The organism is Ruegeria sp. CDSA221 (assembly GCF_059611825.1).
Window position 1 is genome coordinate 1 of record NZ_JBXWPK010000021.1, and the last position, 47206, is coordinate 47206.

A 47206-nucleotide genomic window follows, 5' to 3' on the forward strand; every position below is an offset into this window, starting at 1 on the left:
GTGGCGTTCGAGGATATCCAGGAACCGTTGAGCCTCGGCCCGGACCGTCGCACCATCGGGGCGCAGGGTGCAGGTCTTAGAATGCGGGGTCCACTCCATGTCCAGCACATGTGGCAGATCCGATCCCTTGGGTACGTTCTGGATGAACCAGCGGGCCTGTTCCCGCGCCGACCGGCAGAAATAGTAGTAATGATATGCCCCCCACGGCACGCCCGCAGCCTGCGCACCTTGCCGATGGCTGGCAAACATGGGGTCGGCCACATCGCCCCCTTCGGTCGCTTTGATAAAGACGAAACTAACGCCTGACTGCTTGGCGGTGCGCCAGTCTATCGCTCCTTGCCAGCGCGATACGTCCAGCCCGTGCACCGGGTAATGCCCCGGATGTCTCCCTTCCCATTCGTGGGGGTCTGCATCTGCAAAGGCTGGGAAGATCACAGAGGGCGGCGTAGCATCTGGAAACGACTGGGCCTCGACCAGTTGCGGCGGCGGGCTGCTGCGACCGCAGGACAGGGTCGCAAAGGCCATGACGGCAAGCATCAATGCGGTGCGCATGATCTAATCCTGTATCAAATGACTGCTCTTATGATTACGTCCAGTTTGCCTGATCAGCCCCGCAAGGCAATGGTTCTGTTTGCGTGCGGCGGAAACCCACCGTTTTCCCCGCCTTGCATGGCGATTTAGGCTTGATCCCTGCCCCCGATGCCCGTAAATGACCGCAATCCGGTGCCGCAACTTCGCGACTCCGGTGTTTTGGTTTGCATCATGTCGTGACGCCCGGCTTTCTTCAGCCACGGCGCGGCGAGCAGGCCAGAGACCAAGTGAACATTCGATCTGACCTCTGGCGGGCTGTACGCAGGACCCGGTGAAGACCAAGAGCTCTCAGGCCGTGCCCAAACTTCGTGGACCAACCACGAGCAGATAGGAGAAACTGCGATGGACCTGATCGCACAGCTTGAGGCGGAACAGATTGCCGCCCTGGGGAAAGACATCCCCGATTTCAAAGCCGGTGACACCATTCGTGTCGGCTTTAAAGTGACCGAAGGGTCGCGCACCCGTGTTCAGAACTACGAAGGCGTCTGCATCGCCCGTAAAGGTGGCAACACCATCGCCGGTGCGTTCACCGTGCGTAAGATTTCCTTTGGTGAAGGCGTGGAACGTGTGTTCCCGCTGTATTCAACCAATATCGACAGCATCACCGTTGTCCGCCGTGGCCGCGTTCGTCGCGCCAAACTGTACTATCTGCGCACTCGTCGCGGTAAATCCGCACGTATCGCAGAGGTCACCAACTACAAGCCCAAAGCTGGCGCCGAAGCGTAAGGAACGGAAAGATGAAAAAAGACATCCATCCCGATTATCACGTCATCGACGTCAAAATGACCGATGGCACCATAGTTCAGATGAAATCCACCTGGGGCTCCGAAGGCGATCAGCTGGCTCTGGAAATCGACCCCTCCGTGCACCCCGCATGGACCGGTGGCGGCGCGCGTCTGATGGACGCCGGTGGCCGTGTGTCGAAGTTCAAAAAGAAATACGAAGGTCTGGGCTTCTAAGCCTGACCTGTTTCGAATGCGAAAGGCCGCCCCTCTGGGCGGCCTTTTTCGTTTTACCCGAAACCTCTGACACCGCCGTGGCAAGAAACGCGTCAGGATCAATCCCTCAGGGTTTCGTCACGCGTGTCAGATCCGCCGCGCTGTGCACCGGGGGCACAGGGCCGCGCAGCAACATCAACCCCAGCGTCACGCCGATCAGCGCCGCAATCGCCGTCACCATCATGGCGCTGTCAAATGCGTTGTCCTGCAGGTCGCGCAAGGCCTTTGCCAGAGCACTTCCCGATGTTGGATCCATGCCTGCGATCAACTGCTGGATCTGACTGGGCGTTCCGTGGGTCAGCGCATGGGCCAGATCTTCGCGCGGGGTCGAGCCAGCCGGAAGCGCGTCAATCACTTCGGTCAGACCCCGGCGCGAAGTGATGGCCTCGGCCAGCCCGCAGACCACAGCCCCCAGCGTGGCCCCGAAGTATAGACAGGCATTGATCACACCTGACCCCTGCCCTACATGCTCGTCCGGCAAAAGCCGCAACCCAAGACGCGGCAGCAGCGAAAAACAGATGCCAAGGCCAATGCCGACGATCATCAATTTCCACCATATCTGCGCATATTGAGTGGGCACTGTGATCGTGGTCAGCAACAAAAACCCAACCGCCATAGCACTCAGCCCAATCACTACGGGCCACTGAAAGCTGTAGGGCGCCAGAAACCGGGGCGCGATGACCGAGACCGCGAACATGCTCAGGCTCAGCGGCATAATCGCCAGCCCTGCCCCGATGGACGTGTAGCCGAAGGTATCCGGCGATTGGACGAAGGTGTTGAAATAGACGAAAAAGCCAAACAGCATAAAGCCGGTTAGGAACATCCCCGCCGCCGCCATGAAATAGCGTGGATGGAGGAAATAGCGCAGTTCGACCAACGGATCTTCGCTGCGGCGCGAGGCCAGCACCAAGCCGACCAAGGCCAGCATGGCGACACCCAGCGGCACCAGAGTCAACGGTGCTCGCCATCCGCCACTTTCCCCATTGCTCAGGGCAAAGGACAGCGGGCCCAAAAACAGCACAATCGCCACAGCCCCAAGATAATCGAACCGGGCCCCGGCCAGCCGCGTGTTTGGGACATAGTTCCGTTTTCTCACGGTCAACCCGATGAAAAACGCGGTGGTCAGCAGGATCAGATCGGTGGCGAATACGGCTCTCCAACTGATGTAATGGGCGAATGCACCGCCCAGGATTGGGCCGATCCCGATCGCCAGTCCGACGATGGCGCCCCATGCTCCGGTAACGCTGGCGCGTTTTTCCTCTGGGGTCGCTGCAGTCAACAAGGGCAACGACGTGCCAAACAGCGCTGCGGCCCCTGCCCCCTGCGCCCCACGGCCAAACAGCATCATCGCCCCGTCCTGCGCGAACAAGGCCGAAGCAGAGCCTATGGCAAAAACGATCATGCCAACCAGAAACACGCCCAGCTTGCCCGTGATATCACCCAGCCGACTGATAATCGTCACCAGCGTGGCACTGACCACGGTATAGATGGCCATGACCCATTGCAGGTCCGAAGGCGACAGATCGAACTCATTCTTAAGATCAGGCAGGATGGTCGCAACCGCTGTGGAGTTAAAGCCAACAACAACCATGCAAATCGCCGTCATGACCAATACAACGCGTGCGCCGACATCAGATGAATTCGTTTGTAACATCAAATACGTCCTAAAATACGGGCGGCGACTATGGAGCGCCACACCGACAGCTTAGCAGGAATGTGCAAACCGCCTAGCCTTAGATCCAGTAGGACAGCGCCAGCGGCAAAGCGATGATCGTTGTCAGGGTCGAAACCAGTATGAACCCGGCAACATCGGGGCCGTATTCCGGCACATGCTGGTCTATGAACAAATAGGTCGCCACCGAAGACGGCATCAAACAGCACAGGATCACCGCGCCGCGCTCAGCGCCTGTAAAGCCGAAGGCCCAGACCAACCCGCTGGCGATTGCAACTGCCATCACCAGGTGCAAAGCGGTCAGCATCACCGCACGCCCAAGGCGGTTGACCCGAAGGCTGGCCAATGTGTGGCCCAAAGTCAGCAGCATCAGCGGGATGGAAAGCCCACCCAGGATATCGAATGACTTCGCAACAGGCTGAGGCAGGCTATAGCCGCTGGCCATCAGCACCAGCGATAGGACCACCGCATAAATGATCGGCGAGGTGGCGAGCTTTCTGGGCGAAAACTCTTTGGCTGGTATCCACATCCCTACAGTGAAGATGCTGACAAGAACGACCACTACAAATGCCATCGTATAGGCCATCCCCGCATCGCCTAACGCAAGCAAAGTGATTGGCAATCCGATATTGCCCACATTCCCATGCATCAGAGGCGTCAGAAAGGCCCGCGCCGGCAGACGCATAACCTTCAGCGCCGCAAATCCCAGAACACCAAACCCGGCAATCGCCAAAACCGCAGCGGCCATCACGTCCAGAAACGTTCCAACAGCGATCTTTGTGGCCGACAGATGCGAGATGATCAGTGTGGGATATCCAACCCGCGAAACGATCGCGCCAATGACCTTGTTGTCAAAGGGCGTTTTGGTCAACGCCAGTGCATACCCAGCCCCGGCACAGATCAGCACCGGCAACACCACATTCAGTACGTTCAGAAACAGATGCTCCAAGCCATGTCTTTCTCACAGTCCTTAAGCCTGGAGATTGAAACATAGTCCCGGCTTTCGCAAGTCAGCGGCCTGTGGGCAGGCTGAGATTTCCGCAACACCGCCTTTTTATGCCGCCATACATTGTTTCGGGTTCTTCCCTTCCCGCTTTCCACAACATATAGTGGCCTGCAACAACGTGTACGCAAACACGGTGAGACTTGGGAATACAGGCATGGCACATATTATCGTAGTGGGGAACGAGAAGGGCGGCGCGGGCAAATCGACTGTGTCGATGCATGTGGCCACCGCACTCGCCCGCCTGGGTCACAAGGTCAGCACCCTGGATCTGGACCTGCGGCAACGCAGCTTGGGACGGTATTTCGAGAACCGGAATAGCTTTCTGAAAAGCGCGGACCTGACCCTTCCCAGCCCCCGCCACCATGACCTGCCCGAAATTGACGCAAGCACGCTGAAACCCGGCGAGAACATCTATGACCACCGCCTCTCAGCGGCCGTGTCCGAGCTGGAAAGCGATAGCGATTTCATCCTGATCGACTGCCCCGGCTCTCATACCCGCCTCAGCCAGGTGGCGCATTCGCTGGCCGACACGCTGATCACCCCGCTGAACGACAGTTTCATCGACTTTGACCTGTTGGCGCGCATCGATTCAAAGGGTGAGAAAATCCTGGGCCCGTCGGTCTATTCCGAGATGGTCTGGAACGCCCGACAGCTGCGCGCGCAAGCCGGCCTGAAGCCCATCGACTGGGTCGTAGTGCGCAACCGCGTCGGCACCCAACGCATGGTCAACAAGGAAAAGATGCAGCGCGCGATCGAGATGCTGTCGCAGCGGATCGGCTTCCGGGTTGCTTCGGGCTTTTCCGAACGCGTTATTTTCCGAGAGCTGTTCCCGCGCGGGCTGACCCTATTGGACCTCAAGGATATCGGGATCAAACAGCTGAACATTTCGAACATTGCAGCACGTCAGGAATTGCGCGACATGATGAAAGAGCTGAACCTGCCGGGTGTTGAGATCGATTTTTAGAGGCTTTTTACGACGGGTAGACGGACTATACTGCCGCTCACCTGGAAAAACGAAAGTCCGTTTCTGGCAATCGTTTTAGCTTCAGAGCCCTTGTTGGGCCTAAGCTATCACTGCTTTCCAATACTCAGGGTAAACTCGAACGAAACCAAATCCATCGACAGTCAAATTTGCTTCGTATCCACTATTGATCGAAGTGTACCTATAGGTATTCTCGTTCAGCCGCTCATATCGTTGCTTCAGCGGTTTGAATGTCCAGGTTTCATCATCCAACCAAACAGCAGTGAACTCTGCCTGATCTCCAATCCCTAGCTGGAGTCGCTTGATCGCATTCGTGTTCGTGGCCGGTGTAAACCCAAGATCGATGTCGAGCAATTCATCAACAGCATCCACAACTTTGTCATTCGAGGTCCATGTACCATCGTCTTGCTTCACTAAAACAAGATCAACCCTATCTGCCCCAATCCAACGCAGTACGGTGGCGGCGCTACACTCCCATTCGTCATTACAGGTCACGGAATAAGCTATTCTGACAGGAGAATTTTCAACTACGTAGACAGCCATGCCCGAGATTACGCGAGACGTTCCGTTACGGTTAACCGAACAGGCTTCTGTGCCCACGACATCAATCCGTCGCCACATTGTACTTCGCATCATCGCCTCAACCATCGCTATTGCTTTGCTTGCCCCATAGCGGACATTCATGCGTGTTTCAGCATAGGTCAATCAGGGCTCTCTCCAACCGTTCTCGGCGGCGTGCGTGAACGGCTGGGTCAGTGTTGTCAGATGTCGAACGAACTAACCGATGTTCCTTGCGATGATGAAAGCAGTCGAACCCGTTTCGGGACGCCACTTTTGTTCAATTTCGAACCCATGAGCTTGCATACGCTCAACAAGGACTTCTTGCGTCAGGACGCGGATCTTGGGCAATAGGCCGAAGGCTCCGAGAGCTGGTATGACGTACTTCTCTAGACCTTCTAGGCAGACCGTCGAGCTGAAGAACAGACCACCTTCCTTCAAGGAACTGCGAACACGATCCAGTGTCGCGTCAAGATCCAGTACCAAGTGCAGGATCGACATAGCCAGTACGGCATCATACTGTTGACCCTTCGCCGGAATAGGCCAGCACTCGAACGCGCTAACTTCAAAGTTGATGTTCTTGCTGCCCTGCGCGTCGGCTTTTTCCCGGGCGATTGAGATCATTTCGGATGAATAGTCGATGGCGTCGATATGGGCGACTTTTGGGGCGTGAATGAGCGCCGTCGTACCGGTGCCACAACCAAATTCCAGGACACGATCTTGGGGGGACAGGTGTCTTGCAGTGATGTCCAGTTTGTATTCATACGCGGCTTGGTTTTGGACCGGACGGCGGGCATAGGATCTCGCCATCAGATTCCAGAACCGGGTGGGTTTGATGAACATATCTAATCCTTTGGTAGGGTGCAGCAGACGCGATGAATTAGCTGGCGTCTTGGATGTCGAAGACTTTTTCGAGGGGCTTGTCGAATACACGAGAAATCAAGATCGCCAGTTCGAGCGTTGGTGAATACTTGGCGTTTTCAATGGCAACGATAGTTTGTCGGGTGACTCCAACCTTTTCGGCGAGTTCTTTTTGCGTCATTTCATCTGCGTCAAAGCGTAGACGTCTGATGTTGTTGGAGATCCTGAGCTTGCCCATGGATCAATACCCCCGCCGATAGCTAGCAAATTTGACAATATCTGCTGACAGGGATCCGAAAGCCATTCCGAAATAGATGATGTTGAAGCCGGTGAGCGCTGATGCGTTGAGAGCCATGGCGACGACAGCTGAGACAAAACCCGCACCCGCGAAGATAATGATGGCGTAGCTGCCACGGCGCTCGAACATCTTGTCACGTTCATCAACGACGAAGCTGGGTTTGGGCTCGTGAGTAACAATCGCAAACCCAATGTTGAACAGTATGGTGCCGATGATGGTGGCCACGACGCCCAAGGGGATCAGCCAGATCACCATGCGGGCCCAGTTGTTTACAGCGTCTGGGCCATCAAGCAATCCAGAGGCATTCATATCCAGAAGCCGTGAAACAACAAATGCACTAACGGCGAGGTTCACGAAGATCGAGACGACCGTATTGCGATCTTGGTAGGTCATTTCTGAAATCCCTTCTGGACAAATCACTTCTAGTGACTCGATTATTACTTACACATTGTATGAAATACTATACTCTATGTCAAAAATAATATACCTCACTATCGAAACGTAGTTGCAGCTTGTGCTCGATGATGGGCATCTACGACTCCAACTGGAGTGCTGCGCGTTTGCGACTGGCCCAAAGGTTGCGTCGCCAACTTTTCGAAGACTAGAACCAGCGTTATGCTAGACCCAGTTATCCTGCGATCTCAGCAAACATCCGAAAGCCAGAGGTTGTATTACTAGAGAATTGTTTCTTCCGGATCATGTTGACTACCTCAATGCCATCGAGTGTGGCTGAAGCTGATCTAAATGGCTTGAACCCACACATGTGCCGTACGCGTCATCTAAAGTTTGCGACACAACCCCTTCGCTTCAGCAGCGGCAACTTTGGACGATATCGAAGTCCCCCACATAAATCGCAAGGGGCAATTCACACCCGGATTCTGTCCGTTTCGGCAGATCGCCGAGCTCGCGCCTAACTCACGAGTGATTGCTGAAACCGCTCGGCAGGTTCAGAACTTTGCAACAGAACCGTTCGAGTGCTCGAAATAGTTAAGAATCACCTGGGTCAAAGGCTGCGAATGCGTGGCAAGAAAGGTATGAGGTTCGTTCTGGGAAATCTCAGGGAAAACCTGAGCCCCTAAAATCACGACTCAATTCGACGTTGAATCGCGTTAGCTTCGGATACAAGCTAAGAAAGAGCGCCAACTGTGGTTAGAATCTGCCTCAAACGTGTCCATAAGTGGGGGGAAGTAAGGCAATTTTATGTATCCCCGCTGCAGCCTTGACTAAACTTCCCGGGTACCGCTACGTCATTAAGAAATTATGAAGGTTGTATCAGTTTTTGCGAAACAACCTTGAGTAAAACGAGAATCAATAATCAGAAGTTTGAGGTTAGGAAAATGTTAAATCGGGTCCTGAAAACTACCTCTGGTGCGTTGATGTTGTCCGTCGCGACCATGGCAAACGCTGAAACTGTTCAATTGAACAGTTTAGACGGCGGAATGACTCTGACCGGAGAGCTAATAGATTTTGATGGCGCCAATTACGAACTCCGAACGGTGGTTGGTACAATCACGGTTGACGCTTTCAAAGTTGAATGCATTGGCGAAGCCTGCCCCAGTCGGAACGAAGGTCCGGTCGAATATGGCATTTCTGGTTCTTCTCGGCTGGTCGATGTCTTATTCGCTGACCTTACGACGCAATTCGGTGAGGAGATTGGCGGCACTGCTTTGCGCTCGGAGGAAGAAGGTGTTGATAAGCTACTGCTCCGCAACGAACTAGGCGAGTTTTTGGCCGAAGTCTCCTTGATGGGTGGTGACTCCGCAGACGGGATCAAACAACTGGTCGATGGAAACTCAGCACTGGCAGTGACCACACGCCCGGCTCAACCCGACGAGCTGGCAAGCGCATCGCAGGCTGGACTCGGGGATATCACCACGAGTGAAAACGAGAAAATTTTTGCGCTGGACGGTCTAGTTGTTATTACATCGCAAAGTAACCAACTGCGGGCAGTCGCCGAGCAGGATCTAGCGCGGATATTTTCCGGAGCCATTTCCAACTGGAGCCAGATTGGTGGGCCCGATGCCCCGATCCAGCTTTACATGCGAGTGCCTGAAAGCGGAACTGCTTTGGTTTTCAATGACCTGATCATGAACCCCGTGGGCGCAACATACGCGAGCGATACAAGCTTTTTCGAAACAGACACGGAATTGGCTGCAGCAGTTGCTTCTGATCCGCTTGGTATCGGAATTACCAGCCTCGCAAGTGCTGATGAGGCCAAGGTTCTTGCAATTCGCGGTGTTTGTGGAATTCAGGTTCCAGCGACACCTTTCACCATCAAGACAGAAGAATACCCGCTTAGCCGACGCTTGTATGCATATACCGGCAAAACTGCGCCAGCACAGTTGAGCCGCTTCATGCAATTCCTCGAAAGCGAAAAGGCGCAAGAGACAATTGATGCTTCGGGCTTTGTGTCACTTGGGGAATCCCTGCAAGGCCCCAATGAGCAGGGACTACGCTATCTTGGCGCAGTTATGCCAACCGATGCAGAGGTTACTCTGAAACAGTTGCAGGAAATGTCGGCTGAGCTGTCCGGTGCCGACCGTAGTTCTATAACCTTTCGGTTTGCATTCGGATCCTCTCGCCTGGATACGCGGGCACAGGACGACATAAGGCGCCTTGCTTCATTGCTTGCCAAGGAAGAAACCACAAACAAAGAACTTCTTTTGATCGGATACACAGACTCTGTCGGTGCTGGCGGATCCAACCGGTCACTCAGTCAGCAGCGTGCCAAACAAGTTAGCAATGCGTTGCTACAAGCAGCGCCTACCAACAGCCTGGACGGGTTAACCATCCGAACTCTGGGTTATGGTGAGATCTCGCCGCTAAGTTGCAACGACACTGAGAATGGTCGCCGTATCAACCGCCGAGTGGAAGTCTGGTTGCGAGACGTCGTCACCACATCCCAGTAGCGAAGCGCCAACTCAGCTTCGGAACGGGAATACAACGGTCAGTGACCAAGACGATAATTCAATGGAGTAACGTCGTATGAGAATGCTCGCAGTATTGGCCAATGTTTTCCTACTGCAATTGTCAGGGGCGGCTGTCGCGCAGGAAGACCCATACAAAACCGCAGTAGACACCTGGCTCAATGGTAGCGAGGCCGAAGGCCTGCAAGGATTGTCGGAAGCGGCCAGTCAGGGGAACACGTCGGCGCAAATGATCCTTGGTCAGATCGATCGCGATACTGTACCTGGAGGATTTTCCGATTACTTGATCAATCATCAGGCACGAGACCAGCTTCTTCGTGCACCGGATCCCGATAAGGGGACCGTAAACTGGTTGCTTGCTCTGAGCAATCCTGCCCTACAAAAACACGGCGAGGCTATCTTTGGATATCGGGTTGGTCGTCAGCCAATCAGCAATGCGATAGCACTGCAAACTCATGGTGAGATTGAAGGCGCCGAGTATGTACTGTGGAATACACTGAATAACGGCCGTTTTGATCTGATCAATTCCATGCCTTCAGAAAACTACGGCCTGTCCGAAGCCGGTTTTCTCAAGTGGATCGAAGCTTATATGGCGCGGGAAAACAAGGCGATCACGATGCGGGCCTTTGTGGAAGAATCCAATCCCAAACGTGTTTCGGGGTTGTTGGGTCTCAAACGACTGGCACGGCTGTTGAACCTCAATCAGCATTTTTCCGACGAAGCCAACCAGTTCACGACAGTGATGCTGGGCCGGGGATCGGACTTACCTGAAAGTGTCGATTTGGTTCGCTTGAACGAAAGCATTTCCCGCATCAGTGAAACCGATAAATACTTGGACATAGTAAAACGCTACTGCGACTCATGCGAAGGTGAAACAGTAGACTACGATTGCGTGGTTCAGGCTCTGGAAATCATAGGTGGCTACAAGACGCTGATGTCCATCCGCACCCCAGTTGAGGGGTCAATTGACCAGGCTACATTCATGAATTCTAATCGTGCGGTCGAAATCTTCGCGCAGTTGGTAAACAACATGCGCCGCCACTACTCTCGTGGCATTCGATCGTCTTGCATTGCCGCTAATCTGAAAGCCAAGATCTAACATATAGCTAAAACAAGGTTTGATTGAGATTATCACATGTTTGAAGGCGTCGTGAACCTTTGCAAAATAGCTTAACCGTTCAATGGTTCCGGTTCCGGTAAAGCAAAAGTAAAACGTTTGTATGTACTGACTTCCTACGCTGACCAACTTGGATCGAACAGTGTGCATACTGGAAATCACGAAACAAACGGACTCGCGTAAAGAGTGTGTATAACTGAGAAACGTTTTGTGATTGGAAATTGAATAATTCCTGATGTGCAAGGGACGATAACGGACGGGACGAGGCATGGGCAACGTAATGAAACTAGTAACGACTGGTGATGAAGATACGGGTCAGATGATCGGAGCCTCTTCCGCAGATGATCTCCCTGCCGGCGCCCGGTTGTTGCATGGTCAGTACAAAATTGACCACTACCTGAACAGCGGCGGCTTCGGCATTACCTATCTGGCCAATGACAGTCTCAACCGCAAGGTGGTCATCAAAGAGTGTTTTCCAGCCATGTTCGCGCGCCGACAGAATCTGCTGGTTAAGGCTCGTGTGCAAAAACACAAAGAAGATCTTCGCCAGATTGTGCGGCACTTCATCAACGAAGCGCAGCGCCTGGCAACTATGGATCACCCCAATATCGTTGGCGTGCACCAAGTCTTTGAGGACAATGACACCGCCTATATGGCACTGGACTTCGTTGAAGGCCCGGATCTTTTGGACGCAATCGACGACGCTGAAACCCAGCTGGACGAAGCCGATGTCATGTCGATCCTGCGGCAGATTCTGGATGCGGTCGCATTTATGCACAAGCAAGGGATGTTGCATCGGGACATATCGCCTGACAACATTCTGGTCGGACCCAACAAGATACCTGTATTGATTGATTTTGGTGCTGCGCGCGAGCAAAATAGGAAAACAAACCGAGTTTTGTCTGCCTTACGCGCAGTCAAGGATGGCTATTCCCCACAGGAATTTTATGTCACTGACGGCGTGCAAGGACCGTTTAGCGACCTCTATTCCTTGGCGGCAACATTCTATCATGTGATCACCGGAGAGCGCGCGCCAGACAGCCAGACTCGGGTCTCTGCGATTGCCGAGCAAAAGCCCGATCCTTGCAAACCTTTGCAGGGGCGCTTTGATAAGTATGATGACGTCTTTCTCGAAGCGCTCGACAAGGCTATGTCGGCGATGCCAAAGGATCGCTTTCAAACCGCTGATGAGTGGCTCGAGGCGATAGATCACTTGACCGAACCGACCGCCGTTGAACAGGATGTTAGAGTTGCGGTCTCTTCATCCGGCGGAATCAACCGTGTCGCAATAACCGGCGGGCTGCTGGCATTTGGAGTTGTAGGTGCCGTAGTCGGCGTGCTGGCCATCGGAGCATTTTCACCATCCTCCGAGCCACAAGCAACGCAAGAGGACGTTTTGGCTGCCGAAGCTGAAGCCCGCGCCCAAGCTGAGATCGAAGCAGCGGCGACGGCAGAAGCAATCGCAGATGCCACCGCACGGGTCGCAGAAGCCGAGGCACGACTGGCCCAAGCCGAAGCCCGAGCGCAGGCAGAGACCATAGCGCGTGCTGAGGCCGAAGCCGCAGCTCAGGCAGCGGCTCAGGCCGAAGCCGAAGCCCGCGCCAAAGCGGCAACCGAATCGGAAGCTCGTGCACAGGCTGAGGCCGAAGCGGCTGCCCAGACGGCTGCCCAAGCCGAAGCCGAAGCACGTGCCAAAGCCGCTGTCGAGGCAGAAGCACGCGCGCAAGCCGAGGTTGAAGCGGCCGCCAAAGCCGCGGCAGAGGCAGAAGCCCGCGCGCAGGCCGAAGTCGAAGCGGCAGCCAAAGCCGCAGCAGAAGCGCAAGCCCGAGCACAGGCTGAAATCGAAGCAGTCGCAATGGCGATGGCAGAGGCAGAATCGCGCGCGCAGGCTAACGATGAAGTTGCTGCTAAAGTGAGCACTGGCGACACAGATCAGGCGAATGTCGAAGCTGATACTACCACTCAAATCGTTCAGGATTTAGGGCCGACTTCAGTGAAATCTGAATGGAAGGTTCTTCTGCCTTTTGTAGCGTCGGCGGATAGTCCCGATACTGTGGAATACGTCGCTAGCGAGGCCCCGGTTTGGGTTCACGCGGGGCTGCGTATTGACTCTGTCAATGGGATTGAAATCAATGATCTGAACTCCATCGCTGCCGTTCTACTTCAAACAGGGGCTACTCCTTCACAAGAGGGAACCATGGATGTGACCATCGGGCTTTCTAACCCAAGAGACGGTGTCGAAGTGCGGGACGTTACTCTGGGTGTCGTACAAGACACGACCTTGTCGAATGGCGTCGTTTTTCAAACTCAATATGCAGAGAATGGAAAATGGGTTACGAGCGTGGTTCATGTCCCAGAAGATGTAGGCCCAGGCACAACTCTGAAACCGAACGACCAGCTGACAGCATATTTTCCGACAGATGAAATTATCGATGGGCAAGATACGATTGCCGATCTACTGCGAGCAGGTTTGAATGACGGCCAGACTGACTTCAAGTTCACGGTCAGAAGAGGCACTTCTTTGTGGCTGGCGGACTTGCACTACGTGGGCAAGTAAAAGAGAGATCATGGCTGAACGCAGTGTGCGAGTTTACCACGCCACATTGAATTGGTGGGTTGTGAAAAAGCATAACACTGGTTCTAGTCTTTCGAAAAGTTTGCGACACAACCGTCTGGGCGTTCGTTACAGACAAAGATAATGAAGCCGGTATGTTTCATTTCACCGTATATGGAGAAACTGAGCCAAAGTTCTCTGAACAAGTCGGCGTTCTGAGCAGCGGTATGGTTACCGACCTAGCAATGAGCAAGCTATGCGGTTCCATTCGCGATTGGCACGAAGTCCTAGCCTGATGTCGGCACATTCATTCACTGAGATTGTGACTTTGCTAACGCAGCATGAAGGCTGTGCCACGGACGCGGCTTCGAGCCGAGACAACTGTCATTCGATTTGTGACCAAGTATTTACGCCGAGTGTGAATGCTTGGAATTTTGCGGATTATGGTCGTCGAATTGTGGTTTCTCTTTTGAATTTCGAAGTGCGCGGTATTCGATAGGCGTTTGTCCGTAGACCCGTTGGAATGCACGATAGAAGTTGGAGCGTGCCAAAAACCCTGATTGAGTAGCGATGTTGGCAACGCTTTCATTAGTTTCTGCAAGCAACCGGGCCGCATGCGTCAAACGGAACTCGTTCACGTATTGCGACATGTTGGTTCCTTGAGTTCTGTTGACAGCAGACGACACAGTGCGGGCCGGAAGGCTTAAGCGCTTGGCAAGTCGTTGGACGGTTATGTTGGGGTCCAAAAAAAGCTGTTGTTCATCCATCAATGCCTGCAGTCGTTCTAGGACTTTCGCATCTTCAGTATTGGATACTGGCGCTGGGTATGACACAGCGTTGGCTTTGGAAAACATCACTGGGAGCGTGATTGACGTCGCAAGAAGAAGAAAGATCAACGGAACAGTTCCGTAAGAAATCAGCATTGAGGCATTGGCGCCCTTGTTGAATGCAAAGTCGATTGCGATCGCGCTATCCAAAACCAGTACAAAGACGAGAAATCCAATGCCGCGTAAAAGCCAGTTGGAAAGCGCCTGGGTGACATCGACCCGTGCTTGACTCAGTGCGTCAGGCCCCTTCCGCCAAAGTAAGAAGAGAGCGACGCAATAATACGAATAGCTGGCACTGATTACCCAATCCATACTTCTCAAGTCGCTGGCCAAGAGCAGATACAACCCAATCAAAATGAAAGGCGCACCTAGGTGCATCATGACGATCTTGGCGACGTCGTGCCTTTCGACAGCCATCGATGCAAAGCTCAGATACAGGAGCGGTCCGAGGAACAAGGGCAAACTGCGTTGCAGCGGGATCAACCCCTCGACTCCATAGCCAAATCGCAGACCGACCAACAGGGATGAGAAGGCGCCCAACCCAAAAAAGGCTGAGAACAACATGTTGGCCAGACGAAAGCCCAGATCCAGCCGCCAAGCCAGCATGGTAAGCACACCGCAAAGAAACGCTGTCGCCAGCGGCAAGGGGAAACTGATCAACCCGGGGCTGTCCATTTGTCCTCTTTCTATCGCGACCTGTCCTCGATCAGGATCAAGGACAGGTATAGGCAGTGCAAAGCATTGTTTCAAATAAACCCACGGCTCAGCTTTGACTTATCTTGAACGATGATCGGAGCTTTTGATGAGACACTCTTCTTACCTTCTTGCTGGGTTCTTAGCTATGTGCGCGGCCGCGGCATTTGCCCAGCCCTATCGGCCAGCAATGACAGAACTCAATGTCGCCGACGTTGAGGGAGAACGCGATCTGTCCGGATTTATTTGGTATCCAACAGATGCAACTGGGCCAGAGACTTACGACTTCGAAAGTGAAGTGTGGGCTGGGACGAAGGTTGTGAAAGATGCTGCGCCAGTGACCAGCCGGTTCCCACTTGTCGTCTTATCTCATGGTATGTTTGGCAACGCTTATAATCAGGCATGGCTTGCCGGTGCGCTGGCACGGCGCGGATACATCGTGGCCGCCATCAGCCATCCTGGTACGTCAACCTGGTCTCGCGAACCCGATCTAACGCGGCAACTGTGGGAGCGGCCAAAGGACATTTCCCGTGTCATTGACCATGCAACCGGTTCGTCTGATTTTGCGAGGTATGTCGATACAGACAGAATCTATATGGCGGGACACTCACTGGGTGGCTTTACGGCTGTTGCCCTTGCCGGCGCGCGGTACGACGCGGCTGGGTTAAATCGGTTTTGCGACACTCAGCCAGACGAACTGGCTTGTGGCATCCTTTCGGGTTGGAAAATCGCGCAAACATCTGAAGATCGCGCTCAGATGGAAGCTGACCTGTCTGATCCTCGGATCAAGGCATTTGCAGTTTTTGATCTTGGCGGAACACAGAGCTTTTCCGAAGCGAGCCTTCGGAAAATTGACCGGCCGATGTTGGTCTTTGGGGCGCCGATCATGAATTCTGGTCTGACCCTCGACATTGAATCCCGTGCCCTGATTGCCGCCCTACCCACGCAGAATGCACGCTATATCGAGCCCGAGACGCTATCGCATTTTGACTTCCTGGGTCGCTGCAAGCCCGGAGGCTACGAACTGCTCGCAAGAGAAGAACCGGGAGACGAAATCATCTGCTCAAATGGCGGCACAGCGCGTGCTGCCAAGCATGAGATGATCATCGACGCTGTTACGGATTTCTTTTCGAATTCATAACCGTGCGGAGGCGGAATGGTACGGTGAATCCGGCCTTCCGCCTTCGCCTCCTATCATGATCGCATAAACCAGTTTAGGCGACACCACCGTCGACAACTTGCTCGGGATATAGCTCCGCCCAATCTGACAAAAACTCGAACACGGCATCTTGGCTTGCCAGATCTATGGCACGGCGCGGAAGAGCGACGCCTTCCCGCAATGCCAGACACAGGCACCGAGTATAGTCGCGGTCTAATCTCTGCGGGCAGTTCTCTGACCCATGAATAACTGTGGACAGAAGTGTTCCTCCATAGCCGTTCACATGTGTCAGGTCTGGCTTTAACGACAGAAGGTACTCCATGACGTCTGGCAAGCCCTCCCATCCGGCAACCTGCACCGGTGTCAATCCTTCGGTATCTGGACGGTCATATTCAACTCCTACGGCGACCAGTCGTCGAACGTGATCCAGTTTTCCCGGGATGTGCAATATCATTCGAATGATATTGCGGTAAGCGTCAGGTATCTTGTCTCGGTCAAGGTTGCATGGCGGCTGAACGCCATCGGCAACGGCACTCAATGTAGTTTCGATTTCACTCAAGGTCGTATCTGCGCCGCGCTCTTCGAGCATCCTCGCCAAACTGACATTTCCAAATACCCGCGCATAAGCATAGGGCGTAGTGTTTTCAAAGGGCCGATTCAGATCGGCTCCTTTTTCAAGAAGAAGCTCGACCATATCTGGCGTGGCCATCCTTCGCGCCGCCTGGTGTAGCGCAGGGACGACCCACGGTGCCTCGCCGCCAACATGCGTCCCGTCAAATTCATCTACTTTAGCCCCGTGGTCGAGAAGCATCTGAACCGCCGTTGTGTCATGGAAGTCCATCGCGCGCAGCAATGCGTTTGTCCCCTTCGGGTTGGCGCCATGATCCAGAAGCAGTTGCAATCCCTTATGATGACCCAGCTCGGTTGAGTGATAAAGGCTCTCGCCGTCGTTCGGATTTGCGCCGTTCTCCAGCAGCCATTGCCCAAGAACCATATTGTCCGAATGGCCTATGGCGAAGTAGAGCGGTGATAGCTTGTAGTCGTTGCCATGGTAGACCGGCGCACCAAGATCAACATCAGCACCGGATTCCAAAAGGGCATTTGCGATATCAAGCATGTCATTGGCCAGCCCGGATGCGCGATGAATCCACTTGGACCGGGCGAGGATCGTCAAAGGCGGCGCCAGATCGCCAATAAACTGGGTCGCCAGTTTCGGCGTTTGGTTGAGAAATTCCAACACATCCGACTTGCGATAAAGGGCCAGACACAGCCCGAAATCTCCGTCAGCCAGATCGGGCGCGTCAGCCAGAAGTTGATCAACAGCCGTAAAATGACCCTGAGCGAGAGCCAGTTTCAGGCGCTGCCGTTTGGCGGCTTTGTCCATGCCTAGTAGTTCGGCTGCGAACTTTAAGGCAGGCCAGGTCGGAAAACTGTTCTCGCACGCAATTACGTGCAAATAGTCCGAGTGCCTGAGTGCTGTTGCCTCCGGTCGAGGTGGATAGTTTGCGATGCGTTGACGGGCGCGTAATTCGCCTGCTTCATAGGCTTTGCGAAGTGCTTTGGCATCGCGGCGCAATTGGTCCAGGGATTTTGTCATCGGTGTCCTCACTTTTGGCTCGATGGTCCGCTGAATCCGAGCATGAGACATACCGAAATAAGGCTGTCGTATTGTTGATAGAGATGCCGATGACAGCTTTCCGCGGACCTGGAGGCTTTCCCTAGAAGCATTCTTATCATAACCATCCGAAGCAGCACCCGCAAGATCGGCTTGAGTGGATGACACTGATGCGAATGACCGCAAAACGAAGGCCGCGGCCTGCAACGAGACCCAAGAAACAGATGCTGCACTCTGCACGAAGGTCGGTAATGTGCACACAGTTGCCAATTAGGAACTGTTGTTCATCTCGTTCTGAACCACGTCGGCGTCTGAATGCTCGCAGGGCCAGTTAACGAGTCATTTGCGCCCTAGACTTCACTTCACACCTACGAAAAACAAATCCTTACAAATTTTTAAGATGTCTGAAAGGTCAGTTAAAACTCCCGGTATTCTACGGACAGCTTAGTTGATTAGTAACGAGGCGAGGGTCTTGTGCTGAGTTCTGTTTTACCCGTTTTGGCTGGCGTTCTTTTTGAAATTGGGCATCTGTGGCCGGCATTCTTTCTGGGCCCCGAAAGTGTTTTGGCTTTTTCAACCAACACTGCCCAATACTTAGTCTTTGCCTGCATTGCAGCACTGGTTTTTTTGCACAGAGGCCACAATCTCTCTCGCAACCTAAGTACATCAGTTCTGAAAGTGACATCTGATCCCAAGTGTCACACCCATCGGAGGACCAACGCCCTCCCTGGTTTGGATGACAGACTAATTGATCAGCTGTTTCTTCATGCCCAAGCAGTTCGAAGTGACAGACATACAGGTCGACATTGTACCTCCACAATCACAGCGAGAATTGGATAGAAAATGTCGAAATCCAAAGGTGACGCCACCTCTGTGCTGGCCAGATTTAACGAAAGATTTGGCCTGATTCAAAGACACGTCATCACCATTCCGCCCGCAAACAACAAAGCCCGTCCGGACAATCGTGCATTTGGTGCAGGTCAGACCAACTATTCCAAGGCCAAAAAGGAGCCAAACATGTCATTGGACATTTCTAAACTAAGTGAAATCAAAGGTCTTCTGGGGGCGTGCCTCGTCGACAGCGATACCGGTCTTGTTTTAGGCACAGAGGGCGGTTCCAAGTTTGATCTTGATACCGCAGGCGCCGCGAATGTTGAAGTTGTCCGCGCTAAGCTGCAGGCAATCGAAGCTTTGAAACTCAACGATACCATCGAAGACATTCTGATTACACTTGGCAAACAGTTTCATCTGGTTCGCCCACTGGACAAAAACCCAAACATTTTTGTGTATGTCGCGTTGGACAAGAAGGCCGCCAATCTGGGTCTCATCTCGACAAACTGACGGCTTTGATGTCAACGACCCGGTCAGCCGCTGCAGCAATTGCGCATGATCTGAAAAGCCCGCTCACTCATGCTTATATAACACTTCAGAAAGCGAAGGATTCTCTACAATCGGAAGGTCGATCCTTAGAACCGATTGACCAAATTCAATCTGAACTTGATCGTCTCAAATGGACCTTCGAAACAGTTTTGAGGATCGACCGTATTGAAGAAGGAGGCGGCCCCAAAGCGTTCAGCTATCTGGATTTAAATGGATTGGGTAGAGAAACAGTTGAAAACATTATTCCACTTGCGGAGGTTAAGGACCAAAGTCTTATTTTTGTGGATAACCAATCAGGGCGTACACTAATCGAAGGTGATGAAGGTATGTTGAAACAGCTCTGTGCAAACCTTCTGCAGAACTCAATTGATCATTGTCCGGATCATTCCAGGATTCTCCTGACTGTTGAACAAGAAGAAAGCACCATTACGCTCTCGGTTATTGACGATGGCCCTGGTGTTCCCGAAAACACACTGGGCAAGCTATTTGTTCCTTTCTATAAGCTAGAAAGTGAACGAACCAGTGTTGGGAATGGATTGGGTTTGGCGCTGGTGAAGGCTATAGCAGATCATCATTCGGCGCTCTTAGCGGCGACAAACAACTCACCTGGGTTGACTGTTTCAATTAAATCCGAAATTGCATAGCGGCTTTAATTGAGAACTTGGCTCACACAGATGTAAAGCGTCTTGTTGGCATTGGTCGGCATGCTGAATTCTCTTACACAAAGTGGGCAAGAAAGTTTCTTGAGTGTTTTCTTCTCAAATCCTCAGATCGCTCAAGAGCCGGAGCAAAGCTATTCAACCTTGCGCAATATCTAGGCCTCTTTAATGGAGGTACATCTTCGACTGATCCACAAACGAAGTATTCAGCTCATGCGGTAACCGACGTTTCTGAGGGTCACGATCCTCTGACCATCTGCACCGATCTTGCGTCTGAGGCGCCCGACATAGACATCTACAACATTGGTCAATGGATCTTCATTCATTCCCCAAACTGAATTCAGAATCCGCTCTCTTGATAATACGCGCCCAACATTGGTCAAAAACAAAAGGAGAAGGTCGCGCTCTTTTTTCGACAGCTGGATTTCTTGACCTTCGACAGCGACCTGAAGGGATTGCTTGTCAAATGTAAGTGCTCCGCATGTAATCACCGTGTTGCTGAGATTATTTGCATAGCTGTTGGCGCGGCGGTGCAACGCTTCTATCCGAGCGATGAGTTCGTCGAAATCAAAGGGTTTAGGAAGATAGTCGTCTGCACCAATCTTCAATCCTTCTACCCGTTCCTCAGGGCTATCCAAGGCGGTCAACATCAGGATAGGGATCTTTGTCTTTCGGGCACGTAGCTTGCGACAAACATCTTGTCCCTGAATTCCCGGCAACATCAGATCCAACAAGATAATATCATAATTGCCGGATGCTACGTGCTCCAAAGCATCTTCCCCGCTTGGTGCATGATCTATGGACCAACCTTCAGCAGACAATCCGCGGCGTATGAAGTCAGCTACGCGTGTTTCATCCTCGACAAGTAGAATATTCATAGTGTGCCTCAGTTTTCTCTCTGTCTGAAACCATGTATGGCAAAGCTGCGTGAGGTTTTATGGTTTTGCAATTTGCTTCTGAAACAGACAGGCATTAGTCCGTTTCTCGTCGAACATCGGTTTGTACAATTTTCATTAGGGGTTCTTTGGGCAGCGTTATAATGATCTTCAACCCGCCCTCCTGGCGATCTTGAAGGTCAACGGTCCCTCCATGGGCTTCGACAATCGATTTAACGACTGGAAGCCCCAGACCGCTTCCCTCGATCCCCTGCCCCGAGGCGTTTGAGCCCCGAAAGAACCGGTCGAATGCCTGGGATTTTTCCGCTGCGCTCAGGCCGGGACCGTCGTCTTCGATTGTAATCGAGCAAGACGCGAGCCCTTCTTCCAGTATTGCGCTGATTGTTGGGCCTCCATATCGTCGTGCATTTTGCAACAACGCGAGTATTGACTGGCGAAGCCGAACCTCATCGACCGAAGCCTTCACCATACATTCTGGGCTTTCGACCTGCACCGGATCAGGGAACATCGCCACGGCATCTCGTACCACTTTTCGTAGATCCGTTTTCTTGCGATCCAGCCTAAGTTGACCCGCCTCGAACCGAGCGACGGTTAGCATGTCATCAACGATTTGATTGGTGTGCTTTGCGGAATCCCGAATACGGGCGAGTGAGTCGGAAGTATCCTCTGACAATGTGTCTGATGTCCTTAAAGTAACGTCGGCCTCTCCAAGGATAATTGCCAGTGGCGTTCGCAACTCGTGACTAATATCGGCCATCAATCGTTTGCGGTTCTCTTCCCCCATTTCAAGTTTGTCGATGAGTTGTTGAAGCTCGAACGTTCTGGCAGCAACCGTTTCTTCAAGTTGCCTCTTTTGCTCGGCGCGACTTGCTTCTCGGGCAGCCAAGCCTTCCGCCATGCTATTCAGAACAGTGCCTAATTCCCTGAATTCACGGCTACCACCAAGATCTACGGGCTTCGAATAATCGGCTCTTCGCAGGCGCCCAACGCCGTCTGCAAGCAACGTAAGTGGTTTTCTGATTTGGCGGTTGAACGATACAAGGGCCACCAGCAACACACCTATGGCCGCAAGAACGATCACGTAAACCAATCGTTCATTCCATTCTCGAAAGGTTGCTGCTTCGGCCAAAACTTCTTCAACCTCTTCCACTTCCTCATCAAGCGCGGCCTGAATTTTTTGATCCAGTTCGTCATCAATGTCCCCGTCCAGCAGGGCGGCCAGGCGCTCGATCCGCACAAATGTCTCAATCGGGCTACCAGCCTCTGAAAGGTTCGCGATGGCTGCATTGACAGCTTCTATATCGTCTTCAATCTCATCGAGAAGCTCCAGTTCTTCGAACTCCTCTTCGCCGACCATCTGAATTTCCCGGGCAATGGTCTTTCGGATTGCATCCAAAGTCTGGGCGATTTTCTCCTGCAGCTCTGTCTCGCTGATCCCATCATCCCGATCGCCGATAAGAAGTGCGTCACCGTGTTGCTTGAACAGACGGTATAGGTCCGCCTCAAGCCTCAGATGCAGGCCATATGACTCATGGGCCAGGGAAATTCGGGCATCCCACCATCGGGTTTTTTCGAGACTGTATAGGGTCAGGCCCGCTAACCCACCCAAAAAACCGATCAGTACAGCGGCATAAATCCCAAATAGAGTAGATGAACGCATATCAAATAACCCTTGAATTCTGTTCTAAACTAAGCGGGATGGCGTGTTCGGCCAAAATGATGGTGGCCGAAGAAAACTCCTGCAGAGTTTCGAGCAATTCGACCCTGTGATGCCAGCATGACATCCACCTGACTGACGCGATGATGACGACATCAGCTTTGCCGAGAACAGCGCGCACGAGATCCAATTGCAGAGTCTGGAGTGGCAAAAGACCTTTACCGTTCTCCGCCAACCGTTGATCTAGGCCGCGGGGCGCCGCGAGGAGATCGGACAGCCCAAAAACCCGCATAACCGTTGCTATCCTCAGATCGCTCGGTCGTCTCCGACAGCTCAGCGTTGCGGATCGTCGCAAACTTCCCTGAAGTCCAACATGGTTGTCTCCGATAAAGGCGATCTTCGGGATACTAACTCCCCCACCATAACTGACATCAATGCCATCGTTTGCGTCTAGCCCGGCGATGATACGCGCGAGGCTGTTTGCATGTATATCTGTTAATTTGGAAACTGATCCCGGCGGAGCCACAAATGAGATAGGCTCCTGATCAAGCTCTCCGGCCACCTTGATGGTAATCGGATCGTTTTGGTTTATTGCAGATCTGGTCACTTCTGGTTCCGAAAGCAGCATCTCGGCTTTTTCACGGGCGACCCTCCACGCGCAATATTGGTCCCACGCCTCAGCCAGATTTTGTAACGGAAGGGCAATCAACGCCAATACCGACAGGCAAGCTGCAACTGTCGACGGAGCAATGGCGCACCGACTGGCTTGCCAAAGCATCAGCAGAGCGGTTAACGCCACACCCAGCTGCAAGACCGCCTGCAGGCTGGTTGTTCTACCGCGACGTGCCAGCGCATCACTGCGCAAACATGCGCCCTGTTTGTCAAGCTTGCGCAGTTCACGGTCGGTTCGACCCATCAGGTCTAATTCAGGTGCGATAGAAATGCGTTCAATCATGGAAATAGCAATGTTGGCTCGATTTCGACGAAGTTTTTGATGGCGCCGAACGAGATGCCAGGCCAGCAACCCCATTGCGACCAGTGCAACACTCAGCGAGGCGATACCATTGATCGCAAGCATAGGGTCGAGAAAATAGAGAATGGATACCGCGCCAGGGATCACAATCATTGCAGACCATGCATCCGGTAATCCGCGACCAAACCAAAGTCGCGCTGCAGATAAGTCACCGACAAACCTTAGGGACAACGCTCCAACTCGGCGTTTTTCATGTCGGGACTTTGGAAGTCGCGCAATCTGTCGGTAAAGCGTCCGGCGCAGTGAAATAGTGTAACTCTGGCCAAGCGCTTCTGCCCGATATCGTGAAAAGAAGAGACATGCTGCTGCGACGGTACCGGAGACCCCCAGTTGCAAGACAGTATTTGTTGCAAGTACATCCCCAGCGTGAAGTGCCGTAAAAGCATCTCGTGTAGCAAACGCTGCGAAAGCAAGCGCAATAGCCTGCACGATTCCACAGGATACCACGAGGACCGCATCAATGATGCGGTCCCTTGTGGCCAGTCTTGGGAGGGGGTTCATGCGGCCACATCTTCGCGGTCGTGTCGCATCAACGGTGCAACATGTTGGGCGATAATCGCTGGCGACCAAAGATCTTCGCGTGTTAAAATTGGGCGGCTGGTTACTTCTGCAGCTTCAGCAGCAGCCAACGGGGAACAACTGACCTTTCCGGATACCGCAAATGGGCTGAGACCCACATTATTTAGAACGGTTACACCGCCCAACGCACTCAGCGCGTCCGGCGCAGCGAATAAAATGCCGTCCAATCGATCCCGAATGCGTGAGGATTGTAAGATTGCCCGTGTTTCCTGCTGGAAGACGCCATCAGCGATCTCGACAACCACGACTTCGGCACCGCGCGACGCTGCAGTTGCAACCAGTGTATCAAATCCGGATTCGATCGCTTCAAATGGCATTCGATACGTGGTCGCCATTCCTACGTCAGTGAAATCAAGAGCTGGCGCGCCCCCATCTTCGAAACTGTTGAAGTCACCAAAGGCCCCGGTTCCGGTGGCTTTGACACCGGCGACGGCATATCCAGAGCGCATCAACCCATGGCCAAGGCTTGATGCGGCTGTAGTTTTTCCTGAATTCATTGAGGCTCCAAAAACACCAATGACCGTTACGCGCTCGTTGGTCGGCATCGATGGTAACGCATAATCTGCCACGTTGATCACCTGACCCTTGGCATTGGTCAAAAGGCCGATTGGCTTTAACCGTGTTGGATCATCCATGCAATCATGCGCGGCGTCTACGCGACCTGCGACGCCGCCACCGGCAACGAGATCGATAAGATCATCATCAATCACCGCGCTGGCAAGAAATTGGTCTGGTGCGTATCGGTCACCCAAGCATAGAACAACGTAATCGCCTGGGTAACTGACAGAGGCGCGACGTTCCGCTAATTGGATTTTCTTGTGATGACCAATCTCGGCGATCTCACAGAGGATAAGATCCCCTGCCTTTGCAGTATCCAACTGCGCGGAAAGTCCATGTACATCGGACCGGTCAACTCTGCGGGTTGTAAACGCCCATTTTGCGATTTCGCAGGCAATATGCGAGGTTTGGGGAAACTGTGTCATGCATTGCTCCGTAACTGGCTGTTCAGTGAAATCGTTTTGCCAAAGTGATGTGAGAACATTTGCAAAGTGGAATGAAGGATTGGCATGCAAACGAATGAACGGCAAATGAACACTTTTCAGGGTCCTCGTTTCTGTCTCAAAGCAATCTGATGCTAGTTCGATCTCCGGTTTGTCCTTGCGGACAGTCACTTAGAGTGCGCAAACGAACGGTTTTCGGTCAGTCATCATCGTTCCGATCGTCGCCACGGTCATCGTCTCCATCCCGTTCACTAGCCCCTTCGTTGTTAGATCCGCGATCATCTTGACCTTTAGTTCGATCTCCACGACCGCCGCGGTCACCAGTGCTACCTATCTTGTTTTTTGTTCCCCACCGTAACTCAAGGATCGTGATGCGATCGTCTCGGTTGCGATCAATGTCTTCAAGAAGCCGCCGCGCACCAACTTCTCCAAAGGCGGCGGACAGCTCATTCAAGCTCAAGACACCGTCAGAATTCGTATCAACAGACCTGAAACTAGCAGTCTGCGCCGCTGCTTTATTGAATTGACTGTCGCCAATCAGAAAAGTGAAAGCCAATAAAACGGCGCAGGTTAGGTAGCGAAAAATTCTCAACTTGCGTTGGGCTGACCTACTTCCAGTCTTTGTCACAGACGATCCCCTGCTCGTCGGTTGTTTCTGTGAACCAACGGTATTTAATTTCAGTAGGACAATATGGCTCGCAGAGATGAAAAGCGCATATATAGAATGTGAACGTTGGATGAACGGTATTTCCATGCGAAAAGATGGCTTGGCTTTATTGTTTGGAAGCCTCTCGGTATCAGGTCCGGATACTAGAGACTCAGGAACTGAAAATGCGGTGTTTTCAGTTTCCTACCAGAGAAATTCGGAGTGCAGGTGCTGGGCAATTGCCGCCTTTGGTCCTCACGGAAAAGCCTTCTTGGCCTCTTAACCTTGGTTTGGTCCATCGATCAGTAATCGAAGCCAACAACGTGGGTTCGTTTCAAACAGATCAAAAGGACTTCGATAATCTTGCAATTTACATAACTCAATCAGAAGCTTTCTCAACAGAAAGAAGTCTACTGTTTCTGTCAGATTGAAGGTTTGATCTTATCCAGCAACCGTTCAGTTTTACATCACCACCGAAGGCCTACTTCCCGCCAGAGATGTTTTTCGCCGCGATCACAAAGGGTACAAAGCGGTCATTCGGGCGGAGAATACCAGGGGCAAGTTTGTCCGCACAGCAGACATCGACCACCACTTCTGATCGTTTGAACCTTACAAAACTGTCAGATGACGGCTTTGAGCCCAACCCGGTCATTGTGATTTTTCGCGGCGCAGGCTCGCAACGGAAGAAATGCTACATGCGCTCGAAATCTGGCGCTGTGACGCGGCGATGAAACCGGCCATTGGTGCAACGCGCAGCGAGGCTGGAACGGTCAATTCACACAGTCGGGCAAAGCAGTCTTTCGCAGCGCGCGCGCCAAGGGCTGATTTACGGAACTTTAAGACTTCTAGATCCTTTCTCCCTGGACTGAAGGAGATGCTACCATCGCGTTATCAAAGCACCAATGTGTGCGACCGAGTTTGAGGCGATTGCAACTTCTGAGGTGCGAGCCCGACATGCGCTTAACCATTCAGTCGAATCTGTTCTACCATCAAGACTCCCTGACTTCCGCGCTTAACCAACAGAGCCTGTGCCAAAGGTCAGCGTCTTCTGGGCAATACTACCTGGGCCTGCAAGCGCAATCTGAGGCCCTCCGCACCCACCTCGGGTGCCTCCAGCCAATAGCCGGCACCTGCTTGCAGATTGACCGGCAGTGTCCCCCATTGGACTAGGCGCGAGACCGAGGCATTTATCGGCACGGCCCAGGCTTCAGCCTCCCAGTCATAGGTACTTTCGCTTTGCAGTGAATAGGTCCAGGCACCTTCAGTGGAATAAGCAAGAAAAGGCTGGAGAAAACTCACATTCGTGGGGGTTTCGGGATTGCTCTCCAGATCCCACAGATGATTGGCCAGCGCGCCATAGGTCCAAGGCCCGGTCTGACGCAGGGCAATGCCGGTGATCCCGGCGGCCCAGGTGTCGCTTGACACGTCGCTAAAGGTCGGTAGCCGCACAACCGGACCAATGCCCCATGTCAGATCCCCTGTTCCTGTAGGAGAAAACCATGCGGAGAACAGAATATCGCCGACCCCTTCCTGACGCGTCCCCGGGACAATGTCTTCCTGCCAGATGTAAGGAATGATAGTACGGGTGATCAGGTTAAGGTCATTGTTAAGTTCAAAGGGCACGACTGGCTGAAAGTTCAACGTGGTGCGCGACCCCTGATCAGAGACACCCAGGTTATCATCATAGTTCAACTGAAACGGAACCGAGATGATGGCAGCAAGCGGGTTGGCCAGTTCCTGGGCCAAATCGGCGGCCTCGTCTGCAACGGTTGAGGTTGCTACGCTGGCTGCAAAAAACAGCCCCACAAGTGCATGGGATCGACGCATGGCCGTGTACTCCTTTTTGAAAGGCGGGATGGGCGAGTGGCCTAGTTGATCGGTTCCACCGTCGGGAACGACCAACTACCGCTCAGGATTGCATCCTCTGGCTCGTAAAGGCGGACAGCATAGTTCCAGCCCGGAGTGATCGGAAGGCAGTTCACGCGGCCGTCGTCGCACCCACCAAAATGGAGTGTGACTGATCCGTCTTCCGCGGCTTGGGCCGTATAGCCGTTGTAGCTGTTAACACCCAGATCATTAGCAGCCAGGAAACCCTCGCCATTATAGACGGTCACCGACCAGAACGCCCGAACCGGGACATCCTTAACTATAACCGCGTGTGGCGTTTCTCCATCGTTCGCATCGACCGCGCCCAACAGGTAAATTGCTGCCTCTGGGGGCAGGCCGCCCCAACCCGAGAGCGCCCCAACCAGAAACTGAACCGGGTCAACGTCCTCTTTGGCTCTACCAAAGGCACGCGACGTATCGATGCCCAGCAGGGACAAATCGCTGATTGCCTGACGCGCTACGGCAAGTTGTTCGGTATTCCAGTTGGGCGCATCAAACGGACCAGTTCCACCGCCACTGACAACAATCTGATCCTGCGCCACCCGTGCCGCAGCGATGTCTTGTGGGTCGGTTACATCTACAAAAGTACGGAAGGCAATGAATCCGAAAGGCGTACCAAGGTCTTCTTTGGTGATCAGGTACGTGCCGGGCGTTGCCTCGGCGTACATGAAATGATCCTGGTTGATGACATGCATCGAGATGTAACGGCCATCCGCCTCGGGGAGCGTAACTTCGACGGGTTCGGTCAAATCGAGCAGAACCGCAGAGTAAAGCGTATCCTGGTTCATTCGGATCACCGGCTGGTTGTCAGGTGTTGTGGCTTTGCGCATATGCCCTAACTCGCCAACGGCCAAGCCGAGATTACTCATGTTGGTGCGGAACATATGGTCGGTTTCCGCGCGCACGAGATTGTCCACGGTCACATCAACCACGTCCTCGGCCCAGACCCCTGTCGGGAGTGTCAGGGCGATTGCCAGAAAAAGCTTCTTCATTTTTGCATCCTGTCATTCAGTTCACGGGTTGCACGGTCGGGAATACCCAACTTCCGTCGATGACCTCGGAACCGGGCTGATACAAGCGCACGGCGTAGTTCCAGCCGTCCATGATTGGAAGGCAGTTCACGCGGCCATCGTCGCAACCGCCGAAATGCACGGTCACACTGCCATCGTCGTTCTGGGTGCCCGAAACCGAGTTGACCACGTAGGCGTCGAGGGAATTGAGTTCAAAGAATCCGTCTGCATTGTACAGGCTCACGGACCAGAATGCGTTTACGGGAACATCCGCCGGCACCTGGATATAGTATTCGCCGAGCGGCAGGCCGGGCTCGATATTGAGATAAAAGGCTTCTTCTTCTGGTAGACCTCCAAAGCCGGCTGCGGTGCCCAAGAAATGGCGCAACGGGTCGACGTGTTCTGCCGTGCCAAAGGTCCGAACGCTGTCTGTTGCAAACCTGCCCAACTCAATCGCGGCCTGACGCACGGCCGCGAAGCTTTCGGTGTCATAATTGGGCATCTCGAAGGGCGTTGCCGAGGCAGCTTCGATAGTGAACCCGTCCTGAATTGTGTTGACTGCCGCGATGTCCTCCGGACTCTCGGCATCCACCAGTATTCTCATGAAAACAAGTACGTAGGGGGTGTCAAATGTGTCCATGTCGAGCTGAAACACACCACCACCATCAAATACTTCATTGATGAAATGGTTCTGATTGACCACCATCGTTGTCATGTACCGGTCGCCCACATCGGGCAGTGTCAAGGTTGCGCCTTTGCTGATGTCGATAACCGCAACGCTATAGAGCGTGTCCCGGTTCATCCGGATAGTGGGCTGATTGTCGATGGGCGTGGGTTCATTGAAGTGGAAGAACTGGTTTACGCCTCCGGCCAGCCTGTCATACGTTTTCAATTCGTTGTCAGTCGCAGCCCGAACAAAGTTACTTATTGTGACCGGCACCTCGTATGTCTCGGCAAGTGCATCAACTGTGGTATCAAAGCTCTGAGCCGTCGCGGAGCTCCCCAACGCTGCAGCCAAGGCCGCCAGCTTCCAGCATTTGCGCGTGTGATTGATCATTTGCCGCTCCACTAACCAATTATTGCAATACATTGCTTGATGGTCCCGACACCTGCTCAGGCGGGCATTCTCACGCCCCTCAATTGGTGGTTTGCAGAAACTCTACAATTGGAACCATGGTCGTTGTTTTTCAACAAAACACAAAACTCGAATGTATACCCTGACCGATTGGAACAACCGTGTCGGAAAACTGGTTCAAAATGACAGGTTGCAAACGCGCATTGACCAACCTGTCTGATATTCTTCTTGTTTTACGCCCATGCGGCTGACCAATCATTCTTGTTGGGATGTCAATTTTTAGACTGAGATCAGCGGATGGTAAGGCTCTGTGCTCTCAAACCTTGCCAGCTGGAGCCTGACTTTCTCAATTCAAAAAGTGTGTTTGGCTTTGACACAGGTCAGGGACGCCGAGCTGCGCCGGACTATGTTTGGAGTGCTCAAAATTTTCATTGTAGTACGTGTAGGATGTAGGATGACGGGCCAGGACGGGAACGCTCAGCACAGGACACCGCCACTTGCGCGCGGGCGGGTTCTCTTACCGCTGTTGGTGGCTTATCGGGAATCCGGTCGATCCGTAGAAGACCTCCTTGCAGGGTTCGATCTTGCGTTTTCAGAGTTGAGCGCCCCAAATTGCTTCATTCCACACGATACGATCTACGCCGTGTTCGAAGCCGTCGCGCACAACACATCACCAGATTTTCCAGCACTTGTGGGCCAGACTTCAGATCCGACCGTTTCATCCCCATTTGGGCAGGCCTTTCGGACCGCCAATTCCCTGGCTGATTTCATCGGCAGGTTCTGCGTTCATGCAGGCAACAATACAAATGCGGTCACGATGACACTAGATGTCTCTGGAGATTACGCGGTGCTTTCTGCTAAGCGCAGGTTCACGCCGCACTGCTCTCCAGCCTATATGGATGCGTTTCAGATCAGCCGGTGGGCCACGTTACTGCATGAAACCGCTGGTCAGAATTGGGAAGCGAACAAGGTTCTTGTTCGGGTGAACCGTCCTGATCTGCTCCCGTCATACTTCTATGGTATCAGGGCAGTAGGTGCGGGCCCAGACGGGTATTCCTTCCGCTTCCCAAGCCCCTGGCTTCTGCATGATTTGGTTAACCGAACCGCCGCTGATGGCATTCCGGCAGGCCAGGACGACAAAAACCCGGTACCAACAGACTTACTGAGTTCGCTCCAGAGCGTTGCCAACTCAATGGTTGGGCGAAATGACTTTTCAGTTACGGCGCTTGCCAGGGCATGCGGTGCTCGTGGCGCTGTTCTCAATCGCCGACTTGCGGCTTATGGGACATCATTGTCGCGCATAGTCATCGAAGCCAAATGCGACCGTGCTAAACACCTGCTTTCCAGGTCTGAGACGTCAGTGGGCGATATCGCCGACCAGCTAGGGTATTCTGACGCAACCGCTATGACACGGGCATTCAAGAAATGGACGGGACAAACACCTTCCGATTTTCGCATCCACGAACTGAATCGCCACGAGGCATCTGTTCCGATACTCGACCCGGTCGAATGCGATTGTGAAGCGTAACAGGAATAAGGCGCAACATACTTTTGCCGCGCTTCAAACTCGGGATAGGTAGAAAAGGGGAGCAGGCCATGGAGTGGATACAAAAACGAGGCATCGTCGGCAGCTTTCTAGTTGCGGCGACGACGCTCCTCGGCGGATCAGAAGTTGTGGCACAGGATACCGATTGGGGCTTTTACGGCAGCTTCTACATGTACGGCGCAGACACCAAGACAACCATTGGCTCGCTGGAGTCGGAGCTGAGCTTCAGTGATGCGGTTAAAAACCTTGATCTGGCATTCATGGGTACACTTGAGGCGCGAAATGGCCGATGGTCGTTGATCGCGGATTACATGCGCACAGACCTGTCCTTTGACGGTGATACCCCCGGCCCGGTGTTCAGCGGCGCTGAAACCAGTCTGCAGACTCAGTTCTTCAGTGGGTATGCCGCTTACACAGCCTATCAGGCCCAAAACCTGGCAGTGGATTTAGGGGGCGGGTTTCGTTGGTTTGCGACAAGCAGTACAATCACTCTGGTCGGTGGGCCCACCCCGCCGCCAAGTGCAAAGACCAGCGATGATTGGTTAGACCCTCTGATCGCGGCCCGTATCCTGTATCAGATCAATGACCGGTGGTCGGCCGTAGCCTTGGCCGACTATGGTGGGTTTCGCTCAGACCGCGAAACGGCGCAGTTCATAGCGACGGTAGGTTATGCCATCACCCCAAAGTGGAATCTGCGTGCAGGCTATCGCTACATCATGGTCGACAAAGGTGAAGGTCAAGACAGGTTCAAGCTTTCACAATCGGGGCCCGTGTTGGGTGTGACTTACAGCTTCTGAGTACCGGCATGATGCGAAAGATGGCGACACCAAACACAAACAGATCGGGGATCCCTGAGTTGCGCCGGGATGTAAGCGGTGATGCCGACAGGCGTGCGACCGACAATAAGGGCCGAGGTCGAACAATCTGGCGCAAACATTTGACGAAAGGAACAAGCAGGCGACTGATTGCTCAGGCTCTGCATTTGGTAATCGCGTGTTCTTGCTGTGCACTCGCCGCTTGCGGAGCAAATATTTATGACGAAGTTGAGTTGATGCCCTCGCCAACGGTCTACGCCGAGGCCGCCTTTGACCCTTTCGTTGATATCACTGCCGAAAATTTCAATCAGCGCTCGCAGCTGTTCTATGCGACAGATCGATTGCCTGCAGTTCCTGACGACCCACAAGCCTTCTATAATAATGAACGCGGTCACCTTTTGCGCACCGGTGTTGCCGATGTGCAGATCGACCCGCCATTGGAGTCATGGGAAGATCTTCGTCGCATCACCATGACAAGCCAGCGAGCAAAGGACTATTTTCTCAGCGTCTCTCAGGTCCAAGAGATTGGCGTCATGCCATTTAGTGTCACGCGTTATCTTGAAGACCCTCCGTCACAACAAGATATGGAGGCGGTCGGTCGTCGTTTTGCCAAGAAGATTGAGGATCAACTTGCATCCTCTCGCAACAAAGACATCTTCATCTACATCCATGGCTACAACGTCGATTTTGATTACTCGACGCTTGTTTCCAAAGAGTTACAGCATTTTCTGGGCTATCAGGGCGCATTCATCAGCTACAACTGGCCTGCAACACCCCATCGGCTCGCGTATTTTCGTGATCAAGAATCCGCGTTGTCGACGCGCCGCAACCTTCGATCCCTTATCGAATACCTGTCAAAGCACACAAGCGCGCGCCGCATTCATCTCATAGGATACAGCGCAGGTTCGAGACTCGCATTTGAAACAGCTTACCAGATTGCACTTCGGTCGAGCCCTAAACCGCGGCTGGGGCATTTGATTCTGATCAGTAGCGACCTTGATCGCAGCTACTTTCTACAGGCGATTGAAGACGGCCTGCTGGATGCGGTTTCAGATGTGACACTTTATCAGTCGCAAACCGATTCAGCGCTGGCCATGTCGCGGTTCGTTTTCGGAAGGGATCGCCTGGGTCAGGTTTCTGACGAAGCAATAAACGCATCGATCTTCCAGAGCCGACTGTCAGAGATCAAATCCCTGCACATCATCGACGTGACCAGGGCTGAAGAGGCCAGTGCAGGAAATGGTCATTGGTATTTCCGGTCTTCACCGTGGGCCAGCAGTGACTTGTTCCTTACTCTGCTTACAGGCCGAGACCCTCAGGCGCGTGGACTTGTTCGCGCCACAGGCGAAGCAGTCTGGAGTTTTCCGTCGAATTATCCGCTGGTACTAAAGCATTATCGTATGAGCAACTGAGTTTGACCAACGCAAGTTCAAAGTCGATCACGGATTCCTCACGTGGCACAAACGTTGGACGGAACCCCGACTACTTTGTTTCAATGCATGCCGCATCTATCGAAGCCAATATTCGCTGCATCGCAGGAGGTTGGAGAAGAAGGGCTCACAACGGAGTTCGGATGTTTTGCAAGATCCGAGCTCATTATGACCCGTCGCCTGGCTGAACCAGCCCAATCCAGACCTTCGCCCGATATTGGCGATGCTGCAGCGTGGCCCGTCAGAGAAGACATTCGCTGCAGAAGCAATGCTGCACGGCGTACGGAGGTCTGGAGTGCGGGACAAAGCGGCCATTCGGTCAAACCATAGCGGGCAAATTGGGTCGAATTGAATCAAGGGCAATTATTTCATCGATTAATTAGATTTCCCAAAATCGATCCTTCCCGAACCATTGCCACTTAAGTCGAGAATTGCATTCAATCTACACCTGCACGCGGCAACAAAGCGGTCAAACCAAAGCCCGGCAACAAAGCGTCGCCGCCAATCTAAATTTACTCGGCTGGTGACCAATTTGGGCCGGGATCATAGGTCGATATCTCAGCTGTTATTTCAAGCGTATCCGGCCCAAAGTCCGCTTCGAACACGGTGCCGTTTTCACCCACGAGAAAAGAATGGATACCCGTTTCTCCGTAGTCCGCAGGCACCGCAAGCAAGGCGTGACCCGCCAAGAACCGATCGCCGACAAAATAGGAATAGGCACCACCCGGAGCATTTGGTCCCTGCCCCTGCAAAATTGCGAAGTAGTAACCGAGGAAAGGTTCGGGTTCGAAATCATCCGCACCGTCGCTCCACCCCGAGGCGGTGGCGCGGGCAAGGGCTTCACCGACAAAACTGTCTTCTTCTGGCCAGAAGAGGCCGTTTCGTGCGCCGGGATCCGATATGATCGTTTGGGCAAATTCCATGACGCCATCGCCATTGTGATCCACAAGACGAAACGCCGCCTGAAGATCAACATAGGCCTCAAGCGTTTCGATTACTTCCAATTCATTCAGTCCGATTTCACGGGCGGAAAGCTCCTCTACCCCGGCTTCTAAATCAAACTTCCAACCATTCTCAGCTTTCAGAATTGGGATCGGAAAGGGCCAACTATCTTCGCCAAGCAGAAGAAAAACCCCATCATCCTCGGGCTGAAAGCGGTATCCTTCAGCATACATGCCAAGCACTTCCTGCCTTCTTTGCTGATCTTCCACCGGATCACCCGTTCCGATTAGATCTTCTGCCTCTGGTCCGAAAATCTCGAGCAGCTTGTTCTGATCATCGGCCCTTAACGCTTCGACAAAAGCGTCCAGTGCGGTTTGCGGAGTTTCGAACAGGGCACCGTCGGAAAACGCCGGTCCAGTAGCCACTGCGATCACTAAAATAGAAAAAACCGATTTACGCATGTTACCGCCTCCCCTTGCCTTTGGCAGCATGTCCCCGTTTGGACGCCTTGTGAGCTTTGCCGCCTGAAGATTTTTTCTTCATAGCCTTACCTTTGGACGCAGCGGGTTTTTGCTGAGCCGTGGCCTTTTTTACCTGAGGTTTCTTAGCTGCTTGCGGTTTCTTTTTGACAGGCTTCTTCGCCGCATCTGGCCGTTTAGTCCGATCGATGGCCTGCTGCTTGGCAGCAGCCTTGTCCCGATCAACGTTACCGCGATTCACCTGCGGCAAGGACTTGCCCCCACTACCTCGATTGGCCAGAGCACCGCTCGCGATAGCCCCTGCCCCTGCACCAGCTGCAACTGCTGCCGCGCCTCCCCTGCTAATGTCTGCAGCACCGGATTCACGGCTCAGTTTTGCGCGGAGTTCGTCCGTGCGACCCTCGGGGCGGTTGACAGGCAGGTCGCCGCGACCACCTTCCGGCCTTTTGTGATCAGCGATCTTGTCCCGGGCTTCCTTTTTTCGGTCAGGATCGGGTTTCCATCCGATATCAGTTCGGTCACCAAGATCTATATCGTTACCGATATTGACGTTGCCGTCGACGTCTATGTCGATGTCCGGGTTTCTGTATATCGGGCCACCGCCCCATCCGCCGCAATTCCGGCACCCCCAATAGTCATACCAATCGTCGTCATCGTCGAAAATCTCGTCGATCAGCGCCACGGTGCCAAATGTCAGCAAGGCCGCGCCCACTACGTCCCCGGTCGACGGGCCGGTATAGACAGTCTCGGGATTATATTGCGGGACGTACACTGTTTCGGGTTGTGTCGGAGTAATTACAACCGTTTCTTCATCAGATACCTCGACAGTTTGCTCGGGCCCGGAAACAAGAGCTCCGCTGTCAATTGCCTGATCCCGCATTACCTGCACCGCATCCAGCACATCGTCGGACTGGGCCAGCATGGCGGTGCCGACTGTCTCGGTCCAATCGATGTGGGTGGCCATTTGACCGACGACTTCGGGGAACGCCGTGGCCAATACACTTACAGACGGATCCCAGCCCATAGCTTCGATTTCCGGCTCGAGCTCTACGGGGTCGCGGTCGGCGTTATCCAACAAATACCGTTCTGCCTTAACAATCTCCAGTGGCTGAGTGGCCGCAACAAATATCTGTATGAGTAGAGTGTCGGGAAAAAGAGCCACCGGGGCGACCAAAGTTTGCAACTCAGCATCAGATAGAAGGTCGGATGAAGTTTCAGACGTAACTTCCGTTGCAACAGTATCGGACGCCTCTTGTGCGAACAGGGCGTTAGATGCGCTTAAACTGAGAGCAAATATTATATATCTAAACATATTGCGATCCTTCAATTTATCGAAGGATCGCCTAAGACCGTGATTCTGGCAACTGGCCTGCCAAATGGAGGATCATTTAGTAAAACACGGTCATTGGTCAAGCTGGCTTGAGCCGTCAATTTGCTTACAAGGCCAGCTTCTATTGCGCAGGGCGATTAACTCCCGACAAAACTGTTTTGCGCGACAAGCTTCAGGGATTAATGGGGGCGAAAACATACAGAGCTTTTAGTGCTTCGCTCGGCTCCACCCCCGGCAAAGCGAGACGAAATATCTCTTCCATTGTGCCCTGAGCATACATTTCTGACAGAATACTATCGACAACGAGTCGAAAGTTATCGTCACCCCTCGCAATGGCCAATCCTTGCTTTTCTATCGTCAGTATTTCCTGGGATAGTTTGAATTTGCCCTTTAGTCCTGCAGCAATGTAGTTGACCAGCAAAATCGACTGATCTGCAAAATAGGCGTCAATTTCACCGTCTCGAAGTGCTTTGATACCGTCTGGGTGTGAAGCGAACCGCACCATTTCTGCGTCGATACCTGCAGCTTCAAATGAATTCAGAACGGACGCTTCTGTTGTTGTGCTGCTTCTCATTCCAACCTTCTTTCCCGCGAGTGCACCCATGGTGCCTTCAGCCTCGATTGGTAACAATATGGACGTGCCATCGACATAAGTTGGAATTGAGAAATCAACAATTTCGCGTCGGGAAAGTGTAATCGACGCTGCCCCGCAGAGCATATCCACCTCTCCGGAAGCTACTTTGTCGAAACGATCCTTAGAGTCGACCGGAATGAACTGAACATTCAAATCCTTCAATTCCAGTTTCTGCGCAATTACCTTCGCTACATGATCGCAAATCAACGGTGACAGACCAAACGGGCGACCTTGGTCGTTAATGTAAGACAATGGAGCAGCATCTGTTCGAAAACCAAATCGGATTTCGTTGTTTTTTGTTATCCTGTCGATTGTTTGGGCAACCGCGCCGGTTGTGAATAGAATCGTCACAATAAGTATAGAAAGCAAGCGCATGGTTTTTCCCTCTTTAGTGGCGTAACACCCTTGTGGAGGTGAAAAGCACCCTGTGTCGAGAGTAAAACACATTGTGTCGCCTAGGAGTCGGTCTGTTGATGAGAAGTGCTGGCATGGCGACGAATCGAAAGCACACCCTCGCAATATTGGAAGAAAACCGAATACATTTGCACCTGCTCAGGGCTTAACGCGGGAGAAAAGTCTTGCGGGCAGAGCTTATGCTCGAAGTTTCAAAGGACCCGCGTCAACTGCAAGTCGTTGCGACAACACAACACCGCACCAGTATATTTTCGTGGTGCAAACTGTTGACCTTCGCCGTGACGCTGTACGTTAGGGTTGATATTCAACGGTGAGGTTGAGCAAAGGGTAATGGGAATAGAACTACAATGGAGTTTGGCGGAACTTGGGGCGCGTAAAACCGTACCTTTTGCCTTTGTGTGTTTGCTGTTCTTCGCATCCTGCGCAACCACGAACCCAGAACTTTTGAAGCCCGAGTTGAACGCTCGACCCAGTGCACAGAATGCGTCGCCAAGCGACTACGCCGGGGAAGTTCAATTTAGCATCTCAAACAAGATTCCCGCTCGTGGGAAAAACCTACCTTACACATTTAACGCGGGCATCAGCAGTGTGACGTCAACGCGCCTAGGTTTCCGGGGGCTCTTAGATCTGCGAGAAATCCAAGTCCAAGCGCCCGCACTTCTGTCGGGTACTCTGGAACAAAGTTGCTCTTTGAATGTTGACTTTGAACTCGACGACGCCCGCGCCAGCGGTGATCTCATTGAACTCGTAGGCTCAGTGGACGTCGAGCTTTATCGTTGTCGAAACGAAGAATCCGAGGGAACCAACGGGCGTGGAGTTCGCTTTATCTCGACGACTGTTGGGATCGCCGCAGCGGCACGCGCCAATGTTCAAGATCAATGCGTTCACTTTGATCTTGCCGACGTCGTGCTTCAACCTACTGGGTTTGTCGGCGGGTTGGTTAACCTAATTGGCCTCACGGAGCGTGTCGAGGAGGTCGTTCTCACCAAGGCAAAGGAGTTCACCGAAGAGAATGTGATTTGTCCGGAGATGCCTTCGGAGCTTTCTTCGTTGAATCCGGTTCTCGACGCCGGCGGTACACGAGAAATTGGTGACGGTGGCATCGGTGTTGCGTTGAGCGGCTCAATCGACACCAGTGCGATGACGATGATGGAACTCCTGGCGGTTATGCAATCTCGCGGTATTGTTGGGGGGGCAGGATGATGGATCGGATCTTTCTTCTGATACTAGCTACTGCCGGGCTTTTCGGATCCGCGCTGCTGGCTGAAGAGGTTACCTTCGAAGCAAACGGGGACGTCAAGCTAGGAGATCGTGAGTTTCCCGTTGATCTGGCATTGAGACTAAAAGATGTGAACGCGACAAGGATCTCAATCGAAAGTGTCATAGACCTACGCCGAGCAAACGAAATACTTGTAGAGGAACTCAAACGAGCCGCGTTTGTAGATGTCTGCAACGCACTGATCGGCGTGACCGAAGCAACGGCCCGTGCCGACGATACAGTGATTTCGCTAAGTGGGAGGATCGAAGCAGAGCTTTTCCGATGCGAAAGCCGCAGCGGCGGTGGATCTATACGCGGCGAGAACACTTTCGCTGGTGGTTTGACGGTGGGTGCTTCCGCTTCGGCCGAATTCAAAGATGACTGCCTTTTTTTCCGTTTGGATGACCTGAGACTTGCTCCGGATCAACTCACCGAGTCGTCCGATGCAAAGGGTAATGTCGAAAAGGTTCGGCAGGTATTCATCGAGACCGCGAACGCAATACTTCAAAGAAACCCGGTATGCCCAGAACTACCTCCCGAACTTGTCTCTCTCTCGCCAACTTACGACGCCGTTGGCACACGGGAGTTAGGGGAAGGTGGCGTCGGACTGTTCTTCCAAGGTTCAATCGAAACGAGTACTGAAGCGATTATTGACATCCTTCAGGTGCTCCAGTCGAAGAAGGTGCTTCCACCTCCGCCCCGCTGAACCTAGCCAACGGCTTAGTGCGGCAGATAGAATTTAATTATTTCGAAGAACAGGAACGAGTCGTAGAAATATGCATTTAACGTAGCATCATTCGTGCAATAGATGAGGTCGAAAATGATCCGTTTTGCATCTGTTCTTACCATTTTTCTTGCTTTTTTTGCGCCCATGCCGAGGACATCCCGAGCACTCAACCCGGCGACAGGCAGTATTCACCTTATCCACGGCAGAGCTTCCCCAATCAGGTCTTTCTTGGCGACACTCATTTGCATACGTCCTACTCTGCAGATGCCGGTATGATCGACAATGTGCTAGGCCCTGAAGAAGCCTACCGCTTTGCCAAGGGCGAGGTGGTGATATCCAGCACCGGTGTCGAAGCTAGGCTGCGCAGACCATTGGACTTTTTGGTAGTTGCCGATCACGCCGAGAACTTGGGTCTCGCCCCGCTGTTGGCAGCGAAAGACGCCACGCTTCTCATGAATGAGTTTGGACAACAACTTAACGCTGCCGTTGAACTCACTGCGGACCCGATCCGTTTCGAAGAAGTCGGGGGCGGCATCGGTGGGGACGAGAAGGTTGCCCAATATGCATGGCAAACTTCGGCGTCGGGAATGGCGGCAGTTTGGGCAAAAGAAAACACACGCGAGGCCATTTGGCACGCTCTTGCTGGGAAAGAAGTCTACGCAACCACAGGTCCGCGCATGCGCATTCGCGTTTTTGCCGGATACGATTTTGAAGATACGGACCTGCCGCGTGCAGATTTTGCCGCGTATGGATATGAAGGAGGCGTCCCGATGGAGCCAATCTAGACCGCATTCAAATCGTCAAAGGGTGGTTAAATAGCGACGGGACAACTTCGGAACGCGTTTACGATATATCTTGCGGCGGGCGCGAACTAGTGAACGCGAAGTGTGGCGGACCCGTTGGCGGCACGGTTGACGTTGAGAGCGCTACTTGGACAAACGATATTGGTCAGGCAATTCTATCCGGGTATTGGGAAGACCCCGATTACGATCCGGAACAAAGCTCTTTCTACTATGCCAGAGTGTTGGCAATACCAACGCCACGTTGGACAACATACGATGCCAAAGTGCTCGGAACCGAGATCCCTGACGAAGCCCCACGGTCGATACAAGAGAGGCATACACATCGTCAATCTGGCACACACCTTAGGGACGATTGTTATAAGGCTGAAACCAGAATTTACTTGGTCCGCTTTGGGCTCATACCAGACCCCGGTGCCGTTGCAGAAAGGGCTCCTGCCCCACCTATAACTGATCATGCGGACAGCCCATTCCGAACCTTCACGCCATAATCTCCATGCTGCGGCGCGGCCCGTCGAACCTGCCGTTCGCTGCGAGCGCAAAATCAAAGGCTGCTTGAACTCGCAAAGTGCGGGACGAAGTTGCCCTTCGCCTGTCTAGGATCAAAGACCGCAAGCGGCCCAGAGCCGACATCCCTCAGCCAACTTACATGCTGCGGTCGCAGCCCGCATTACTGCCCTTCGCCGCGAGTGCAAAGCCAGAAGGCCATTATGCTCACTGTTTGCGGACTTTGCAGCCATTCGGTTGCCCCTGCTGAATGTCCGCTACTCAAAAATAGACCCGACGCTTGGCCTGGTCAGTTGGTGACTACGGGGATCGTCACTCCGTAATGTGGTGGTCAAAGGTATTCCAGAAAGCGCCTCATTCAGCTTGTTGGGGCTTGCGTTTTGTGAAGCGGGCGAAAAGCCGCCCATCTGTTACAGCAAAGCCAAGAGCAATGATGGCGAACCCGACCCAAGCTTCCGGCTCCATCTTTTCACCAAGGAACGTGACACCAAGACCGATAGCGAAAGGTGGGATCAGCAGCGTAACCAAAAGAAGATTGGCGGCTCCGGCGCGCGCAAGGATTGCGAAATAAAGTACATAGGCCAGCGCTGTTGATAGAGCGGCCATCCCAATAAGCGCTGCCCATACACCAGCAGACAGAGCGAAGCTTGGGGGGCCATCCATCACGAGAACAATTGGGATCATAAGCACTGTACTGCTGATCAGCATGCCAAGTGCGTTCACAAGTGGTAGTTGGCCTGAAAGAGCAGTTCTACCCCAGACACCGGCAAAAGCATACGAGAGCGTCGCCCCAAGGATAGCCAACTGCGCCAAGTTACTCGGATTGAACTCAGTCAATGCACTTGGTCCCATAATGAAGGCCACCCCTAAAATACCCAGGGCGGCACCTGCTATTTTCTTCGGAGTCAGCGGCTCATCCTTTAGAAGCAAGCCAGCCACGACCGCTGCAAACATTGCCGTCGTTGCGTTGAGTATTGAAGCCAACCCGCTGTCGATTTGCGTTTGCCCCCAGAAGATCAGCGAGAATGGAATAGCGTTATTGAGCGCTCCCATAACGAGATAAGCGCCCCATACCCGAGGGGCACGTGGAACTCTCAATCCTTTGAATAGGACGATGAGTGCCAGTATTGGGACAGCCCAGATCACTCTATGCAGCGTTATTGTCAGCGGGGGCACTTCAGTCAGTGCGACCTCGCCAAAGAAGAAGGACCCGCCCCAAACAGCAGCGAGCAGAAGCAGCATGACGCTGGCTGTAAAATCCATTGCTGGCATGGGTTGGTTTGTCATGTCTTCTGGTTCCGTCACTAACTATCACCTAACGGATTAGCTGACGTGCCCCCGACACCGCGACCCGTTTCTTGCGGAAAGCCAAAACAATGCCAACACTCATCTATCCAATTGTGAACGGCTGCATTCGCCTATCGGCGGAGTGCCTCAGCAATCATTTCTGCAAGCCTTTCGGGCTGATCAACGCTCGCCCAGTGTGTGGCATTATCGAGAACGATCCGATCCATCTTGTTTTCTTCTAACCAGCGGACGGTGCTATCCGGACAGTTATCAGGGTTGTAGAGATAAATCACATTTGCCGCGTTCTGCAAAAATTCGCCGGGCACGCAGCTTGCTGAAAAACGCCGTGCGTCGGTGCCGAGTTGCCACAGCGCCAGAGTATCAGCCTTCGAAACTTCATTACGATACCGTCGGATGATTGGTGCCGTTTTCGCCATTTCATCAAGCCGCTCAAGAAACGCCGCACGAAACGCAACTGGATCACCGTAGTCGGCGGCAGTTCCAGAAAAATAGGCATCCTCGGCGGTGATATTACCCTCTAGAGAAATAATGGTTGTCAAAGGACAGTCGGCCCTTTTGGCAGCCAGGGAGGCTATGATTGAAGCAACCGAATGAGCGACAATGATCTCAGCTCCGTGCTTGATCGCTTTGTCGGCGACGGTTTGTGCAAGTGCTTCAAGAGTTGTTGCCTTTGCCAGAGGCTGAGCGCCAAATCCCGGAAGATTGATGGGTAGTAAACGATAGCTATTGGCGAGGTGGGTGTCAGCCAAACCTTCAAACATGCTCGCATTGTCACCAAAGCCTGCAGCACAGAGAATGGTGGGTCTTTCATCGTTCATTTGACTGGGGTGTTTGGTCATTTCGGCTTCCAGAGCATCGTTTGCAGACATTAACACTGCTCCGCAGCATTCGACAATTCGAGCTCGTTACGGTCATCGACAGGCAGTACAACTTCACCTTTTTCAGACGAAAACCTGACCGTCGCGCACGGCCCGAAGGAGACATTCATCGTAAGTGCCGCCGCAGCAATGCGGCTTCGGCCTCTCGCTGCGCTCGCAAGATCGTTCGTCATGCGAATTCACAGATCGCGCAACAATCCTGCCGTTCCCAGCGAAGAACTCAGTTGCCACTCGCGAACCAAAGCTGACCTTGCGTATTCGCAAATCGAGCCGGAACGGGCTAAAAAAATCGTTTGGGTACTAAAAGTACAGCCAAGCAGGGTCCTGATCCGGATTTGTGCTTTGGACACCTCAAGCCGGGTTGCCTACTAGCTCTTTTTGATACCCGAAAAGTGCGGGCAACCCGCCCGTGTGCAGCAAAACGACTTTCTCACCTGGTTTTATCTTTCCACGTTCGATCAGGTCCAGCAAACCGGCGAATGTTTTGGCAGAATAGACCGGGTCTAGAAAAACCCCTTCGGTTCGGGCCATTTTCTCCAAAGCAGCGCGTGTTTTGGCATTCACTTTGCCATAGCCTGGCGGCAAGGCTTCATCCCAAACATCAATCCTATCCTGTAGAAAACCTGCGTCGATTTCCAGCAAGTCCGCAAGATTCTGCAGAACGGTTTTCATTCGAGCCTTTTGCTTTTCGCGATCCCGGCGCACGCAAATCCCAAACACCGAGGCAATGCTTTCTTCCAGCGCCAATCCGGTTACCAAACCGCCATGTGTTGCGCCGCTGCCTGACGGGACAACGACCGCATCGAAATCTGGCATCTGCTGGTACAATTCCTGCCCAGCGACGACATAACCCAGGGCTCCTAGGGGCGGATGATGCAGGCCAAGGTGAATAACGTAAGGTGTGCAACCTTGGGCTTTCAATTCGTCGGCGCGTGCATGCAATGCCGCGTCCGCTCCGGATTCGTCTTCGCCCTCGGGGTAACTCATTTGCTCGGCACCCAGGATTTGTGCCAGGAGTACATTTCCGGACGCATAATACTCTGATCCCATGTCCGGCACACGCTCTTCCAACTGAAGCACCGATTGCATACCCAGTTTGGCCGCTGCGGCGGCTGCAGATCGCACAAAATTGGATTGAACGGCGCCCGTGATCAGAATGGTATCAGCACCTTTTTGCTGCGCATCTCCAAGATAAAATTCAAGCTGCCGTGTTTTGTTACCGCCAAAACTAAGCCCGGTCAGATCATCACGTTTCAGCCAGAGATCGATATCCAGCTCGGCCGATAGGTTGTCCAGGTGCTCCAAAGGTGTTGGGCCAGACATGAGTTGGGCACGTGGAAATCTGTGCAGATTTTCGTTTCGTATCATCGTGTGACCTTTGAGATTAAGCCGTCATATAGGCGCGATAGAACAGAACACAGCAAGCGATCAGTGAAACCACGCGGATCGCTGCTATGACGACCGCCTGTGGCAAGTAGGGACCTGTCGCACGGCCAAGTAAACTGCCGATCAAGGTTATGGCGAGGAACCCCCATACTGACGACCCATACGAGATTGATTGTGCCCCGGACAGATTGTGCAACAAAAATGCGATGCCATATGCCACCAGCGCTATTGGTTGAACCAGCTTTGCCACCTCTTTGGCGGACCGACCCTTTGCAATCAAACCGAACACCATAAGTGGACCCGGGGTTGCCGCCCATACAGTTGCAAGTCCGGACAATCCGGTAACAGCTGAAAACCCGACGTTTCCAATTGAGCCACGCAAGGGGAGCAAGGTTGCAATCAAGCCGATTAACAACAGGCAGGCCGTCAGCGCGAGAACAAACGCCTCGCTCAAAAGGGGATAAACAATGCGGCCAGCAGCCACTCCAACGCAGCATCCAATGACCGCAGTGACGATTATCCGCCGATTGTTTTTCAGAACATGCCGGTCCGTTGCCACCGCTGACACAACGGTGTTTAGCAGAAGCAAAATGGGAACCGCCGTCGGCGTGCCAAGCATAATCATCATGGGTGGCCCCGCAAAGATGCTAAATCCGATGCCAACCCCGACTTGCAGTATAGCGCCAAGGCAAATAGCGGTCATCAGGATGTACAGTTCAACGGGCACTCAAACTCCTATGGATCGGGGGATTGTTGCAGGGCCACAGGTACCTTGATTGGCCAACTGAGGTCTACTTCAATTCCAACCCACCTACGGCACGGCGCGGTCAGCGCTGCCACGGCATCATTCCAGAGTATGGTACTCGGGCCGCCACAGAATGCGCCATATGCGCCAGTGTCGTAAGGTCAAAAATGGGAAGCCGCAGTTCTTCTTGAAGGCGCGTGGCATATGGCGGCAGATCTGTACACTCCAATACCAATGACCGAATATCCGGAGCTTCAAGCATAAGACTGCGAGCGGCATCCAAGACCTCGGCTTCGATCAGATCAGTATCCATCCTCGTTCGTGCGTTCCGCAAGATCACCTCGGCGAATTCTGATGTACCTTCCAAGCCCTTCACTGCCACAGGAACACCGGCTGCACCGACACCTTCAAAATGCTGGGGCGTCAGTGCCGATGCATCCGCAGTCAGCACACCCACTGGCGCACTGGCCCCGGTCATGTGATAAGCCAGCGGCACCTGGATCAGGCTGGATGCAAAAACAGGAACGGAAACCGCCGCTGCCAGCTCTTTTTGAAACAGGGCCAGGAAGCCACAACTGCCGGTGATGGCACGGACGCCCTCAGCCTCAAGCCGCTTGGCTCCTTCAATGAAGGGGGTCAGTAATTCGGGCGTAGGGTTGTTCAGCAAGGTCGGGACCGTCACGCCATCGATCATCTCATACAGGACCGGAAATGGCAGGCTGGATGGGTTCTTGATATGGCCCGGCGGTTTTGGAAAATAACTTTCAAGGCACAGAACACCGATCGACGCGCCGCATATATTCTGACCGCCTTGGTAAATTGGCATTGTTATTAGACCTTTCTGACTTGAGTGTTCAAAACCTAGCCAACGAAAATGGCGCCATATCGACGTTCGGGCTGCGACCGGATACAAGATCCGCCACAAGCTCACCAGTTTTCGGGGCCATCATTAGCCCGTAATGTGAATGTCCGAACGCGGCATACAGCCCGTCTGAGCCGTTGATCGGCCCGATTGCAGGCAAACTGTCCGGAAATGATGGCCGTCGACCCATCCAGAATCGTGCCTCGCTTGTTTCGAGGTCTGGCAACATCGCCTTTGCCTGTTCGGTCAGGATTTCTTTCTTGCGCGGATCAGCGGGCGCATCGACGCTGCCAAATTCGGCCGTGCCGGCGACTCTCAGGCCGCCCAGCATCGAGCTTGCCACGACCTTTGCGTCCACATCCATGACCGAGTTGTTCAATTGGACTGAACGGTTCGGGAATTCAACGTGGTAGCCGCGCTCGGCAACAAGGGGCACTGGCAGCCCAAACGGTTTCAGCAGGTCGGCGGACCACACCCCAGCCGCAAGTATGAGCCTGGGGGCGTGCAGCGTATCCTGTGATGTTGTAATCTGCCAACTTCCATCTTGGGTCTGGATCAACTTGGAGACTTCGGTTTGTACGATCTCGGCCCCTTGCATGCGTGCTTTTTCAGCCAGAACTGCCCCCAGACGTCCTGGTGAGGTTACGCGTGCCTGACCTTTGATCACGATCGCGGCTTTGAATTCTTCTGACAGTGCAGGTTCCAGGCCGCGCAACTCGGCACCATCGACAAGCTCCAGATCGCCTCCTTTTTCCTGACGGATCAGATATCCAAGCCCATTCAGATCAGCCTGCTTCCGGTGGCGAAAAGCGTGAATATAGTAGCTGTCAGTGATCAGGTTTTCGTGCCCGGTGCCTTGGAGATGACGACGATACAGGTCGATAGAAGGGCGGCACAAAAGCTCCATCGCGTCCGAGATTTCGCGCACTGATCTTTCGCCAGAGTTTCCCAAAAACCGCAGCCCCCAGGGGATCATTTTCGGCCAGAAACTGGTTCTGACCGAAAGCGCGCTTTTAGGATCCAGTAGCATCTGGGGCAGTGATTTCCATATGCCCGGCATCGCTTGCGGAATGATTGACCACGGCGACACTACACCTGCGTTCCCGAAAGAAGTTTCCTGCCCCGGTTGACCGCGGTCAATCAGCCGAACCGGAATGCCGCGCTCTTGTAGCGACAAAGCGCAACAAATGCCGACGATCCCTGCGCCGATAATGGTCACTTGTTCTGTCATGGTTTCACGCCGGTGAGTGACTGCGGTTGCGGGCGATCAGTTGGGTGACGATGACAGGTGAAGCCACGGCCAGCGCGATCAGATCAGCAGTCAGGCTGGGCGCGACAAAGATAATCCCAGCGATGGCTAACAGAACGCGCGATGCGATATTCAGCGGACTCAACCAATACCCAACCACAGCCGCCGACAGGGCAATAACCCCGGCGATGCAACTGGTCGCGGTATAGGTGAAC

The 47206-nt window shown here is 53.3% G+C and carries 40 protein-coding genes and 2 pseudogenes; 15 read left to right on the forward strand and 27 right to left on the reverse strand.

The genetic code is table 11. From position 1 onward, the window contains the following. Positions 1–552: GH25 family lysozyme (locus AC2FJ5_RS20270; RefSeq protein WP_496794422.1), on the reverse strand; the 552-nt coding region annotated here is incomplete at its 3' end. A gap of 381 nt (positions 553–933) precedes the next feature. On the opposite strand from AC2FJ5_RS20270, the gene rplS reads away from it, so the two are divergent. Both rplS and rpmE read left to right on the forward strand, forming a co-directional pair. Then, a complete protein-coding gene (rplS, locus tag AC2FJ5_RS20275) occupies positions 934–1317 on the forward strand; it encodes a 50S ribosomal protein L19 (RefSeq protein WP_142639138.1) in 384 nt (127 codons plus the stop codon). A gap of 11 nt (positions 1318–1328) precedes the next feature. Further along, positions 1329–1550, forward strand: coding sequence for a 50S ribosomal protein L31 (gene rpmE / locus AC2FJ5_RS20280; protein WP_142639136.1), 222 nt, complete (start codon positions 1329–1331; stop codon positions 1548–1550). A gap of 106 nt (positions 1551–1656) precedes the next feature. Here rpmE and AC2FJ5_RS20285 read toward each other — a convergent pair whose 3' ends face one another. After that, on the reverse strand, positions 1657–3243 hold the full coding sequence (locus AC2FJ5_RS20285) for an MFS transporter (protein WP_496750837.1): 1587 nt from the start codon (positions 3241–3243) through the stop codon (positions 1657–1659). Between the two features lie 79 nt (positions 3244–3322). Next, entirely contained in the window at positions 3323–4210 is an 888-nt protein-coding gene (locus AC2FJ5_RS20290) for an AEC family transporter (protein WP_496692168.1), read from the reverse strand. A gap of 211 nt (positions 4211–4421) precedes the next feature. On the opposite strand from AC2FJ5_RS20290, the gene AC2FJ5_RS20295 reads away from it, so the two are divergent. Next, a complete protein-coding gene (locus AC2FJ5_RS20295; protein ID WP_142639130.1) occupies positions 4422–5231 on the forward strand; it encodes a division plane positioning ATPase MipZ in 810 nt (269 codons plus the stop codon). 99 nt (positions 5232–5330) lie between these two features. Here AC2FJ5_RS20295 and AC2FJ5_RS20300 read toward each other — a convergent pair whose 3' ends face one another. From AC2FJ5_RS20300 to AC2FJ5_RS20315, 4 genes are all read right to left on the reverse strand, one after another. Next, entirely contained in the window at positions 5331–5954 is a 624-nt protein-coding gene (locus AC2FJ5_RS20300; protein ID WP_496794423.1) for a putative glycolipid-binding domain-containing protein, read from the reverse strand. A gap of 72 nt (positions 5955–6026) precedes the next feature. After that, positions 6027–6650, reverse strand: coding sequence for a class I SAM-dependent methyltransferase (locus AC2FJ5_RS20305; protein WP_496794424.1), 624 nt, complete (start codon positions 6648–6650; stop codon positions 6027–6029). 37 nt (positions 6651–6687) lie between these two features. Then, on the reverse strand, positions 6688–6906 hold the full coding sequence (locus AC2FJ5_RS20310) for a helix-turn-helix transcriptional regulator (protein WP_425595609.1): 219 nt from the start codon (positions 6904–6906) through the stop codon (positions 6688–6690). 3 nt (positions 6907–6909) lie between these two features. Then, on the reverse strand, positions 6910–7359 hold the full coding sequence (locus AC2FJ5_RS20315) for a hypothetical protein (RefSeq protein WP_496794425.1): 450 nt from the start codon (positions 7357–7359) through the stop codon (positions 6910–6912). 899 nt (positions 7360–8258) lie between these two features. Between AC2FJ5_RS20315 and AC2FJ5_RS20320 the strand changes: the two genes are divergently transcribed. The 3 genes from AC2FJ5_RS20320 (at position 8259) to AC2FJ5_RS20330 (ending at position 13567) form a co-directional block, all read left to right on the forward strand. Then, a complete protein-coding gene (locus AC2FJ5_RS20320) occupies positions 8259–9875 on the forward strand; it encodes a phosphate ABC transporter substrate-binding/OmpA family protein (protein ID WP_496692163.1) in 1617 nt (538 codons plus the stop codon). 76 nt (positions 9876–9951) lie between these two features. Beyond that, positions 9952–10992, forward strand: coding sequence for a hypothetical protein (locus tag AC2FJ5_RS20325; protein WP_496692162.1), 1041 nt, complete (start codon positions 9952–9954; stop codon positions 10990–10992). Between the two features lie 298 nt (positions 10993–11290). Continuing rightward, a complete protein-coding gene (locus AC2FJ5_RS20330; protein ID WP_496794426.1) occupies positions 11291–13567 on the forward strand; it encodes a serine/threonine protein kinase in 2277 nt (758 codons plus the stop codon). Between the two features lie 404 nt (positions 13568–13971). On the opposite strand, the gene AC2FJ5_RS20335 is transcribed toward AC2FJ5_RS20330, so the two are convergent. Then, complete coding sequence (locus AC2FJ5_RS20335; RefSeq protein WP_496794427.1) at positions 13972–15066, reverse strand: helix-turn-helix transcriptional regulator; 1095 nt, start codon at positions 15064–15066, stop codon at positions 13972–13974. A 208-nt stretch (positions 15067–15274) separates the two neighbouring features. On the opposite strand from AC2FJ5_RS20335, the gene AC2FJ5_RS20340 reads away from it, so the two are divergent. Then, a complete protein-coding gene (locus AC2FJ5_RS20340) occupies positions 15275–16225 on the forward strand; it encodes an alpha/beta hydrolase family protein (protein ID WP_496794428.1) in 951 nt (316 codons plus the stop codon). 73 nt (positions 16226–16298) lie between these two features. Here AC2FJ5_RS20340 and AC2FJ5_RS20345 read toward each other — a convergent pair whose 3' ends face one another. Next, on the reverse strand, positions 16299–17840 hold the full coding sequence (locus AC2FJ5_RS20345) for an ankyrin repeat domain-containing protein (protein WP_496794429.1): 1542 nt from the start codon (positions 17838–17840) through the stop codon (positions 16299–16301). Between the two features lie 861 nt (positions 17841–18701). Between AC2FJ5_RS20345 and AC2FJ5_RS20350 the strand changes: the two genes are divergently transcribed. Continuing rightward, on the forward strand, positions 18702–19199 hold the full coding sequence (locus tag AC2FJ5_RS20350; RefSeq protein WP_496692157.1) for a hypothetical protein: 498 nt from the start codon (positions 18702–18704) through the stop codon (positions 19197–19199). A gap of 8 nt (positions 19200–19207) precedes the next feature. Then, on the forward strand, positions 19208–19882 hold the full coding sequence (locus AC2FJ5_RS20355) for a sensor histidine kinase (RefSeq protein WP_496692156.1): 675 nt from the start codon (positions 19208–19210) through the stop codon (positions 19880–19882). A 221-nt stretch (positions 19883–20103) separates the two neighbouring features. On the opposite strand, the gene AC2FJ5_RS20360 is transcribed toward AC2FJ5_RS20355, so the two are convergent. The 8 genes from AC2FJ5_RS20360 to AC2FJ5_RS20395 all read right to left on the reverse strand — a co-directional run bounded on the left by AC2FJ5_RS20360 (position 20104) and on the right by AC2FJ5_RS20395 (position 29663). Further along, entirely contained in the window at positions 20104–20775 is a 672-nt protein-coding gene (locus AC2FJ5_RS20360) for a response regulator transcription factor (RefSeq protein ID WP_496703680.1), read from the reverse strand. A gap of 94 nt (positions 20776–20869) precedes the next feature. Continuing rightward, positions 20870–22453, reverse strand: a complete 1584-nt coding sequence (locus tag AC2FJ5_RS20365; protein ID WP_496702900.1) for a sensor histidine kinase — start codon at positions 22451–22453, stop codon at positions 20870–20872. 1 nt (position 22454) lies between these two features. Then, positions 22455–23984, reverse strand: a complete 1530-nt coding sequence (locus AC2FJ5_RS20370; RefSeq protein WP_496794430.1) for an ABC transporter transmembrane domain-containing protein — start codon at positions 23982–23984, stop codon at positions 22455–22457. Further along, the gene (locus AC2FJ5_RS20375; RefSeq protein WP_496692152.1) at positions 23981–25045 is read right to left on the reverse strand and encodes a hypothetical protein; all 1065 of its coding nucleotides are present in this window, start codon (positions 25043–25045) and stop codon (positions 23981–23983) included. Before AC2FJ5_RS20375 ends, AC2FJ5_RS20370 begins: the two co-directional genes overlap by 4 nt. Before the next feature lie 217 nt (positions 25046–25262). Continuing rightward, the gene (locus tag AC2FJ5_RS20380) at positions 25263–25691 is read right to left on the reverse strand and encodes an EF-hand domain-containing protein (protein ID WP_496702894.1); all 429 of its coding nucleotides are present in this window, start codon (positions 25689–25691) and stop codon (positions 25263–25265) included. A 1056-nt stretch (positions 25692–26747) separates the two neighbouring features. Further along, on the reverse strand, positions 26748–27536 hold the full coding sequence (locus AC2FJ5_RS20385; protein ID WP_496794431.1) for a transporter: 789 nt from the start codon (positions 27534–27536) through the stop codon (positions 26748–26750). Between the two features lie 41 nt (positions 27537–27577). Next, positions 27578–28588 (reverse strand): DUF1254 domain-containing protein, encoded by a 1011-nt coding sequence (locus AC2FJ5_RS20390; protein ID WP_496794432.1) that lies wholly within the window; start codon positions 28586–28588, stop codon positions 27578–27580. A 16-nt stretch (positions 28589–28604) separates the two neighbouring features. Next, entirely contained in the window at positions 28605–29663 is a 1059-nt protein-coding gene (locus tag AC2FJ5_RS20395) for a DUF1214 domain-containing protein (RefSeq protein ID WP_496692146.1), read from the reverse strand. Positions 29664–30135: 472 nt separating this feature from the next. On the opposite strand from AC2FJ5_RS20395, the gene AC2FJ5_RS20400 reads away from it, so the two are divergent. From AC2FJ5_RS20400 to AC2FJ5_RS20410, 3 genes are all read left to right on the forward strand, one after another. Next, positions 30136–31209 (forward strand): AraC family transcriptional regulator, encoded by a 1074-nt coding sequence (locus AC2FJ5_RS20400; protein ID WP_496702887.1) that lies wholly within the window; start codon positions 30136–30138, stop codon positions 31207–31209. A 68-nt stretch (positions 31210–31277) separates the two neighbouring features. Then, entirely contained in the window at positions 31278–32024 is a 747-nt protein-coding gene (locus AC2FJ5_RS20405; RefSeq protein WP_496702885.1) for an outer membrane protein, read from the forward strand. Between the two features lie 359 nt (positions 32025–32383). Next, complete coding sequence (locus AC2FJ5_RS20410) at positions 32384–33454, forward strand: alpha/beta hydrolase (protein WP_496794433.1); 1071 nt, start codon at positions 32384–32386, stop codon at positions 33452–33454. Between the two features lie 530 nt (positions 33455–33984). On the opposite strand, the gene AC2FJ5_RS20415 is transcribed toward AC2FJ5_RS20410, so the two are convergent. The 3 genes from AC2FJ5_RS20415 to AC2FJ5_RS20425 all read right to left on the reverse strand — a co-directional run bounded on the left by AC2FJ5_RS20415 (position 33985) and on the right by AC2FJ5_RS20425 (position 37232). Further along, on the reverse strand, positions 33985–34875 hold the full coding sequence (locus AC2FJ5_RS20415) for a DUF2950 family protein (protein WP_496692142.1): 891 nt from the start codon (positions 34873–34875) through the stop codon (positions 33985–33987). Position 34876: 1 nt separating this feature from the next. Continuing rightward, positions 34877–36205 (reverse strand): DUF3300 domain-containing protein, encoded by a 1329-nt coding sequence (locus AC2FJ5_RS20420; RefSeq protein ID WP_142639955.1) that lies wholly within the window; start codon positions 36203–36205, stop codon positions 34877–34879. Between the two features lie 190 nt (positions 36206–36395). After that, a complete protein-coding gene (locus AC2FJ5_RS20425; protein WP_496679060.1) occupies positions 36396–37232 on the reverse strand; it encodes an amino acid ABC transporter substrate-binding protein in 837 nt (278 codons plus the stop codon). A 369-nt stretch (positions 37233–37601) separates the two neighbouring features. Here AC2FJ5_RS20425 and AC2FJ5_RS20430 point away from each other — a divergent pair, with 369 nt between their 5' ends. The 3 genes and pseudogenes from AC2FJ5_RS20430 (at position 37602) to AC2FJ5_RS20440 (ending at position 40547) form a co-directional block, all read left to right on the forward strand. Next, positions 37602–38474, forward strand: a complete 873-nt coding sequence (locus AC2FJ5_RS20430) for a hypothetical protein (protein ID WP_496794434.1) — start codon at positions 37602–37604, stop codon at positions 38472–38474. Continuing rightward, a complete protein-coding gene (locus AC2FJ5_RS20435) occupies positions 38474–39235 on the forward strand; it encodes a hypothetical protein (protein WP_496794435.1) in 762 nt (253 codons plus the stop codon). Before AC2FJ5_RS20430 ends, AC2FJ5_RS20435 begins: the two co-directional genes overlap by 1 nt. 293 nt (positions 39236–39528) lie before the next feature. Next, a pseudogene (locus AC2FJ5_RS20440) lies at positions 39529–40547 on the forward strand (DUF3604 domain-containing protein). Positions 40548–40917: 370 nt separating this feature from the next. Here the strand turns inward: AC2FJ5_RS20440 and AC2FJ5_RS20445 are convergent. The 7 genes and pseudogenes from AC2FJ5_RS20445 to AC2FJ5_RS20475 all read right to left on the reverse strand — a co-directional run. Beyond that, positions 40918–41868: a DMT family transporter gene (locus tag AC2FJ5_RS20445; RefSeq protein WP_496794436.1), complete on the reverse strand. Its 951-nt coding sequence runs from the start codon at positions 41866–41868 to the stop codon at positions 40918–40920. A 113-nt stretch (positions 41869–41981) separates the two neighbouring features. Further along, positions 41982–42740 (reverse strand): alpha/beta fold hydrolase, encoded by a 759-nt coding sequence (locus tag AC2FJ5_RS20450; protein WP_496703648.1) that lies wholly within the window; start codon positions 42738–42740, stop codon positions 41982–41984. A gap of 360 nt (positions 42741–43100) precedes the next feature. After that, entirely contained in the window at positions 43101–44072 is a 972-nt protein-coding gene (locus tag AC2FJ5_RS20455; RefSeq protein WP_496703646.1) for a D-cysteine desulfhydrase family protein, read from the reverse strand. A gap of 61 nt (positions 44073–44133) precedes the next feature. Continuing rightward, positions 44134–44862 (reverse strand): TSUP family transporter, encoded by a 729-nt coding sequence (locus tag AC2FJ5_RS20460; protein ID WP_496794437.1) that lies wholly within the window; start codon positions 44860–44862, stop codon positions 44134–44136. A 100-nt stretch (positions 44863–44962) separates the two neighbouring features. Beyond that, entirely contained in the window at positions 44963–45706 is a 744-nt protein-coding gene (locus AC2FJ5_RS20465) for an aspartate/glutamate racemase family protein (protein ID WP_496794438.1), read from the reverse strand. 28 nt (positions 45707–45734) lie between these two features. Next, complete coding sequence (locus tag AC2FJ5_RS20470; protein ID WP_496789981.1) at positions 45735–46973, reverse strand: NAD(P)/FAD-dependent oxidoreductase; 1239 nt, start codon at positions 46971–46973, stop codon at positions 45735–45737. A 4-nt stretch (positions 46974–46977) separates the two neighbouring features. Next, positions 46978–47206, reverse strand: a pseudogene (locus tag AC2FJ5_RS20475) (TRAP transporter permease); the annotation flags it as partial.

Bases quoted from the DNA above. Each gene is read 5' to 3' on its own strand.
- AC2FJ5_RS20285 (WP_496750837.1), bottom strand. From the start codon at position 3,243: ATGTTACAAACGAATTCATCTGATGTCGGCGCACGCGTTGTATTGGTC.
- AC2FJ5_RS20415 (WP_496692142.1), bottom strand. From the start codon at position 34,875: ATGCGTAAATCGGTTTTTTCTATTTTAGTGATCGCAGTGGCTACTGGA.
- AC2FJ5_RS20470 (WP_496789981.1), bottom strand. From the start codon at position 46,973: ATGACAGAACAAGTGACCATTATCGGCGCAGGGATCGTCGGCATTTGT.
- AC2FJ5_RS20295 (WP_142639130.1), top strand. From the start codon at position 4,422: ATGGCACATATTATCGTAGTGGGGAACGAGAAGGGCGGCGCGGGCAAA.
- AC2FJ5_RS20360 (WP_496703680.1), bottom strand. From the start codon at position 20,775: ATGAATATTCTACTTGTCGAGGATGAAACACGCGTAGCTGACTTCATA.
- AC2FJ5_RS20325 (WP_496692162.1), top strand. From the start codon at position 9,952: ATGAGAATGCTCGCAGTATTGGCCAATGTTTTCCTACTGCAATTGTCA.
- AC2FJ5_RS20315 (WP_496794425.1), bottom strand. From the start codon at position 7,359: ATGACCTACCAAGATCGCAATACGGTCGTCTCGATCTTCGTGAACCTC.
- AC2FJ5_RS20400 (WP_496702887.1), top strand. From the start codon at position 30,136: ATGACGGGCCAGGACGGGAACGCTCAGCACAGGACACCGCCACTTGCG.
- AC2FJ5_RS20365 (WP_496702900.1), bottom strand. From the start codon at position 22,453: ATGCGTTCATCTACTCTATTTGGGATTTATGCCGCTGTACTGATCGGT.
- AC2FJ5_RS20390 (WP_496794432.1), bottom strand. From the start codon at position 28,588: ATGAAGAAGCTTTTTCTGGCAATCGCCCTGACACTCCCGACAGGGGTC.
- AC2FJ5_RS20335 (WP_496794427.1), bottom strand. From the start codon at position 15,066: ATGGACAGCCCCGGGTTGATCAGTTTCCCCTTGCCGCTGGCGACAGCG.
- AC2FJ5_RS20310 (WP_425595609.1), bottom strand. From the start codon at position 6,906: ATGGGCAAGCTCAGGATCTCCAACAACATCAGACGTCTACGCTTTGAC.
- rpmE (WP_142639136.1), top strand. From the start codon at position 1,329: ATGAAAAAAGACATCCATCCCGATTATCACGTCATCGACGTCAAAATG.
- AC2FJ5_RS20305 (WP_496794424.1), bottom strand. From the start codon at position 6,650: ATGTTCATCAAACCCACCCGGTTCTGGAATCTGATGGCGAGATCCTAT.
- AC2FJ5_RS20435 (WP_496794435.1), top strand. From the start codon at position 38,474: ATGGATCGGATCTTTCTTCTGATACTAGCTACTGCCGGGCTTTTCGGA.
- AC2FJ5_RS20450 (WP_496703648.1), bottom strand. From the start codon at position 42,740: ATGTCTGCAAACGATGCTCTGGAAGCCGAAATGACCAAACACCCCAGT.
- AC2FJ5_RS20395 (WP_496692146.1), bottom strand. From the start codon at position 29,663: ATGATCAATCACACGCGCAAATGCTGGAAGCTGGCGGCCTTGGCTGCA.
- AC2FJ5_RS20375 (WP_496692152.1), bottom strand. From the start codon at position 25,045: ATGACACAGTTTCCCCAAACCTCGCATATTGCCTGCGAAATCGCAAAA.
- AC2FJ5_RS20345 (WP_496794429.1), bottom strand. From the start codon at position 17,840: ATGACAAAATCCCTGGACCAATTGCGCCGCGATGCCAAAGCACTTCGC.
- AC2FJ5_RS20430 (WP_496794434.1), top strand. From the start codon at position 37,602: ATGGGAATAGAACTACAATGGAGTTTGGCGGAACTTGGGGCGCGTAAA.
- AC2FJ5_RS20385 (WP_496794431.1), bottom strand. From the start codon at position 27,536: ATGCGTCGATCCCATGCACTTGTGGGGCTGTTTTTTGCAGCCAGCGTA.
- AC2FJ5_RS20355 (WP_496692156.1), top strand. From the start codon at position 19,208: ATGTCAACGACCCGGTCAGCCGCTGCAGCAATTGCGCATGATCTGAAA.
- AC2FJ5_RS20405 (WP_496702885.1), top strand. From the start codon at position 31,278: ATGGAGTGGATACAAAAACGAGGCATCGTCGGCAGCTTTCTAGTTGCG.
- AC2FJ5_RS20350 (WP_496692157.1), top strand. From the start codon at position 18,702: ATGTCGAAATCCAAAGGTGACGCCACCTCTGTGCTGGCCAGATTTAAC.
- rplS (WP_142639138.1), top strand. From the start codon at position 934: ATGGACCTGATCGCACAGCTTGAGGCGGAACAGATTGCCGCCCTGGGG.
- AC2FJ5_RS20340 (WP_496794428.1), top strand. From the start codon at position 15,275: ATGACAGAACTCAATGTCGCCGACGTTGAGGGAGAACGCGATCTGTCC.
- AC2FJ5_RS20370 (WP_496794430.1), bottom strand. From the start codon at position 23,984: ATGAACCCCCTCCCAAGACTGGCCACAAGGGACCGCATCATTGATGCG.
- AC2FJ5_RS20425 (WP_496679060.1), bottom strand. From the start codon at position 37,232: ATGCGCTTGCTTTCTATACTTATTGTGACGATTCTATTCACAACCGGC.
- AC2FJ5_RS20465 (WP_496794438.1), bottom strand. From the start codon at position 45,706: ATGCCAATTTACCAAGGCGGTCAGAATATATGCGGCGCGTCGATCGGT.
- AC2FJ5_RS20330 (WP_496794426.1), top strand. From the start codon at position 11,291: ATGAAACTAGTAACGACTGGTGATGAAGATACGGGTCAGATGATCGGA.
- AC2FJ5_RS20455 (WP_496703646.1), bottom strand. From the start codon at position 44,072: ATGTCTGGCCCAACACCTTTGGAGCACCTGGACAACCTATCGGCCGAG.
- AC2FJ5_RS20420 (WP_142639955.1), bottom strand. From the start codon at position 36,205: ATGTTTAGATATATAATATTTGCTCTCAGTTTAAGCGCATCTAACGCC.